Below are 48359 nucleotides of genomic sequence, written 5' to 3' on the forward strand. Positions count from 1 at the left end.
AGGGAGTCCAGCCCCCGGGGGCGGGGCTGCGGTTCCCTGGCCTTTCGGGGGCGTGCCGGCTTGGCGGAGTCGTTCTCGGCAGGTTCCTGGGAACGCGACACGGGATCAGGCCTGGATCTCGCGGCGTCGGATTCCCGAGATCTGACGGGAGACCCAGCGGACAGCGGGACGGGGAAGGTGGCGCATGGTGGTGGCCATGACCTTGTAGCGCAGCGTGGGGATGGAGATGACCTTGCCCCGCGCGATGTCCGCGAGAGCCTCCTCCGCCAGGCGGTCCGCGTCCAGCCACATGAAGTCGGGGATCGAGGAGCCGGCGATGCCCGCGCGGCTGTGGAACTCGGTGCGGACCCATCCCGGCAGCAGGGCAGTGACCTGGACTCCCGTGCCGTGCAGCTCCACGGCCAGGGACTCGGTCATGCTCGTGGCGTAGGCCTTGATGGCGGAGTACTCGCCCATAGTGACGTATCCGGAGACGCTCGACACGTTGACGATCCACCCCGTTCCACGGGCGGTCATCGCGCGGGCCGCCGCGCCGGAGAGGCGCGCCACTGCGGCGCACATGACGTCGAACCCCATCTCGTGCCGGGCGAAGTCCTTGTCCGCGTAGGGAGTCTTGACGGAGAAGCCCGCATTGTTGACCACCATGTCGACCGGGCGGTCGGGGTCCTCGATGCGCCGCGCGACCCTGGCGAGATCCTCCGCGACGGCCAGATCGGCCCCCACGGTCTCGACGTGGATGCCGTGCTCGTCAGTGAGGTCGTTCGCCGTGCGGGCGAGGCGGTCCTCGTCCCGTGCGACCAGGATCAGGTTGAAGCCCCTGCGGGCGAGGGAGCGTGCGAACGCGGCACCGATGCCTGACGTCCCACCGGTCACGAGAGCGGTAAGCATGCCCCCAAGATACACTACGGTAGGCGTAGCGTTGAGTGGACCTGCGGGCTGACCTGCGGGGAGCCGCGCGGACGGGGTCCGCAGTCTGCCGCCCCGGGCCGGGCGGGCCACGCCCTGGACCGGGCGGGCCACGGATGCCCACGAGGTGGAGGCGTCGCCTCCGGCGGGGGTGCGTGGTCGGCCACGTGGTGCGGCAGCGTGCGCGGTGGGCCGGTGCCCGCCGCGCGGGTGGGGTGCGGTGGTCCTGGTGGCCTGCCGTGGCGGACGACGCCGCCCGCTCCCGTCTGCGGCGGAGCGGGCGCTCCCCGAGCCTGCACCGCGTCCCGCCCACGGACCGAGGGCGGTCCGCCCACCGCTTGTGAACCACCCGTCCACTGCCCGTGAACCAACCGCACCGACACCCGGAGGAGCCCCGTGACCGACAGCACCAGTGCTCCAGCAGCGCGCCCGCGGCCCCCCGAGCCGGACCCGCAGGCCGTCGCGAGTGAGTCCGTGGACCCCCGTACGGCCCGGACCGACCGCAGGATCGTGGCCGGGGCACTGCGCCTGCTCCGGGAGGGTGGTCCGCAGCGGGTGACGATCGAGGCGGTCTCGGCCCTCACGGGCGTGGCCAAGACCTCGATCTACCGGCGCTACGACAACAGTCCTCAGCTGCTCGAGGCGGCCCTGAAGCACACGGCCGCGGCGGCGGGCTCCCTGCCGGAGGACGCCACGTGGGAGCAGGCGCTCACGGAGGCCGTGGAGCTGCTGCTGCGGGACATGGGCCTGGGGGTGGCGATCACGCTGCTGCAGGAGCCGGGGTCAGCGACGGCCCAGGTGCTGCGCTCCTCGGTGGTCCGCCCTCGGATGGATGCGCTGCGTTCCCTGCTGCAGCGGGACCGGGACCGCGGGCTGATCCGGGCCTCCGTGGACCTGGACATGGTGGTGGACTTCATCCTGGGAGCCGCGTACGCCCACGTGGCGCGGTACGGATCACTGGACGAGCAGTGGACAGAGCGCGTGCACCGGGCCGTGACCGACCTGATCTGCGTGCCCCCGGAGACGGACTAGAAGACGTCCCGTTCGTCCGGGCGCTGCGCCAGGTAGGACTTCACGTAGTCCTGCGCCGCGGCCGCGGTGGCCACGTTCTCGCCCGCCTTCTCCGACATGAACCAGCGGTGCTCCAGGACCTCGTGGACGATCTGCGCAGGTTCGCGCTTGCGGTGCAGCTCGGCGGGGACAGCGGACATGATGGGCGCGAAGATCTCCCGCATCCACAGCTGCGCCGTGAGGTCCTCGGGAAGACCCGGGTACAGGGCGTGACCGAACTGGTCGATGTCCGTGAGGATCCGCCGGGCCTGGTTCTCCTGGGTGTTCAGCCCCGTGAGGTGCAGGAGTCTGCGGCTGTGGTGCCCGGGCTCCACCACCCTCGGACGCAGGTGCACGCGGCCGGCCTCGTCGGAGTCCAGGGAGGCCTCCTCCACGTCGAATCCGAGGTCGTTGAGCCGCTCCACCCTGGCCTGGACGCGCCAGCGCTCCGCCACGGAGAACACCTCGGTGGCAGTCAGCTCCTCCCACAGCCCGTTGTAGGTCTCCACGAGCCGGTCCGAGACGACGAACGGGTCCACCGACCCGGGGTCCACCCCCTCCTCCGAGAGCCGCTGCTGCATGTGCTCACCGGCCAGCAGGTCCATGATCTCCCCGGCCACGTTGGTACGGGCGAGGTCGATGTCGTACTCCCGCTGCCCGCGCGTGAGCCGGGGATGCAGCTCACCGGTCTCCGCGTCCACGAGGTAGGCGGCGAACTCCCCGGCGTCCCGGCGGAACAGCGTGTTGGACAGCGAGACGTCCCCCCAGTAGAAGCCGGACAGGTGCAGCTGCACGATCAGCAGGGCCAGCGCGTCCACGAGACGCTCGATGGTCCCGGGGGAGGGAACCTGCTCGAAGATCGCGCGGTAGGGCAGCGAGAAGCTCAGGTGGTCGGTCACGAGGGCCGCCGGCAGCGGCTCGCCGTCCGCTGAGCACCGGTCCGTGACGACCGAGTCCGGGACCACCGAGGGGGTTCCCATGCGCTGCAGCCTCCGCAGCAGTCCGTACTCCCGCCGGGCGTAGTGCGCGGTGGTCTCCTTCACTGCCACCACGCGCTCACCCACGCGGGCGAAGCGCACTACGTGACGGGACAGCCCGCGCGGGTACGCGGCGAGCACCTCGGGCGGCCATTTCTCGAGCGGCACGTCCCACGGCAGCTCGAGCAGCCCGGGATCGGGAAAGGCCGTGCTGATGGACACGCCGCGCGGCGGGTGCGCGGGGGTCGAAGTTCCCGGCTGCTGGGTGTCGGCCATGTCAGCCGGCGTGGCCCAGGGCCCGGGCACGACGCCGCACGAGGTCCGCGAGTGCCTCGGCGAGGGTTGCGGGATCCGCCACGCGCCACGGCGCCAAGGAGTCCTTGGCGCCCACCTTGATGCCCACGTCGCGAGGGCCCAGGACGGCCAGGGCGTCCTCGTCCGTGTCGTCGTCCCCGGCGAAGACCGTGACGTCCGGGCGCACCGCGGCGCGGATGGTGTCGAGGCCGTCGCCCTTGGTGGCGCTGAGCACCGAGCACTCGACCACCTGCTGCCCCGGGGTCACGCGCAGCCCCGGCACCGCGGCATAGGCGTTCCTCATGTCCGCCAGGGCGCGCTGCGCCACCTCCGGATCGGCGATGGGGCGGGTGTGGAACGCGACGCCCGCGGGCTTGTGCTCCGCCCGCGAGCCCGGGTAGCGCGCCACGATCGCCTCGGTGGCCGCCACGGCACGTGCCAGGAGCTCACGCTGCTGCGGGTCCAGGACGATCTCGGTGCCGCCGTCCGCGCCGGGGGCCGCACCGAGATCCACCTCGGCACCGTGCGATCCCGAGAGCACCATGGCGCGGTCAGGATCCACCACGGTGCGCAGGAAGTCGAGAGGACGCCCCGAGATCACGGCCACCGTGGTGCGGGGCAGCCGTGCCAGGGCATCCAGGGCGTCCCGGGCCGCGGGCAGGGGACGCGAGTCCTCGGGGCGTTCGGTGAACGGAGCCAGGGTGCCGTCGAAGTCCAGTGCCACGAGCAGGCTCTCGGCCTCCGCCGCGGCGTCGAGCGCGGCCTCGACCCCGTCACCCACGGTCGGCTCCGCTCGCCGCGTCACCCGGCCGTGCGGCGTCGTGCTCCGGTCCGCCCGCGCCGCCGGCGTGGGCCGCGAGGTCGTCGAGGAAGCGCTGGGACCAGTCCACGACGTCGTGCGTGAGGACCTGACGGCGCATGGACGCCATCCGCTTGCGGGCCTCGGTCGCGGGCATGTCCCGCGCGTGCAGGATGGCCTCCTTGAGACCGTCGATGTCGTGCGGGTTGACCAGGATGGCCTGCTTCAGCTGCTCGGCCGCACCCGTGAACTCGGACAGCACGAGCGCGCCGGAGCGGTCCCGGCGGGCGGCCACGTACTCCTTGGCCACGAGGTTCATCCCGTCCCGCAGCGCGGTCACGAGCATGACGTCCGCCGCGAGGTACAGCGCCACCATCTCCTCGAACGGGTACCCGTGGTGCAGGTAGCGGATGGCGGTGTGCGAGATGGTGTCGTGCTGGCCGTTGATCCGGCCCACCATGCCCTCCACGAGCTCGCGCAGCTGGCGGTAGGAGTCCACGCGCTCGCGGGACGGGCTGGCCACCTGGATCAGCACGGAGTCCTCCACCGTGATCTCGCCGTCGTGCAGCAACTCCCCGTAGGCCTTGATGCGGTGCCGGATGCCCTTGGTGTAGTCCAGCCGGTCCACGCCCAGGAAGATGGTCTCCGGGTTGCCGAGCTCCTCGCGGATCTCCCGCGCCCGCGCCTGGACCTGGGGGTCGTCGGCGAGCTCCTGGATGGAGTCCACGTCGATCGAGATGGGGTAGGACTCGGCGTGCACGGTCCACGTGGTCCCCTGGCCGTCCGCGGTGTCCTCCGACATCACCGCGGTGCCCTTGGTGAACTGCGCACCCAGGTACTTGCGGGCGCACCGCTGGAAGTTCTGGGCGTCCCCGGGACGCTGGAAGCCGATGAGGTCCGCGCCCGTGAGCCCGTCCAGCACGGCCCGGCGCCACGGCAGCTGGGAGAAGATCTCGGTGGGAGGGAACGGGATGTGGTTGAAGAACCCGATGGTCACGTCCGGGCGCAACCGGCGCAGCATGCGCGGCACGAGCTGCAGCTGGTAGTCCTGCACCCACACGGTGGCGCCCTGCGCGGCCGTCTCGGCGGCCGTGCGCGCGAAGCGCTCGTTGACGCGTCGGTAGGCGTACCACCAGGTGCGGTGGAACTCCGGGGGTGCAATCACGTCGTGGTACAGCGGCCACAGCGTGGCGTTGGAGAAGCCTTCGTAGTAGCGGGTGACCTCCAGCTCGCTGAGCGTCACCGGGACCAGGTGGAACACGTCGTGGTCGAACGGCTCCAGGGTTTCGTCGGAGGCGCCGTGCCAGCCGATCCACGCGCCGTCGCGCTGCGCCATGACCGGGGCGAGCGCGCTCACCAGGCCGCCGGGGGAGCGCCGCCAGGTGCTGCTGCCGTCCTCGGCCACGTCCCGGTCCACGGGGAGCCGGTTGGAGACCACGACGAAGTCGTAGCCGTCCCGGGGGACGGCCACCTCTTCCATGGACTGTTCTGCACTCATGCTGGTTCCCTTCCCGCGTACCGGCTGGTTTCCCTCCATCCTAAGTGGGCGTACCACCGCCGGGCAGGGGCGGCGCGTTCCGGGGAGGCCCCTGGGTGCCCGCTGAGTCGTGGGCGACCCCCGGGCCGGGTACCCTGAGGACGAGTTGTCGACACCCCGCCACGCCCCACGGAAGGACACCTGGCCCCCATGGTTTCCAAGAACAACAATGCCGGTTCCTCACCGGCGGACGCCCGAGAGCGGGCCCGGCAGATCGCCGACCGCCAGGCGCGCCGCCACAGCGGTCGACCCCTCGGTCTGATCCTGGGCATCGTGGCCCTGGTGCTGGCCATCGTGCTGATCATCGGGCTGGTGATGTGGCAGAACAGCAAGTCCAAGATCCCCGAGGCCGGCCCCGTGCCCGCGAGCGCCAACCAGTACGGCGGCATCACGGTCACCAAGGACGGCATCCCGCAGAACACCTCGGACGTCGAGGAGCGGGACCTCTCCAGCCTCCCGCCCGCCCCCGAGGAGCCGGACACCACCAAGACGCCCCCGGGCATCGTGGACGCGGACAAGGCGGCCACCAACGGGGAGCCCGTGCAGCTCGTGGTGTTCCAGGACTACGAGTGCGTGCACTGCGCGGACTTCGAGAAGGAGAACGCGGAGCTCCTCAAGAAGTACGTGGACGCGGGGAAGCTGGACGTGGAGTACCGCAACCTCAACTTCCTGGACAAGGCCACTCCCGACCAGTACTCCTCGCGCGCCGCCAACGCGGCCTACCTGGTGGCCGAGCAGGTCAGTGCGGACCAGTTCCTGGAGTACTCCCAGGAGGTGTTCACCCACCAGGGAACCGGTGGTCTGAGCAACCAGGAGCTCGCGGAGATCGCCGGGAAGCACGGGGCCTCCGTGACCGCCGAGGACATCGACGAGAACACCTACCGCCCCATGGTGGACGTGGCCACCCGCGAGTCCGTGACCAACGGCGTGGCCGGGACCCCCACCATGTTCGTGGACGGCAAGCGCTACGAGGAGGGGGCTTTCGAGGACATGCTCAAGAAGGCCGTCGACGCCAAGAAGTAGGCGCCGCAGCTTCCGTGCCGAACGGGCCCTTTTCCTCCAGGAACGGGGCCCGTTCCCGTGCTCCCGGGAATCATCGGGCGCGGGCTGCGCCCCGTCGGAACCGTGCCGGGGCAGGGCAGGGCAGGGCGGGGCGGCGTCGTGGGTGCGGCCGGGGCCCTGAACGGTGACCGCGCGCCCGCAGGAGGTGCTGGCGATCGGGACGTCGCCCGGTTGCCGAGTGCGGCGGCGTCGTGCGCGCGGCAACCACCCGGCGCGCACCAGGGGGGAACGGCGAAGGGGCACACGGTGTGTTCCGTGTGCCCCTCGTGTGCGCCAGGCGCTGTGGAGCCCCCTGCCGGATTCGAACCGGCGACCCTCTGTTTACAAGACAGATGCTCTGGCCATCTGAGCTAAGGAGGCGCTGCGGCCCCGGTTCGCTGCCGCGAGAACGGGACCGCTCCATGATACTGGACCGCGCCGGGCGGCCCGCGCAGACGACGTCGGCCACGCTCCCCGGGGAGCGTGGCCGACTGTCAGCGAGGCGCGGGGGTCATTCCTCGGAGATCTCCACCGCGGCCTGCTCCCGGCGTCCGAAGGCCCACAGCAGCAGCTCCGAGGGCTCGCCGCGCACGATCTTCACGCGGCGGGCGGACTTCTTGCCGCCGCGCACGGCGCCGAAGCCCGCGGCGAGGAGCACCACGGACTCGGACTCCTTGCGGAGCATGGCCGGACCGCCCAGCTTGAGCATGGCCCACAGGGCCTTCTGCTCGTCGTGGAGCAGCTGACGCGGGTGCCACTGCGGCTGCGCGCGGCGGACGTCCTCGTGGTGCACGAAGAACTCGCCCGTGTTCATACGCTTGTCCACCGGGGACCAGCGACCGGGGGAGTGCAGCGGGGGACGCTCCACGAGGTCCACGAGGGACTCCCACGGCATGGCGCGGTAGTCCCCGTCCACGGACTTGGTGTGCGAGCCCAGCAGCGGGAGCTTGGGCGCGAACATCCCGGGCACCGCATCCGGGCGCGCATCGCGGATGGCGAGGTGCACGGCGAGGTCGCGGGTGTCCCACCCCTCGCACAGCGTGGGGGCATCAGGGCCGACCCGGCGCAGCAGGGCGGCGAGGTGGCGGCGTTCGACATTGGCGAAGTTTGTCACGGGGACATCCGTTCTGTGGGGTGGACCATCACGACCACGGTAGACGCGCTCGGCCGGGTGCGCCACCGCGCCGGGGCACCCTGGCGCCGAGATCGGGGGTCCGCGCACACCGGCGGCACCGGCACGACGGAGCCACCGGGAAGCCGCCACGAGTGCGTGTGGAGGGGGCGCGGTGCCCCGTCCGGAGATCAGGCGTCCGCGTCGGCGCCCACGCCGGGTTCGGGTTCGTTGAACTGGGCCTCGTACAGCTCCGCGTACGCGCCCCGGGCATCGATGAGCTCCGCGTGGGAGCCCTGCTCCACGATCCGCCCGGAACGCATCACGATGATCGTGTCCGCGTCCCGGATGGTGGACAGCCTGTGGGCGATCACGAAGGACGTGCGCTGCGCCCGCAGGGCCGCCATGGCCTTCTGCACGAGCAGCTCCGTGCGGGTGTCCACAGCAGACGTCGCCTCGTCCAGGATCAGCAGGGACGGCTGGGACAGGAAGGCCCGCGCAATCGTGATCAGCTGCTTCTCCCCGGCGGAGACCGAAGACCCCTCCTCGCTGATCACGGTGTCGTAGCCGTCCGGCAGGGCCCGCACGAAGCGGTCCACGTACGTGGCCTGCGCCGCCGCGACCACCTCCTCGTCCGTGGCGTCCTGGCGGCCGAAGCGGATGTTCTCCATGATCGTGCCGCTGAACAGCCACGCGTCCTGCAGCACCATGCCCACCTGGGAGCGCAGGTCGTGGCGGGCCAGGTCCCGGATGTCGATTCCGTCCAGGGTGATCCGCCCGCCGTCGATCTCGTAGAAGCGCAGGACCAGGTTCACCAGCGTGGTCTTCCCGGCACCTGTGGGGCCGACGATCGCGACGGTCCGTCCGGGCTCCACGTGCAGGGAGAGGTCCTCGATCATGGGCTTGGCGCCCTCGGCGAGGGCGGCTTTGTCGTAGGAGAAGTCCACGTGCTCGAAGCGCACCTCGCCACGCAGCCGTGCGGGCAGCTGGGCGGTGGGGGTCTCGGGCTCCTGCTCGGGAGCGTCCAGCAGCTCGAAGGTGCGCTCGGCGGACGCGATGCCGGACTGCAGCTGGGTGGCCATGCCCGCCACCTGCGACAGCGGCTGGGTGAACTCGCGCGAGTACTGGATGAACGCGGTGGCGTCCCCCAGGGTCAGCTGCCCGGTGGCCACGCGCAGTCCGCCGAGCACCGCGATGCCCACGTAGGAGAGGTAGGAGATGAACTGCATGACGGGCATGATCGTCCCGGACAGGAACTGGGCGCCGAAGGCGGCGCGGTAGAGCTCCTCGTTGCGCTCGTCGAACTGCGCCTGCATCTCACGCTGGCGCCCGTAGGCGTGGACGAGCTCGTGGCCCGAGAAGGACTCCTCGATGTGCCCGTTGAGCTGGCCCGTGGCCTTCCACTGCTCCTTGAACATGCGCTGGGAGCGGGTGCCGATCACGCCTGCGGCCACCGCGGACAGCGGCAGCGCGAGCAGCGCCACCAGCGCGAGCTGCCACGAGACCACGAACATCATGACCACGATGCCCAGCACGGTCAGGACGTCCTGGACCAGCTGCGCGAAGGTCTGCTGCAGCGCGGTCTGGATGTTGTCCACGTCGTTGGTCACCCGCGACATCACGTCCCCGCGCTGGCGGGTGTCGAAGTAGCTCAGCGGCAGGGCGTTGATCTTGCGCTCCACCTCGGCGCGCAGGTCGTACACCACCCGCATCACCACGCGGTTTAGCACGTAGCCCTGCAGCCACATCAGCACGGAGGCCACGGTGTACATGGCGAGCACGGTGAGGATGAGGGTGCCCAGCCTGGTGAAGTCCACGCCTTGGCCGGGGACCAGGGTCATGGCGGAGATCATGTCCGCGGTGGAGTCCTGGCCCTGCGCGCGCAGCCCGGCCTCCACCTGCTCCTGGTCCGCACCGGCGGGCAGGGAGCGGCCGACGACGCCGGCAAAGATCACGTCCATCGCACGTCCCAGCACGCGCGGCGCCCACACGCCCAGCACCACCGAGACCACCACGGCCAGGACCACCACGGTGAGGGCCGCCTTGTGCGGCGTGAGCAGCTTCATGAGCCGCGCGGCCGAGGGCCAGAACTGCTGCGGCTTGCGGGCGGGTTCCTGGGTCTCGCTCACAGTGCGCCTCCGGTGCTCTGGTCTGCCGACAGCTGGGAGGTGACGATCTCCCGGTACGTGGTGCTGCTCGCCACGAGCTCCTCGTGGGTGCCCCGGGCGGTGATGCGGCCCCGTTCGAGGACCAGGATCTCGTCCGCGCCCGTGATGGTGGAGACGCGCTGGGCCACGGTGACCACGGTGGCGTCCCGGGTGACCGGGCGCAGCGCCGCGCGCAGCCGGGCGTCGGTGGCCACGTCCAGTGCGGAGAAGGAGTCGTCGAAGACGTAGACGCTCGGGCGCGCCACGAGGGCACGGGCAATGCTGAGCCGCTGGCGCTGACCGCCCGAGACGTTGGTTCCGCCCTGGGACACGGGGGCGTCGAGACCCTGGGGCATGGCCCGCACGAAGTCCTCCGCCTGCGCCACGCGCAGGGCCTCCCACAGCTCCTCGTCCGTGGCGTCCTCACGCCCGAAGCGCAGGTTGCTCGCCACGGTGCCCGAGAACAGGAAGGGCCGCTGCGGGACGAGACCCACCCGCCCGGCCAGGTCTTCCGGGGCGTAGTCCGGCAGCGCCAGCCCGTCCAGCAGCACCTCGCCACCCACGGGGTCGATGAGGCGGGGGATCAGGTTGATGAGGGTGCTCTTCCCGGATCCGGTGGCCCCCACGATCGCCACGGTCCGCCCGGGCTCCGCGGTGAAGCAGATGTCGTCCAGCACGGGGGCCTCGGCCCCGGGGTACTGGAAGGTGACGTCCCGGAACTCGAGCCTGCCGCGAGCGCGCGGGGCCGCGGCCGGCCGCTGCGGGGGGTGCATGGCGGGGTGGGTGTCCAGCACCTCGGTGATGCGCTCGGCGCTGACCACCGCGCGCGGGACCATCATGAACATGAACGTGGCCATCATGACGGCCATCAGGATCTGGAGCATGTACTGCAGGAACGCCGTGAGGGCGCCCACCTCGATCTGCCCCTGGTCCACGCGCTGGCCGCCGAACCACAGCACGGCCGCGGTGGCCAGGTGCATGACCATGTTGATCACCGGGAACATCAGCACGAACAGTGCGCCGATCTTGAGGGAGATGTCCGTGATGTCCTGGTTGGCACGGGCGAAGCGCCGCGTCTCGAAGGGTTCCTTCACGAACGCGCGGATCACGCGGATGCCGGTGATCTGCTCGCGCAGCACCCCGTTGATGCCGTCGATGCGCTCCTGCATGGTGCGGAACCACGGCATGAGCCGGGAGACCACGAGCCCCAGCAGCACGCCCATCACGGGGATGGAGACCCACACGAGCCACGACAGCCCGGGGTCCTCCCGCAGGGCCATGATGATCCCGCCCACGCACATGATGGGTGCCATGACCATGAAGTTCAGGGCCATGAGCGTGAGCATCTGGATCTGCTGGACGTCATTGGTGTTGCGGGTGATCAGCGAGGGCGCACCAAAGCTCCCGACCTCGCGCGCGCTGAACGAGCCGACCCGCAGGAACACGCTGCGGCGCAGGTCCCGACCCACGCCGATCGCGGTGCGGGCGCCGCACCACACGGCGACGACGGCCGAGACCACCTGGACCAGGGCAACCGCCAGCATCACCGCGCCGGTGCTCCAGATGTAGTCGGTGTCCCCCTTGGTCACGCCGTTGTCGATGATCCTGGCGTTGAGACTCGGCAGGGAGAGGGTGGCGATCGTGGAGATCAGCTGGAAGACCAGGACCCCCACCACCCAGGGGAGGTAGGGGCGGGCGTGGGTGCGCAGAAGGCGCAGCAGCATGACGGTCGATCCTGACGCAGAGCAGCGCGGCCGGAGCCGATGACGGGCCCAATATACGCGGTCGCCCGGACACGGTTCGGTCGGGGACGACGGGAGAAATGTGGGAAAAAGGGTGGTAAAACCACATAAACAGACATAAGCTCACATCCAACACGCGTGAGACCCGCAGCCCCGTCCGTGAGGTGAGCATGTTCGCTGCAGAACGCCACGAGGAGATCGCCCGCACCGTGACCCGCGAGCGCCGGGTCAACGGCGCGGAACTGGCCCGCCGTTTCGAGGTGACCATGGAGACCATCCGCCGGGACCTCGCGGTCCTCGAGTCCCAGGGAAGGCTGCGGCGCGTCCACGGGGGAGCCGTGTCCGTGGACCAGTCCACGAGCGGGGAGCAGGGCATGGACTCCCGCCACCGTCTGGCCACCGCGCAGAAGCACAGCATCGCCCGCAAGGCCCTCGAACTGCTGGAGGACGCCGGCGCCGGGGCCGTGGTGCTCGATGCCGGAACCACGGTGGAGGCGCTCGCGGAGCTGATGCTGTCCCGCGACAACCACCTGGAGGGCGGTCAGGAGCAGCTGGTGATCACCCATGCACTTCACATCGCGGCCAAGCTCGCGGACGCCGAGGGCGTGGGGCTCGAACTCGTGGGCGGACGGATCCGCAAGCTCACGTGGGCGGCCACCGGTTCCCGTGCGGCCCAGCACTACGACCAGCTGCGACCGGACCTCGCGTTCGTGGGCTGCAACGGCGCCCACGCCCGCTTCGGGCTCTCCACCCCGGACCCCATCGAGGCGGTGGTGAAGTCCGCGATCGTGACGGCCGCGCGCCGCGTGGTGGTGCTGTGCGACGCCAGCAAGCAGGACCAGGAGACCCTCACGCGATTCTGCTCGCTGGAGCAGATCGACACCTTCATCACCGACAGGGCACCCGTGGGGGACCTCGCGCAGGCCCTCGAAGACGCAGACGTGGAAGTGGTCGTCGCATGATCATCACCGTGACCCTCAACCCCTCCGTGGACCGCACGGTGGACCTCTCCGCCCCGCTGGCCCGTGGCCGCGTGCAGCGCGCGCACGCCACCCGCCAGGACCCTGGCGGCAAGGGCATCAACATCTCGCGGGCGCTCGCCGCCGGGGGAGCGGCCACGGTGGCCATCGCCCCGGGGGACGACACCGACCCCCTGTTCGCGGGGCTCGACGCCGCCGGGGTGCGCTACGACAACGTGTCCACCGGTGCCGCCATCCGCACGAACATCACCGTGACCGAGCCGGACGGCACCACCACCAAGATCAACGAGCCCGGTCCCGCCCTGGACGAGGGCACCGTGGAGCGGATCGTGGAGCGCATCGTGAGCCGTGCCGCCGGTGCCTCGTGGCTCGTGTTCGCCGGTTCCGTGCCCCCGGGACCCGCCCAGGACGTGTACGCGGTCATCGCGTCCCGGGTGCGCGGGGCACTCGGGGCCGCGGCGCCGTCGTACGCCCTGGACACCTCCGGGGCCCCGCTGACCGAGGCGCTGGCCCCGGGAGCGACCGTGCTGCCGGACGTCATCAAGCCCAACGGGCACGAGCTCGCCCAGCTGCTCGGCCGGGAGGACGGCGACGCGCTCGAGGCCGATCCCCGGGCCGCGGCCGATGCCGCGCGCATCCTCGTGGAGCGCGGCGTGGGCGCGGTGCTGTGCACGCTGGGCGGCCACGGCGCCGTGCTCGTCACGGCCGACGGCGCGTGGCACGCGGTGCACGAACCGGTCACCGTCCGCTCCACGGTGGGGGCCGGGGACAGCGCGCTGACCGGGTACCTCGTGGCCGCCGAGCGGGGAGACACGCCGAGCGAGTGTCTGCGCCACGCGGTCGCCCACGGGTCCGCGGCCGCCGCACTGCCCGGTACTCAGATGCCGAGTGCCGCCCAGACGACCCCCGACGCCGTGCGCGTGACGGAGCTCGGCCCGTGTGCGGGGTTCCCGCAGGTCTCCCACACCCCGCCTGCCTCCCACACCCCGCGGGGCACGGCCCACGACGCCGCACGGCACCGGGCCGCCGCGACCCAGCCCGTCGTGAAGCAGCCCGCCACGACCCGGCCCGCCGACCCACCGGGGACGGCGTCGGCGCCCGGCCCCGCCGACGACGCCCCGGACGCCCCCGGTCCCGACCGCGGGCCTGCGGGTCTTCGTCCCTGATCCACCCACTGCGCGCCGCACCGGCCCGTACCCGAGGAGCACCGAGATGTCAGAACTCATCACCCCCGACCTGGTCCTGCTGGACCGGGAGCTGGGCGGGGACACCGACAGCGTGATCCGCGCCCTCGCGGCGACCGTCCACCGGAACGGCCGCGCGCTGGACGCCGACTCGCTCGCGGCGGACGCCCTCGCCCGCGAGGTCAAGAACGCGACCGGGATCCCCGGCGGCATCGGCATCCCGCACTGCCGTTCCGAGGCCGTCACCCGGGCCACCCTCGTGATGGCGCGCCTGGCCCCTGCCGTGGACTTCGGCGCCAAGGACGGCCCGGCGGACATCGTGTTCTTCATCGCGGCCCCGGCGGGCGCGGACCAGGAGCACCTCAAGCTGCTCTCCAAGCTCGCGCGCTCCCTCATGAAGAAGCCGTTCGTAGCCTCCCTGCGCGCGGCCGCCTCCCCGGAGGAGGTCGTGGCCGTCGTGGACGGGGCCTTGGGGCTCGCTCCGGCCGACGACGCCGCCGCACGCCCCGCGGGGGACGGCACCTCGTCGGCGGGCTCACCCGCGGCTCCCGCCCCGGGTGGTGCCACCGCGGCCGGTGCGGTGACCGGGGGAGCGGGCGCCGCGGCGTCGTCGTCCCACGGTGAGGACGGTGCGCGGGACGCCCGTGGCCCGCGCCGGCTCGTGGCCGTGACCGCGTGCCCCACCGGGATCGCGCACACCTACATGGCCGCGGACGCGCTGACCAACACCGCGCAGGAGATGGGGGTGGACCTGCAGGTCGAGACGCAGGGCTCCTCGGGCGCCACCCGCCTGGATCCGCAGGTGATCGCGCGCGCCGAGGCCGTGATCTTCGCGACCGACGTGGACGTGCGCGAGCGCAACCGCTTCGCGGGCCTGCCGTACATCGCCTCGGCCGTGAAGCGGGGGATCGACGAACCCCGCGAGATGGTCGAGGAGGCGCTCGCGGCCGCGGACGACCCCCGCGCACCGCGCGTCACGGGTGACGGCACGGCCACGGCCGATGCCCTGACCGCGGGCGAGGGCTGGGGCACGCGCATCCGCAAGGCCGTGATGACGGGCGTGAGCTACATGATCCCGTTCGTGGCCGCGGGCGGTCTGCTCATGGCCATCGCGTTCATGATCGCGGACCCGGTGGCCGTCGCGAAGCAGGCGGAGGACATCCTGGGCACCGCCACCCTGGGCAACCTGGGGGACGTGTCCCTGACCATGTACCTGGGCGCGGTGCTGTTCACGATCGGCAACCTCTCCATGAGCCTGCTGGTCCCGGCGCTCGCGGGCTACATCGCCTACGGGCTCGCGGACCGGCCGGGCATCGCCCCGGGCTTCACCGCGGGTCTGGTGGCCAACTTCATGGGAGCGGGCTTCATCGGCGGCATCGTGGGCGGTCTGCTCGCGGGGCTGTGCGCGTACTGGCTGAGCCTGCCGCGGCTGCCCCGCTGGCTGGGCTCGCTCATGCCGGTGGTGATCGTCCCGCTGCTGGCCTCGCTCTTCGCTGGCGGGCTGCTGTTCCTGGCGATCGGCGGGCCCATCGCGGCGTTCATGACGTGGCTGACCGGCCTGCTCGCCGGGATGAGCGGGGCGTCCGCCGTGGCGCTCGGGGCGGTGCTGGGCCTCATGATGTGCTCCGACCTGGGCGGCCCCATCAACAAGGTGGCCTACTCGTTCGCCGTGGCCGGTCTGGGCGCCGCCACCGCGACCAACACCGCACCCCAGGAGATCATGGCCACCGTGATCGCCGCGGGCATGGTGCCCCCGCTGGGACTGGCCCTGGCCTCCACCGTGCTGGGCCGGAAGTACTTCACCGCGGCGGAGCGGGAGAACGGCAAGACCTCGTGGCTGCTCGGGGCCTCCTTCATCTCCGAGGGAGCCATCCCGTTCGCGGCGGCGGATCCCCTGCGCGTGATCCCGGCGTGCATGGCCGGCGGGGTGGTCACCGGAGCCATGACCATGGCCTTCGGCGTCACCTCCGCGGCTCCGCACGGGGGCATCTGGATCTGGCCCGTCATTGGCGGCCTCGGAGCTTTCGTGGGCTCCATCCTGGTGGGAACCGTGATCACCGCTGTCCTGGTGACGCTCCTCAAGCGCGTGGGCGGCGTCGAGAAGCGGGCCGCCGAGACCCCCGGGGTTCCCACCACCCCGCAGACCGTGGAAGCTTGAGAACCATGGACGAGAACCGGACGGGGCCGCAGAGCCCCGAGCAGCAGCCCGAGCAACAGAGTCTGCACGGCGTGGGCGTGAGCCCGGGGCGGGTCATCGCGCCCCTGGTGCACATGGCCCCGGCCGTGACGGAGCCGCCCGAGGGGGATCCACTCACGGGCGACCCCGATGCGGCGGTCGACCGGCTCAAGGCCGCCGCGCTCGCGGTCAAGGCCGAGCTCACCGAGCGCGCCGCCCGCGCCCGGTCGGAGTCCGCAGCCGAGGTGCTCAAGGCCACCGCCCTCATGGCAGGGGACCGCGCCCTGACCAAGAACGCCGGCAAGCTCGTGGCGTCGCAGGGGCTGAGCCCCGAGCGCGCGCTGTGGCAGGCCGCGACCGCCTACGCGGACCAGATGCGCGCCATGGGCGGGTACATGGCGGACCGCGCCGCGGACATCGAGGACGTGCGTGCGCGGATCGTCGCGCAGCTGCGCGGGGAGGACGCCCCGGGCGTGCCCCAGCGCCGTGAGCCGTTCGTGCTCGCCGCCGAGGACCTCGCGCCCGCGGACACGGCGGTTCTCGACCCCGACGTGGTGCTGGCCCTGGTGACGGAGTCCGGCGGTCCGCAGTCCCACACCGCCATCCTCGCCCGCAACCTCGGCCTGCCCGCCGTGGTGGCCGTGGCTGGCGTGCTGGAGCTGCCCGGCGGCACGCGCGTCTATGTGGACGGGGCGGCCGGGGCGGTCGTCACCGCACCGGGCGGGACCGAGGAGCAGGCCGTGGCCGCGTGGCGGCGCGCGAGCGAGCAGCTGGCGTCCTTCGACGGGCACGGCGCGCTCGCGGACGGCACGGCGGTCCCGCTGCTGGCCAACGTGGGAACGGGCGACGACGCCCGCGCGGCCGCCGAGGCCGGTGCGCAGGGCGTGGGGCTGCTGCGCACCGAGTTCTGCTTCCTCGGACGGGACACCGAGCCCACCGTGGCCGAGCAGGCCGATGCCTACGCCGAGGTCTTCGCCGCGTTCCCGGGGCGCAAGGTCGTGGTGCGCACCCTTGACGCCGGCGCGGACAAGCCGCTGCCGTTCCTCACCGACGCGGAGGAGCCCAACCCGGCACTGGGGGTGCGCGGCTACCGCACGGACTGGACCACCCCGGGCGTGCTGGCCCGGCAGCTGGAGGCCATTGCCGCGGCCGCCGCCGAGAGCACCGCGGACGTGTGGGTCATGGCCCCCATGATCGCCACGGTGGCCGAGGCCGCGCACTTCCGTGAGCTCGTCCACGCGGCGGGGCTGCCCGTGAGCGGTGTGATGGTCGAGACGCCCGCCGCCGCCATGACCGCGGAGCAGATCCTGGACCGCGTGGACTTCGTGTCCCTGGGCACCAACGACCTCACCCAGTACACGATGGCCGCGGACCGGATGCTCGGCACACTGGCTGAGCTGAACTCCCCGTGGCAGCCCGCCGTGCTGCGCATGGTCGAGTGCGTGACCCGCGGCGCGGCGTCGGCCTCGCAGTCGCACGCCACCCACAAGAACGTGGGAGTGTGCGGAGAAGCCGCCGCGGATCCCGCGCTCGCGGTCGTGCTGGTGGGCCTGGGCGTGGACTCGCTGTCCATGAGCGCCCGGTCGCTCGCCGCGGTGGCCGCGGTGCTGAGAACCGTGGACACGGAGCAGGCCCGGCGAATCGCACGGCTCGCGCTGCGGGACACGAGTCCGCAGGAGGCGCGGGACACGGTGCGGGCGGAGCTGCCCGTGCTGACCGACCTGGGCCTGTGACGACCCCCTGCACTGCCCGGAACCAACCACCCGCAAGACAACGACTAGGAGCTGACATGTCAGAACGCACTGCCACCGTGGCCTCCCGCGTGGGGCTGCACGCCCGACCCGCCGCGATCTTCGCGGAGGCGGCTGGGGAGTACGAGAACCTGGAGATCACCATCCGCTCCGAGGGCGAGGATGCCGAGGAAGGCATGGACGCCTCCTCGGTGCTGTCCCTCATGTCCCTGGGCGCCGCCCACGGGGACCGCGTGATCCTGGCCGCCGAGGGTGAGGGGGCCGAGGAGGCCCTCGAGCACCTCGCGGGCATCATCGAGACGGATCTCGACGCCGACTGACACACCCCGCGGTGCGCCGGTTCCCTCCGGGGATCCGGCGCACCGGTGTCATGCCCGCACGCCTCGGGCCGGGCCCCGGATGCGCGGGGTACGGTGTCCCCATGGTGCGTCATCTGATCCTCGCCGGCCTCACCGTGGCCACCCTCTCCACGGTCCTCGCGGCAGTCCTCGGTCCCTGGGGATGGTGGTTCCCCGCCATCGCCTTCCTCCTCCTGCTGCTCGTGGCCGTGCGCGACGCCACGCAGCGCAAGCACTCGGTGCTGCGCAACTTCCCCGTGCTGGGTCACATGCGGTTCTTCCTGGAGAAGATCCGTCCGGAGATCCAGCAGTACTTCATCGAGCGCAACTACGACGGCAAGCCCTTCGACCGCGACCAGCGCTCGCTCGTGTACTCCCGGGCCAAGGGCTTCAAGGGGGACAAGGCGTTCGGCACCGAGCTGAACGTCAACGAGCCCGGCTACGAGTACTTCGTGCAGTCGGTGGCTCCCAAACCCGCGCCCGAGGACGAGCACCGCGTGCGGCTGGGCGGCCCGGACTGCCTCCAGCCCTACGACGCCTCGCTGCTGAACATCTCCGCCATGAGCTTCGGCTCCCTGTCCAAGAACGCCGTGCTGGCCATGAACAAGGGTGCGGCCCTGGGTGGGTTCGCGCAGGAGACCGGTGAGGGCGGCCTCACGGAGTACCACCTGGCGCACGGCGCCGACCTCATCTGGGAGTTCGGCTCCGGGTACTTCGGCACCCGGGACGAGCACGGGAACTTCGACCCGGAGGTCTTCCGGGAGAAGTCCCGCCTGCCGCAGGTCAAGGCCATCAACATCAAGCTCTCCCAGGGCGCCAAGCCCGGTCTGGGAGGTGTGCTCCCCGGCTCCAAGGTCACCGCGGAGATCGCGGCGGCCCGCGGCGTGCCCGAGGGGCAGACCTGCATCTCCCCGGCCAGCCACTCGGCGTTCACCACCCCGCGCGAGCTGATCCGGTTCGTGGCGCGGCTGCGGGAGCTCTCCGGCGGCAAGCCCATCGGGTTCAAGCTGTGCGTGGGCTCGCGCGTGGAGATCCTCGCCATCTGCAAGGCCATGATCGAGGAGGGGGTGAGCCCGGACTTCATCATCGTGGACGGCGGTGAGGGCGGCACCGGAGCCGCCCCGCTGGAGTACCAGGACCACGTGGGCACGCCGCTCGTGGAGGGCCTGATCCTCATGCACAACGCGCTCGTGGGCTCCGGTCTGCGGGAGCGCATCAAGCTCGGGTGCGCCGGGAAGATCACCTCGGGCCACGACATCGTGCGCCACATCATCCAGGGCGCGGACTTCTGCATGAGCGCCCGTGCCATGATGATGGCGGTCGGGTGCATCCAGGCCCAGGCCTGCCACACCAACAAGTGCCCCGTGGGGGTCACCACCCAGGATCCCAGGCTCTACCGTGCCCTGGACGTGACGGACAAGGGCGAGCGCGTGGAGCGCTACCACCGCCTGACGGTGGCGGAGGCGGGGCAGATGATCTCCACCATGGGCTGCGAGCACCCCGAGGAGCTCACCCGGGAGATGCTGCGCCGCAAGGTCACGGCCACCCAGTCCACGTCCTACGAGACCCTCTACCAGTGGCTGCGCCCCGGTGAGCTGTTCGAGGGCGTCGAGGGCGGCTGGGGTGAGGACTGGGACTACGCGGACCCGGACCGCTTCTCCGCGGGCCACCCCGGCAAGTACGTGTTCCACGACCGCGGGCCGCTGACCCCGGCCGGCGTGATCCCCGAGGCGGACCGCAGGTACGCGGGCGGCGCCGCCGGCGTGCGCTTCCCGGACGGGCGCCCCGCGGCGGCGTCGTCCCCCTCCGGAGCCCCCGTTGCCGGGGGCTCCCGGGAGAACGGCTCCCCGGCGGGGACCGGCAAGCGCCCGGAGGGCGAGCCCGGGACCACGGCGGGCGCCCAGCACACCACGCGGGACCCGGTTCCCGAGCCAGACAACGTGGATCCGCGTGACGACTCCCGCAGCCGCAACCCCGGGATGGCCTGAGCGCGGAGGGATATCATGTGGGACGGCGTCGCCGCGCGGCGTCGCCCACCGTCCGAGCACGACCCGCGGTCGAAGGATTGAGAGAGCCTTGCGAGAATTCACGGCACGATTTGCCACCGCCCAGGAGATCGCCGAGTGGGACTCCCACGTGACGGCCAACCCGGCGGGCGGCAACCTGCTGCAGTCGGAGGCCTTCGCGGAGGTCAAGAAGGACCACGGGTGGACGCCCCGGCACGTGGTCTACGAACCCTCGGACGGCTCGCGGGCGAGCTACAACCTGGTGCTCGAGAAGAAGGTCCCGGCTCTCGGCAGGCTCTGGTACATGATCAAGGGCCCGGACGTGGAGTCCGTGGACGACATGCCGGGCATCGTGGTCGCCAACGAGCGCTTCGTGGCCGGCGCGGCCAAGGGCGTGTTCGCGATCAAGTACGAGCCCGAGATCGTGGCCTCGGACTACGCCGCCGGGGTGCTCGCGCGCTGCGGGCTGGTGAAGTCCTTCGAGATCCAGCCGAACGACTCCACCGCGGTGCTGGACACGGACATGGACGAGAAGGCCCTGCTGAAGTCCCTGCACTCCCGCGGCCGCAACGCCGTGCGCCGCGCCACCCGCGAGGGCTGCGAGGTGGCGCAGGTTCCGCTCACCGAGGAGAACATGCGCGCCATGTACACCCTCATGGACTCCGTGGGCCAGGGCCACGCGCACGTGAACCTGCGCTCCTACGAGTACTACCGGGCGTTCTGGACGAACTTCGCCGAGCGCGGCCAGGGACGCCTGTACTTCACCTACGAGGACGGCAAGCCCTCCGTGGGTGCCTACGTGATCGCGTACGGCTCCAAGGGAACGTACAAGGACGGCGGCTCCAAGCCCCGCCGCAAGCAGTACGGGGACTCCCACCTGGTGCAGTGGAGCGCGATCACGGACCTGAAGCGGGACCACGGGATCACGCAGTACGACTTCTGCGGCACACCGCCCTCGGACCAGCTCAAGAACAAGGAGCACCACTACTACGGCCTGGGTCTGTTCAAGACGAGCTTCACGAAAACTGTCGTGGACTACGCAGGCGTCTGGGACCAGCCGCTCAGCCGCGCGAAATACGCTGTCTGGACCAACGTGGCGGAGAAGGTCCAGCGTCAGCTGTGGGTGCGCCGCACGGGGCAGCCGTTCTACTGACCGTCCACCCCGCCGCGACACCCGGCGGGTCCACCGCGTCCCGGCCTGAGAGCCGAGGCCCGCACCAGCCACCACACCAGATCTGAGCAGTGCCCGCGGCGGCAGGGAAGGGTCATCCGACGTGAGCGTGAACGAGCAGTTGAGGCACCTGGCGCACCAGGGGTACCCGTCCTCGGGGGAGGCCACGGCCCGCCCCTCGGCCGACGACCAGCCCTTCGGCCCGGGCGGTGACACGGCGCTGCGGGAGGCCGTGCGTTCCACCGCTCCGCCCCGTCGTGCGCATCCCATGCCGCGCCCCACGGAGGAACAGGCGGCCCAGGCCCGTGCGCGCGCCGCCGCGCACCCGCACACGGACCCGCACGCCGCGGCCCCCCGCACCGCCGGGCCGCGAACCCTGCGGACGGGTCAGTCGGCCACCGCCGGATCCACCCGGGTCTCCGCCCTGCCCGTGCTCACCCCCGGACAGATCGCCGCGGACCGCGCGGGGCAGGGACACCGCGGCGGGGTCCCCGCCGCGCTCACCGAGCCGATCGGCACCAGGTCCCGACGCAGCAGTACCCCGGCGGCCTCGCCCGTGGAGCGCCCGGAGACGGTCGAGCACGAGATCGCCCCGGCCACCACTGCGATCCCCCGAGCCGTGTACCCGGCCGCCCGGGTGGACCCCCCGAAGGCCCCCCGGTCCCTGTTCCGCTCGCTCGTTCAGGGCGACGCCGCCCCCACAGCTCCCATGCGCGTGGTGGACCGTCTCACCTCCACGCCGTTCCGTCACCTGCGCAAGTTCGGCGACGGCTCCGACCGGCAGGCCCGGCGGACCCTGAACTTCGCCCTGCGCCTCGCGGAGACCATGTTCCACTACGGGGCGGACGCCCTGGACGTGGAGAACGCCATCATCGCGGTGTGCGCCACCTACGGGGTGGAGAACCTCGAGGTGGACATCACCAACCAGTCCGTGACCATCAACTACGTGGCCGAGACCACCGCCACGGGCCAGCTCGCGGCCGCGGGGCTCACACCGGCCACCACGGTGGCCGAGAGGGAGGCCGGGGAGAACGCATCCTCGTTCGCGGGCACCCCCGGCACCACCGGGGAGATCCGCGGCTCGGGGACCACCCGGACGGGGGAGGACCCCTGGGGGGACTCCGCGACCTCCAGCCACACCGTGATGCGCGTGGTGCGCTCGTGGACGGACAACTACTCGGGCCTGGCGGACACCCACCAGCTCGTGATCCGCATCATCGAGGGCGAGATGCCGCTGCGCAGGGCGGAGCGGGAGCTCGCGGAGATCAATGCGCGCCCCAAGCCCTACGCCCGCTGGATGGTCACGGCCGCGACCGTGCTCGTGGCCGGAACCCTGGCGCTGGCCCTCGGGGCGTCCTGGGTGGGGGCGTCGGTGGCCGTGGCCTCGGCCGCCGTGGTGCAGATGGTCACCGCCAAGCTCAGCGCGTGGCGGATCCCTGAGTTCTTCACACTCGCCGCCAACGCCTTCGTGGTCACGCTCGTGGCCATCGTGGTCTCCGCCCTCGGTGTGCCGCTGTCGCCGCCCACGGTGATCGCGGGCGGTCTGATCATGCTGCTGCCCACCACGCGCATGGTCTCCACCATGCAGGACGCCATCAACGGCTTCCCGGTGACCGCGGCGGGGCGGCTGCTCTCCACGGCCATGGCCTTCCTCGGCATCGTCGCGGGCATTGCCCTGGGGGTGTCCCTGACCGTGAACGTGCTCGGGGTGCCTCCCATCGACATCTCCCAGTCGAGCTTCACCCCCACGGGCAAGCTGACGAACATCGCGTTCATGCTCGTCTCCACCGCCCTGATCGCGGTGTCCATGCAGGTCAAACCGCGGCACATCCCCCCGGCCGTGGCCGCGGCCCTCGCGGGGCTGCTGCTGTACCACGGCGTGGGACTCGTGGACGCCGGCAGCCGGATCGCCACGGGCGTGGGGGCGGTGGCCAGCGGGTGCGTGGCCGCCCTGCTGGCCGCCCGCTCCAAGATTCCCCAGGCCGTGCTCGCGATCCCGGCCATGACGTTCCTGCTGCCGGGGCTCACCCTGTTCCGCGGGATGTACGCCATGACGGTGCAGACCGAAGCCCCGGGCCAGGGCATCAACGAGCTGGTCAACGCCATGGCCTCGATCGTGCTGCTGGCCGCCGGCGTGGTGCTGGCCAAGTACCTCATGCGCCCGTTCATCGAGCAGATGCAGCACCTCTCGCAGCGGCGCAACCGCCGCCGCTGACGCCGCGCGCGGACCTCAGAGGATCTGGCCCACGGGCAGCTTCTTCTCCGCCTGGAACACGTCCTCGGTGCGCCCCTGCGCCCAGTAGCCGGACAGCGACACCCGCGAGCGGTCGAGTCCCCGGACGTCGAACAGCTCCCGGCGGGCGGCCTTCATGGCCTCGCGCTCGCCGTGCACGAACGCCTGCACGCCCGTGAGGTCCTCGGGCCACGCGGCCTCCGACAGCCCGACGACGAGCGCCCGCTCGCCGGGGCGCTCGTCCGCCCGGTGCACCCACCGCACCCGCACGCCCTCGGGAACGGCCGTGTCCGAGAGGTCGAGCTCGTGGGAGGCGTCCTGGACCTCCAGAACCGCCTCACCGCGCGCGGTGCCCGGCAGGGCCTCGAGGTTCGCGAGCACAGCGGGGACGGCGGCGTCGTCGCCCGCGAGAATGCTCCAGGTGGCGGCGGGATCCGGAACCCACTTCCCGCCCGGGCCCAGGGCCACGATCCGGTCACCGGGCTGGGCGGAGACGGCCCACGGGCCGGCGTGGCCCTCGCTGCCGTGCAGCGCCACGTCGATCCACAGCGTGGCCGTGGACAGGTCCACCCGGCGCAGGGTCATGTGGCGGGACACCGGCTGCTCGTGGGGTGGCGCGCTCTCCCGGACCGCCCAGTAGTCCGGCAGCTCACCGGGAGCGGTGGCCGCGAGCGTCTGCGGGGAGAAGAAGAGTAGCTTGACGTACTTCTCGGGCGGTGCGATGTCCCGGAAGTCCTCGGGGTTGTCGATGCGGCACACCACGCGCACCATGGCGGGCGCGAGACGGGTGCGCTCGAGCACGCTGAGGTTGATCTGGGGCTTGCGGTCCGCGGGCGCTGGAATCCGTGGCATGGCCCCAGCGTAGGGGACCCTAACCCGGCAGCTCCCACGAGACGGGCTCCGCCCCCTGCTCCCGCAGCAGGTCGTTGACGCGCGAGAAGGGGCGGGAGCCGAAGAACCCTCGGGACGCGGACAGCGGTGAGGGGTGCGCCGACTCCACCGTGGGTGCCCCGCCCAGCCAGTCCTTGGTGGTGCGGGCGTCCCGGCCCCACAGGACGGCCACGAGGGGCTGCTGGCGGTCACCGAGTGCCCGGACCGCGCACTCGGTGACCGCCTCCCAGCCCTTGCCCCGGTGCGACGCCGCCGAGCCCGCCTGCACCGTGAGCACCCTGTTGAGCAGCATGACTCCCTGACCCGCCCATGAGGAGAGGTCCCCGTGAGAGGGCGCCTCGATGCCCAGGTCGGACCGCAGCTCCTTGTAGATGTTCTGCAGGGACCGGGGGACCGGGCGGACATCCGGCGCCACCGAGAACGAGAGCCCCATGGCGTGGCCGGGCGTGGGGTAGGGGTCCTGGCCCACGATCAGCACCTTCACCGCGGACAGCGGCTCCCGGAACGCGCGGAAGATGTTCTCCCCGGCCGGCAGGGTGTGCCGCCCCGCGGCGTGCTCGGCCCGCAGGAACTCGCCCATCTCCCGGATCCGGGGCTCCACGGGCTGGAGTGCGGCGGCCCACTCCGGGTGCATGATCTCGGACAGCGGGCGCGGGGTGCTCACGAGTGGCCTCCTGGTGCGGTGCGTCGCGCGCGGCGCAGTCCCCGCGCGCTAGGGTTGACGCCATGTCTACCACGGGGGAGGAGCTCGACGAGCTGGACCGGGCCGTCCTGGAGCTCGAGTCCGAGCACTGGAAGTACCGCGGCGCCAAGGAGTCCGCGATCCGCTCGCGGCTGGGACTGAGCCCGGTGAACTACTACCAGCGTCTGAACGCCCTGATCTCCTCCGAGGCCGCAGCGCGCCACGCGCCGATGCTGATCTCCAGGCTGCGCCGGGCGCGCTCGCGCTGACCGCTCGTGGACACCGGGCGCGTGTCCCCGGACGCGGGCAGACCTCCGCGCGGGCACCCGGTCGGCCGTGCGATAGTGGCCACTGACAGCGTTGCGCCCGGAGCACCGCGCGGTGCGCGAGCCGGGCCCAGGAGAGCGAGACCATGAGCGAACACCCCCGCGACGAGTTCGACGACGTTCCCGAGGACGGCGCCCGCCAAGGCGCGCACCGCGGCCACAACCCCCGCGCCCGTGAGGGCTCCACGCGACAGTTCCGCACGGTTCTCCTCTCGGGCGTGCTCGCCCTCGTGCTCGGCGCCGTGTGCTTCGTCAACGCGCCCCGCACGGCCCAGGAGGCGCAGTCCCTCGGGAGCGCTGCGGTGTCCCCGGTCGCCGTGTCCACCGCCTCGTCCGTGCTCGCCGACGCCGCCGCGGCGGGCCTGCGCGCACCGGCCCCGGGCGGCGTCGAGCGCGTCTGAGCCGTCCGGCGTTCAGCCGGGAATGAAACCTGAGCCCACCACGCGCAGGGCGTTTGCGGTTCCGCGCGCGGCAGTGCCACTATGGGATTAGCACTCAGTCGGGTGGACTGCTAACCGGGTCCGGTGGCAGCGCCCCGGCGCACGAGTGGACACCACATCACGGTGAGGTGGTCGCGGCGCGGTGAGGACCGCGGTGCGAGCGCCGTCCGTCGCGGGCATCGTGACCAGTCTCGTTTGTCGACCGTCCAGGAGGGACGAATCACATGGCAAAGATGATCGCATTCGACGAAGAAGCACGCCGCGGCCTCGAGAAGGGTCTCAACACCCTCGCGGACGCCGTCAAGGTCACGCTCGGCCCCCGCGGCCGCAACGTGGTCCTGGAGAAGTCCTGGGGCGCCCCCACCATCACCAACGACGGTGTCTCCATCGCCAAGGAGATCGAGCTGGAGGAGCCGTATGAGAAGATCGGCGCCGAGCTCGTGAAGGAGGTCGCCAAGAAGACCGACGACGTCGCCGGTGACGGCACCACCACGGCCACCGTGCTGGCCCAGGCCCTCGTGAAGGAAGGCCTGCGCAACGTGGCCGCCGGTGCGGACCCGCTGTCCCTCAAGCGCGGCATCGAGAAGGCCGTGGCCTCCGTGACCGAGCAGCTGCTGTCCTCCGCCAAGGAGATCGAGACCGAGGAGGAGATCGCCGCCACCGCGTCCATCTCCGCCGCTGACCCCGAGATCGGCAAGCTGATCGCCGAGGCCATGGAGAAGGTCGGCAAGGAAGGCGTCATCACCGTCGAGGAGTCCAACACCTTCGGGCTGGACCTCGAGCTGACCGAGGGCATGCGCTTCGACAAGGGCTACCTCTCCGGCTACTTCGTCACGGACGCGGACCGCCAGGAGGCCGTCCTGGAGGATCCCTACATCCTCATCGTGAACTCCAAGATCTCCGCCGTGAAGGACCTGGTCCCCGTGCTGGAGAAGGTCATGCAGGCCGGCAAGCCGCTGCTGATCATCGCCGAGGACGTGGACGGCGAGGCCTTGGCCATGCTGGTGCTGAACAAGATGCGCGGCGCTGTGAAGTCCGTGGCCGTCAAGGCTCCCGGCTTCGGCGACCGCCGCAAGGCGCAGCTCGCGGACATCGCGATCCTCACCGGCGGCCAGGTCATCACCGAAGAGGTGGGGCTGTCGCTCGAGTCCGCCACGATCGACCTGCTGGGCCAGGCCCGCAAGGTCGTCGTCACCAAGGACGAGACCACCATCGTGGACGGCGCCGGCACCCAGGAGGAGATCGAGGGCCGCGTGGCGCAGATCCGCGCGGAGATCAACAACTCCGACTCCGACTACGACCGCGAGAAGCTGCAGGAGCGCCTGGCCAAGCTGGCCGGCGGTGTGGCAGTGCTCAAGGCCGGCGCGGCCACCGAGGTGGAGCTCAAGGAGCGCAAGCACCGCATCGAGGACGCCGTGCGCAACGCCAAGGCGGCCGTGGAGGAGGGCATTGTCGCCGGCGGTGGCGTGGCCCTCATCCAGGCCGGTGCCAAGGTGTTCGACTCCCTGAACCTCTCGGGTGACGAGGCCACGGGCGCGAACATCGTCAAGGTCGCCATCGACGCCCCGCTCAAGCAGATCGCCCTCAACGCCGGCATGGAGCCCGGCGTGGTGGTCGACAAGGTGCGCGGGCTCGAGACCGGCTGGGGCCTCAACGCCGCCACCGGCGAGTACGAGGACCTCATGGCCGCGGGCATCAACGACCCCGTCAAGGTGACCCGTTCCGCTCTGCAGAACGCGGCGTCCATCGCCGGGCTGTTCCTCACCACGGAGGCCGTGGTGGCGGACAAGCCGGAGCCCGAGGCCGCCGGTGCGGGCGCGGGTGCCGATCCCATGGGCGGCATGGGCGGCATGATGTGATTCCACTCCGCCGAGTGGACTCCCACCCGTTCTGCGGGTGAGACCCGTGAAGGACCCCGGACGCGCACGTCGTGTCCGGGGTCCTTCCACGTCCGGGTGGGGCGGCAAGGCGCCGTGGCGTTCCGCGTGTCGGCACGCTTTGGGAGGATGGGTGCATGACGATCATTGCTTCCGCGGACGGTTCGGCGCTCGGCAACCCGGGGCCGGCCGGCTGGGCCTGGTACATCGACCCCACGTCGTGGCACGCGGGCGGCTGGGCGCACGGCACCAACAACATGGGCGAGCTCACCGCCGTGCTGGACCTGCTCGAGTGCACGCGCCACCGGCGGGACGAACCGCTCACGGTCTACTGCGACAGCCAGTACGTGATCAACTCGATCACCAAGTGGATGCCGGGCTGGAAGAAGAAGGGCTGGAAGAAGCGGGACGGCAAGCCCGTGCTGAACGTGGACATCATGAAGGCCCTGGACCGGGAGCTATCCGGCCGCTCGGTCACTTTCGAGTGGGTCAAGGGCCACGCCGGTCACGAGCTCAACGAGGCCGCTGACGTGCGTGCCCGGGCGATGGCCACGGCGTACCAGGCGCGCACCTCCCCCGAGGACATGCCGGTGGGTCCGGGCTTCCGGGACGAGGACGCCACCCCCGCCTCCCGTCACGCGTCCGGTGCCGAGCCCTCCGCCACCGACGCCACCGCACCCGCGTCCGGTGCGGCCGCACCCGTGCACGCCGCAGACGCCGCCGCACCCGCGTCCAGTGCTGCGACGGCCCCGCCCTCTGCCGAGGGTGGTACGTCCCGCCCCGCGGCCACGGGGCACGCTGCCGCCGGTGGCGGCGCACCTGCCGGACCACCGTCTGCGGCACCGGGGGACGGCATGGTCAGCCAGCCGGATCTCTTCTCCGAGCTGGAGGCCGCGTCGCCGCCGAGCGGGACCCAGGAGTCCGCCGGGGTTAGAGCGGACGGGTGGTCGGAGCAGTTCGTGGTGGATGCCGTGCAACGGGAGCGCGCGGCGGTGTGCACCCCGCCCGGGGCGGCGCACGAGACCGCCGGGGCCTCACCCCGTGCGGCGGCGTCGCCCCACGCTGCGGAGCACGCCACCACGCTGCTGCACCCCGACCTGCAGTGCATCGACGCGGGCGGTGCCGTCGTGCCGGTGGCGCAGTTCCCGTCCCGAGCCGTGGCGGAGGGCACCCCCGGTGAGGTGCGGGTGACCGCCCTCGGTGCGGATGCCTACCACGTGAGCTACCGGCTCGAGGAGCCCTCGCACGTGACCCGTCGCAGCTCCGTGTGGGTGCGCGAGGACCAGCACAACGACATGGGCCCCTGGCTGCTGCGCTTCCACCAGGTCACGGCGGAGGACTGAGCAGGGCTCAGGATGAGAACATCCGGGCGTTGGCGGCCTCCGTCTCGGCGTACTGCGTCCCGGCGGTCGCGAGCGCCTGGTTGATCTGCGCGACGGCCTGCTCCATCTGGGCCTGCGCGGAGCGCCACGAGCTCAGGGCCTCCTGGAAGCTCGCGGAGGCGGTGCCCGTCCAGGTGCCCTGAAGATCCGTGAGCGTGGCGGTCATGCCGTTGACCTCCGCGCTGAGCCGTTCGATGTGCCCGTGTGCCTGCTGGGACTTGGCGGCAATGGTGTCGCTGTCCACCACGAAGTGAGCCATGATGTTCCTCCTCGGAAAAAGGTGCCGGTGACCGGCCGGTGACCGGCGGGTGCCGGTACGGGTCACGCTACGAAGGGGGAAGGCCGCAGGGACGGGGGGCCGAGGAGGCGGTGGAGCTAGGAGTCCGATCCGCGGCTGTCCACAGGTTCCGTGTGCGGGATCCGCACGGTGAACGTGGCTCCTCCGCCGTCCGTCTGCTCCAGACGGACCGTGCCGTCGTGCTGCTCGATGATCGCGGCCACGATGGACAGCCCCAGCCCGGTGCCCCCGGTCTCACGGGTCCGGGAGGAGTCCGCCCGGTAGAACCGTTCGAAGACCCGCTCGGCGTCCGTGCCGTGGATTCCCGGCCCGTGGTCGCGCACCTGCAGCACGGAGGTGGACCGGCCGTCCACGGCGGGTTCGAGACCCACGGCGAGCTCCAGCGGCGAGCCCGCCGGTGTGTAGCGCAGGGCATTGGTCAGCAGGTTGGCCACCACCTGGCGCAGCTTGGACTCGTCCCCGTGGACCCAGGCGGCCTCCGGGGAGGAGTCCTGCAGGCCCACCACCGTCACGGTGCGGTCGGGAGCGGTCGCGTGGGCGTCCGAGGCCGCGTCGTACGCCAGGTGCAGCAGGTCCACCGCGCCCATGGTGGACACCCGGCGCTCGTCCAGGCGGGCCAGGGTCAGGAGGTCCTCCACGAGCTGCGTCATGCGCTTGGACTCCGACTCGATCCGGTCCATGGCCTTGCCCACGTCCTCGGGCGTCTGCAGCGCCCCGTGGCGGTAGAGCTCGGAGTACCCCCGGATGGACACCAGGGGGGTGCGCAGCTCGTGGGAGGCGTCGGCCACGAACCGCCGCAGCTTGGTCTCGGACCGGGTGCGCGCGTCGAAGGCGTCCTCGATGTGGCCGAGCATCGCGTTGAGGGATGCGGAGAGCTGACCGATCTCGGTGTGCGGGTTGTACCCCTCCATGCGCTGGGAGAGGTCGCCGTCCGCGATCCGCGCGGCAGTGGCCTCCACCTGTCGCAGCGGCTGGAAGGCGCGGGTGACCATGACCCACCCCACGGTCATGGCCGCGATCAGGGTGGCCAGTCCGAAGCTGAAGGTCAGCAGGCCCACGCCCGAGATGATCGCGTTCGTGCGGGCCATCGGCTCGGCCACCACCACGGACATGTCGAACATCGTGAGCTTGGCGGGCAGCACCCGCCACGTGTCCTCGTCCGAGCCCACGGACCCCACGGTCTCCGCCTGACCGTCGTGGGCCACCACGTAGTCGAGGGTCATCCTGCTCAGATCTGGATCCGGCGGGTCCTCGGCCGTGGGGGCGCCGCCGTGTGCCGTGGCGATCACGTTGCCCTCGGCGTCCAGGAGGTACCCGTTGGTGGGCACCGGCGAGCTCACGTCACCCTCGAGGGTGCCCGTGAGAGCGGTCGCCACCGCGGGAACGGACTGCCGCAGCTCCTGGTCCAGGCTCGTCACGAGCGAGTCCCGCAGCACCGAGACCGCCACCAGCGTGGTCACCATGATGCTGACCGCGAGCAGCACGCCCGTGAGGGCCATGAGCTGCGAGCGCAGGGACGCGGAGCGGAACCGCCGGGCGAGCACGTTCAAGGGATCAGTGGCGCTTGTCCGCGGAGCGCAGCAGGTAGCCCACGCCGCGCTTGGTGTGGATCAGGGAGGGCTGGTCGGGATCGTTGTCAATCTTGCGGCGCAGGTAGGAGATGTAGGACTCCACGATGGAGGCGTCCCCGTTGAAGTCGTACTCCCACACGTGGTCCAGGATCTGGGCCTTGGACAGCACCCGGTTGGGGTTGAGCATGAGGTAGCGCAGCAGCTTGAACTCCGTGGGGGACAGGTCGATCTCGCGCCCGTCGCGGAAGACCTCGTGGGCGTCGTCGTCCAGGACGAGGTCGTCCACCTTGAGACGGGAGTCCTCCTCCTCGAGGGGCTGGGTCCGGCGCAGCACGGCGCGGATGCGGGCCACGACCTCGTCGAGGCTGAAGGGCTTGGTGACGTAGTCGTCGCCGCCCACGGTCAGCCCGGCCACCTTGTCGTCGGTGTCGTCCTTGGCCGTGAGGAAGAGGATGGGGAAGTGCCGCCCGGCCGAGCGCAGCTTGCGGGTCACGGAGAAGCCGTCGATGTCCGGGAGCATGACGTCCAGCACGGCGAGGTCCGGGTCCTCGGCCTCGGCCTTGAGCAGGGCGTCGCGGCCATTGGCGGCGGTGACGACCTCGAAACCGGCGAACCGCAGGGAGGTGGCGAGCAGCTCGAGGATGTTCGGCTCGTCGTCCACGACGAGCAGTTTCGCTTCTGTGGTTTTCGTGTTCATGCGCTCAGTGTCTCCGAATTTCCTGGATGGAAGCTGTCATGCATCCCGCGGAAAACTGGGAGGGGTGAGCAGGCGGGGGCACGGGGGCTCCGGGACGACGGCGAGCGGCGCTCTCAGCGGTGCGAGCGGCGTCGTGCACCGCCCCGCACGAGCTCCACGCACAGCAGCAGGAACGCCAGGGGGAAGAGGATCGACGGGATGAAGGTGAACCCGGGCCACAGCACCGTCCCCGCGGCAGAGGCCACGAGCACCGCAATCAGGCAGAGGGCGCTCACGCCAGCCAGCACGAGGGCCACCACGAGCAGCACCGGCAGACCTCCCCCGGTGCGGTGGTCGGCGGCGGCGGCGGTGGTGGGTGCGGTGGATTCAGGCATGCCCACAAGGTAGCAAGCCGGGGTTACGCGCTGGGTTGAACGGGGCCGCGGTCGAGCTCGCGGGGGATAAACTGTGGTGTTCGCAAGGCGCCGCGCAGCGGTGGCCGCAACGAGAAGACGAGAGACTGAGGTGATCCGCGTGCCCACGGGCAAGGTCAAGTGGTTCGACGCAGACAAGGGTTTCGGTTTCCTGGCCACCGACGACGGCCAGGAGGTGTTCCTCCACGCGTCGGCACTGCCCCAGGGGGTGACCACGGTGAAGCCCGGCACCCGCATGGACTTCGGGATCGCGGACGGCAAGCGGGGGGCGCAGGCGCTGTCCGCCACCGTGCTCAGCGCACCGCCGTCGGTCACCCGCAACACCCGCAAGCCGCCGGAGGAAATGGCGGTGCTCACCGAGGACCTGATCCGCCTTCTGGACGGGATGTCCAACGGGCTGCGCCGCGGGCGCTACCCGGACCGCTCCCACGGGCACAAGATCGCGGCCATCCTGCGCACCGTGGCGGATGAGCTCGATGTCTGAGCGCACAGCACGGACCACGGACACCGCCCGCGCGGATGCTGCCGGCTCCCCGGCTCCGGCCGAGCAGATCCCGGACACGCAGACCCCGGCCGAGCAGACGGCCACCGGGCAGACCCCGGACGAGCAGGCCCAGCAGGAGCAGACCACCGCTGCCCAGAACCCCACCGAGCAGGGCTCTGCCGACCAGACCCCGGGTGGACGGAGTCCCGCCGGGCAGCTCTCGGTGGATGATGCCTCGACGGAGCAGGACCCGCCGCAGCAGGACCGTGGGGAGGCCCCCGCGGCATCCCGGTCCGCAGCAGCGGTGACCGCCGCCGAGAGCGGTGCGGAACCGTCGTCGGCTCCGTCCCGTGGCGCGGCGAAGCGGCGCTCGGGACCGCGCACCCGCACGCCCAAGCAGGATCCCGTCCTCACGGAGGCCGTGGACCTGGCCCGGGAGGCGGTCGTGGCGGGCGCCCACGAGGATGGCGGCATCGGCGAGCACGTGGGCGTCACCGTCCACGAGGACCGTCTGCTCACGCACCTCTTCGACTGCACGCTCCCGGGGTACCCGGGGTGGACCTGGTACGCCACCGTGTCCCGCGCTCCCCGTTCCAAGCACGTGAGCGTGTGCGAGTCCGGTTTGCTGGCCGGCCCCCGCTCGCTCCTGGCGCCGGCCTGGATCCCGTGGGAGGAGCGCATGAACTCCCTGCACGCGGAGCAGGAGGGCGCCGAGCACGAGGGCACGGAGCAGCCGAGCCCCGAGCAGGCGGAGACCGACCGTCCCGACGACGCCGCGCGCGAGCCCCACGAGGGGTCCGCGGCCGGTGATCCCCTGGCCGCGCAGGACACGATGTCCGCCGAGGGCGGCACGTCATCCTAGGCCGCGGGTCCGGCGCGGCGGAGCGGGGACCGGCGGCACCGGGTGCCACCGGGATGTTCCGATCGCTGCGGATCCGCAACTACCGGCTGTGGTTCACGGGGGCTCTGGTCTCCAACATTGGCACGTGGATGCAGCGCACGGCGCAGTCCTGGCTGGTGTTCGACGAGCTGACGGATCACGACTCCACCGCCATGGGCGTGGTCATGGCGCTGCAGTTCGTCCCGCAGCTGCTCCTGGCGCCGTACGCCGGGGTGCTCGCGGACCGCTACGACCGGCGCCGCATCCTGGTGCTCACCCAGGGGATCATGGCACTGCTCGCCGCGGCGCTGGGCACGCTGCTGCTGCTCGACCTCGCGGGGCTGTCCACCGTGTACGTCTTCGCCCTGGCGCTGGGGGTCGTGGCCACGTTCGACGCCCCCGTGCGGCAGACGTTCGTCTCCGAGATGGTCCCGGACACCCACCTGTCCAATGCGGTGGCCCTGAACTCCACCTCGTTCAACTCCGCGCGGTTGATCGGCCCCGCGGTGGCGGGAGTGCTGGTGGCGGCCGTGGGCACCGGGTGGGTGTTCGTGCTCAACACACTCACGTTCGCCGCCATGATCTGGGCAATCGTGCTGATCGACGCCGGGCGGCTGCGGCCCGCCCCGCGCGCTCGCCGGGGGCGCGGCCAAATCCGGGAGGGCATCGGCTACGTGGCGCACCGCCCGGACATCGTGGCGGTCATGGCCACGATCTTCATGATCGGCACCTTCGGCATGAACTTCGCGGTGTACCTCGCGGCCATGGCGGGTTCGGAGTTCGGGCGCGGCTCGGAGGAGTTCGGGCTCCTGAACTCGATGCTCGCCCTGGGCACCGTGACCGGTGCCCTGCTCTCCGCCCGCCGCGAGCGGGCGCGGCTGCGCTACATCTTCATCGGCTGCGCGGCGTTCGCGGTCTCCTGCCTGGGGGCGGCCACGGCGCCCTCGCTGTGGCTGTTCGCCGTGTGGCTGATCCCGTGCGGCGTGTCCTCGCTGACCATCATGACCACGGCCAACGCCTACGTGCAGAGCACCACGGCGCCCGCCATGCGGGGACGCGTGATGAGCCTCTACATGGCGATCTTCATGGGCGGCACCCCGATCGGCGCCCCCGTGGTGGGGTGGCTCACGGACACGTTCGGAGCACGCTGGGGCATGGGCTCTGCGGTCCTCGCGGGTCTCGTGGGCGCGCTCATCGGGGCGTGGTTCGCGTGGCGCCATGTCCCCGCCCGCTCCGGGGCGCCCACGGCGGGCTGAACGCGGCAGGACGACGACGCCGCGGCGCCCGCCGCGCGCTCAGGCCAGTTCGCCCACGGCCCAGTCGATGCACCGCAGCAGCGCGCGCACGTCCTCGGGGGGAACGGACGCGAAGGTGGCGATGCGCAACTGGTTGCGTCCGAGCTTGCGGTAGGGCTCCACGTCCAGCACACCGTTGGCCCGCAGGGCGGAGGCCACACGGGCCGCGTCCACGGCGGCGTCGAAGTCCACCGTGCACACCACGGGGGAGCGGTGCGCGGGATCGGCGACGAAGGGCCTCGCGTGCTCGCTGTCCTCGGCCCAGTCGTAGACCAGCCCGGAGGTCTCGGCGGTCCGCGCGGCGGCCCACGGCATGCCGCCCTGCTCGAGCAGCCAGCCGAGCTGCTCGTCCAGCATCACGAGCCCGGCGAGGGCCGGTGTGTTGTAGGTCTGGTGCTTGCGGGAGTTCTCCACGGCGGCGGCCAGCGAGAGCACGTCCGGGACCCAGCGCCCGGAGGCCGAGAGGCGCTCCACGCGCTCGAGGGCTGCGGGGGAGAACGCGGCGAACCAGATCCCGCCGTCGCTGCCGAAGTTCTTCTGCGGGGAGAAGTAGTAGACGTCCGTCTCGGCGATCTCCACGGCCATGCCGCCAGCGGCGGAGGTCGCGTCGACGACCGTGAGGGCGTCGTCGGCCACCACACGGCGCACCGGCATGGCCACGCCCGTGGAGGTCTCGTTCTGCGGCCATGCGTAGACGTCCACGTCCTGCAGAATGCGCGGTCCCTCGGGGCGGGAGCCCGCGGGAGCCTCGAGCACCACGGAGCGTTCCAGGAACGGGGCCCGGTCGGTGACGCTCGCGAACTTGGCGCCGAACTCGCCGAAGGCCAGGTGCTCGGCGCGCGAGCGCACCAGGCCGAACGCGGCGCTGTCCCAGAACACGCTGGCCCCGCCCGTCCCCAGCACGATCTCGTAGCCCGCGGGCAGCCCCAGGAACTCGGCCAGCCGCTCCTGGATCCGGGCCACGAGGTCCTTGACGGGGGCCTGCCGGTGGGAGGTTCCCAGCAGCGTCGTTCCGGCCCGGGCGAGGGCACCCAGCTGCTCCGGGCGCACGCGGGACGGGCCGGCACCGAACCGGCCGTCCTCGGGAAGCAGGTGCGGGGGGATCACGGGCAGATCGGTCACGGTGGGTCCTCCTGGAGGGCGGGACGGTGGTGTGCTCCATTGTGCTCGCCCCGGCCGGTGCTGCGGCGCACGACGACGGCGGGGACGTGACCCGCCTCGTTACAATTATCCTGAATCATTCACACCACGCTGGAGTGCATCCCCCCACCGGGGACCGTTGACACGCGCGCCGCGGTGCGCAGAAATTCGAGGACGGACCATGAGCGGCGACCTGATCGACACCACCGAGATGTATCTGCGCACGGTGCTGGAGCTCGAGGAGGAGGGCATCACGCCCATGCGGGCCCGCATCGTGGAGCGGCTGCACCACTCCGGGCCCACGGTGTCCCAGACGGTCTCCCGCATGGAGCGCGACGGTCTGCTGTCCGTGGCGCCGGACCGGTCCCTGCAGCTCACCCCCGCGGGCCGTGACACGGCCGTGTCCGTGATGCGCAAGCACCGCCTGGCCGAGCGGCTGCTCGCGGACGTGGTGGGACTGGACCTCGCGCACGTGCACGAGGAGGCCTGCCGCTGGGAGCACGTGATGAGCGAGCGCGTGGAGAACCGGCTCGTGGACCTGCTCGGTGACCCCAAGGTCTCCCCGTACGGGACGCCCATTCCCTGTCGGGGCGGGGACGCCCCCGAGGTCTTCGGCGGCCTCACCCTCCTCGACGCCGCAGTGGCGGCCGACGGGGCGCAGTACGGGGTGCGACTGCTGCCCGAGGTGGTGCAGGCAGACCCCGAGCTGATCGAGACGCTCAGCTCCGCCGGCATCCTCACTGGGTCACGTGTCACCGCCGAGATCAACCCTGGTGACGAGCAGCGAGTCGTGGTCACCCATGTGGCATCGGGGGTCTCCCTGGACCTCGACGGAGCCACGGCACGGGCGATCCGGGTGAGCGCGACCGCCTCCTGAGCCCGGCCCGCGGGTGGGACCGTGATCTTTCCGATGTGTGGACAACCACACGGCCACCGGTGTGCCATGCCGCGCCGCACGGTGCTCCGCAGGGCTGTCTCCGCAGGTCAGAGGTATGTTGCCCCTGGTAATGAGCCCATAGGGTCCCCTGTCGATTGATTTATTCTTTGTGATCAAATGGGCTGACTGATAGCCGTGAGTGCCCGATCCGTGATCGGTTGTAATCAAAACGTGACATTCCCGTGATCTGTCCTGTACAGTCGTGACCGTGCCGATCACTGGTCGGATCCGGCACTCCCGAGCGCTCGCCGAGTTCTGCCATGCGCCCCGGGATCCCGTACACAGAACATCCGCATGGCAGAAGCGGGGGAACCACTTCCCGGATTCGTCACAGCCCGTCGAATCCTTGGGGTCAAGCCAGCACGGCCCATCGGCTCGTGCGGCCGGATGTCTCCCATCCGAACCCGACAGCTCACCCCGCAGGCGTAGGGAGGAACACACACATGTCTTTCATGAAGCAGAGCTCTGCCCGCCACCGCGCTGAGACCCAGTCCCACGTGGTGCGCAACACCACCGTTGCCACCATCGCGGCCGGCGCGGCCGTGGCCGGCATGACGATGCCCGCTCAGGCATCCAGCGACATCGTGGAGCTGGGCTCCACCTCGTCCTACAGCGCCGACACCTCGCTGGGCGCCTACAACGCCTCCTACACCACCCCGGCCCCGGATGCCATGGCGTCCGGCTCCGGCGTGAGCACGCAGTCGAACCACGCCGCCAACGGCCTCGTGGCCGATGCCTACGAGGGCATCGGTGGCGCGTACGTGCTCGGCGGCACCAGCTACAAGGCCTGGGACTGCTCCGGCTTCGTCCAGTCGGTCTACGCCCAGAACGGCATCAGCATCCCCCGCGTCACCTGGGACCAGTTCAAGGCAGGCACCCCCACCTCGAACCCGCAGCCCGGTGACCTGGTCTCCCAGAACGGCGGATCGCACGTGGGCATCTACGTGGGCAACGGCCAGATGATCTCCGCCCTCAACCCCGCGCAGGGCACGCAGATCCACTCTGTGAACGCCATGCAGCTGGACGGCTACTACACCTTCCGCTGATTGGTGCGCCTGCGGCGCCCTCGGACGCCGCAGGCACCCATCCAGTGAGAAACACGGCACGGCGCATCGGCCCGCACCCGGGCGGTGCGCACGTGCTCGCACGAACTGACATCAGAAGACATCGCCAATCCGCCCTCCCTCGGTGAGCCGCGGCAGCTCTGCGCTGCCCGACGACCACCGCACATCTCCGTGCCCTGGGCGGACACGAACGTGTTAGGAAACCACACGCATGACGAACGAAACCACCACTCAGTCGGCCAAGGGCCTGTTTGCGGGCAAGGCTCGCACCGTGGCAGCCGTTGCCGCCTTCTCCGGTCTGGCTCTCGCCACCACCGTGTCGGTGCAGGCCACGCAGAACGCGTCCGACGAGCAGGCTCCCGCCGCCGCCGTGTCCGAGGCTCCCGCCTCCGAGAACACCGTCTCCGCCGAGCCGGCCGCCAAGGCCGAGAAGGCTGACAAGGCCGAGAAGGCTGAGAAGGCTCCTGCCAAGAAGGCCGAGCCCGCCAAGGCTCCGGTCCAGCCCGCCGTGGTGCAGGCCGCCCCCGTGGCCGAGGTGACCCCGGTCGAGGCGCCCGCCGCTCCCCAGGTGGCTCCCGCCGCCCAGACCGTGACCCCGGTCGCGGAGCAGGCTCCGGCTCCGGCCCAGGGCCGCCACGCCGCGCAGCCCACCCAGCAGACGCTGCAGGCCGAGGCCGCCGCTGAGCAGGGCAACGCCATCTACAACTACGGTGCCCCCCAGGGCGGGTACACCGCTCAGACCGGCTACACCGCTCAGACTGGGTACGACACCACCGCCAGCACCGGCAAGGTGACCACGCAGTCCAGCACCACCCCCAAGCAGGCCAAGGCCGCGTCCAGCGCCCCGGCCTCCGGTCAGGGTCAGGCCATCCTGAGCGCCGCTGAGGGCCAGATCGGCGTCAACCAGGACTGCACCGCCCTGGTGAGCAACGCTCTGGCAGCGGTGGGCATCAACCACCACGGCTGGCCCGCCAGCTACAAGTCCCTCGGCACCCCCGTGTCCGCCGCTGAGGCCCAGGCCGGCGACATCGCCTACTACGCAGACGGCGGCGCCGGCGTGGCCCACGTGGCCATCTACGCCGGCAACGGCCAGGCCATCCACGGCGGCTGGAACGGCAACCAGACCGTGAAGACCAGCGCCAACGTGGGCTCCGGCCCGGAGTACATCCGCGTCGGCTGAGCTCCCCCGAGTTCGGCACCGCGCTGATCGGCGCGGCGCCACACCTCGAAACGAGTCGGGACCGGTTGTGTACCCGCTCCCGACGAGGACGAGATGAATGCGTACGGACCCTGATGACCACAGGGTCCGTACGTTTTTCTCGTCTCTGCATCCCTCTGCATCCCTCTGCATCCCTCTGCATCCCTCCACGTCACTGCCCGGCAGTGCGCGCCGGCCACGGGACCAATCATCCTGTTCGTCCACCGCGGGCCGTCGGGGCCGGCGTGCGGGTGACGTCCAGGGGCCGGGATCTAGAATGGACGCCATGTCCACCGATTTCTCGAGCGCAGCCAGAACCCCCCAGGACCAGGAATTCACCTACTACGCCGTGGGGATGGTGGCCGGCGCAGTTCCCGGCATCGTCGTGGGATTCATCGTGGCGGCCTTCGCCGGCCACGCGGCCATGTGGCTGTCCGTGTTCGGCGGTCTCGGGATCATCGTGGGTCTCGTGCTGGCGGCGCTCATCTTCCGCCGCCGCCGTGCCTCCGCCCCCGACCCGGTGGAATCCGGGGCATCCGCTCCGGACTCGTTCGAGCAGTCCGGCGCAGACTCCGCTGCGACGCCGCCGAACCACCGCTCCTGACGTCGACCACGCGGAGCCGTAACCAGCCGCGTACCCTCACTTCGGCGGAACAGCGCGACCCGCGTGCCCTCACCTCGTAGGAATGATGCGACCCGGGTGCACTCACCTCGGCAGAGTGGTGCCAGCCTGGTGAACAGTGGGTCGGCCACGAATCCCCTCGGCGCGCCGCGCCTCCCCGTTGCTCACTGCCCGGTGAGCAACTGGATCTCCCGTGCCACATTGCGCCGGGCCTGCGTCTCCCACAGCACCACCGCGGTGTCGTGGTGGAACAGGCGGGGACTGGACAGCAGATTCTGCAGCACCTCGGCGCGGGCGGCCCGGAACTGGCTCTCGGGGACGTCTGCGTACTCCCGGCGCACGTCCGCGCGGTAGCGCTCGTACTCCTCCGTGGTGCCCCCGAGTACGGCAAGATCCGCGTCCACGAGCAGGCACGCGTCCCGGTCCGTGGGATCCGGCCGGTGCGCCACGGTGACCATGACGAGCTCTGCGACCCTGTCGGCAAGGCCGACCGGCCACGACTCCGCAGCTCCTGGACCCCGTCCTTCGCGCGGGGCCGCCCGAACCCCGGACCCGGGGGCGGCGTCGCCCTCTCCGCTGCCACCCAGGGCGGGGGACCACCCCGCCCCGCCGCGGCCGGCCGTCGGGGGTGAATCCGGCGCCCACCCGTCGGGGCCCAGCAGCTGCCGGGCGAGGGCCGCCGAGTCCTTCTCGTCCTCGCCGGCCCGCCCCCGGTGCACGGCGTCGTGGAACCACGCCGCCAGCACGAGCTCCTGGGACGGGCGCCCGTCCGTGAGCAGGTCCACCGCCTCGAGCACCTTCAGCAGGTGGGCGGGGCCGTGGTAGGCACGGTGCGGTTCGAGCCAGCGCTCCAGCAGGTGCGAGCCCAGGTCGGGATGCCCCGGAACGTGCCGCTCCCAGCGGCGGGTGAGCGCCGGGGCCAGCTTGGCCGGGCGGCGTCGTGCGGGGACCCGCAGGCCGCTGCGGATCAGGATCCGCGCGAGGTCCTTGCCCTCCACCGCGACCGCGCCGAGGGCCAGGGCGTCTGCGTGGCGGCGCGCGGGAATGTCGTAGTGGTCCTGGTCGAACGCACGCACGGACACGCCCAGGCGCGAGGCGAACTCGTGCAGCTCGGCCAGGGACTGGTCCGAGACGAGGTGGGAGAACACGGTCCCGTGGGCGGGCCAGCGCGGGGGATCGATGTAGAGCGTCATGGTGACCATTGTGCGCCTGACTCGCGGGGCGGGTCCCCCGCGGATAAGCTGGTGCAGTGTTGCCCTCGTAGCTCAGGGGATAGAGCACGGCTCTCCTAAAGCCGGTGTCGTTGGTTCGAATCCAATCGAGGGCACGAACGATGCCCTGCCCGGTCCCGGGCGGGGCATCCGTCGTTCGGCGGTGGAGCAGTCAGCCCCGTGGACGCTGGCCGGGCAGCTGGCCCTCGGAGAAGGCGTTGATCTTGCGGCGCACCACGGAGATGCTCACGAGCGCCGCGATGAGCAGCAGGAGCGCGGTCAGCACCCAGCGGGTGACCACCAGGCCGGAGGCGAGCGCCACGGCGCCGCTGTCCTCGGGGTGAGCCACAGCGGCGTCGAGCGCGGCGTTGCCCGCCAGGAAGACCACGGCGTACGCCAGGACCACGGACCAGTAGAGCCACTTCCGGGCTCGCTGCGGGGTGTTGAGACCGGTGAACAGCAGCCATCCCAGGCTCAGCAGCAGGGGAGTGAACAGTCCGGTGGTCGCGTGCACGCCCTCGTAGGAGGCGAGGCCCTCCGCGCCCAGTCCGCGCGCGAAGGCGGCGATGTGCTGGGAGTCGAAGCCGCCGGGCATCAGCTCGGGAGCGGTCACCCCTCCGGCCAGGTTCCCGGACACGCCCTGCAGGACGAGCAGGTGGTAGTACAGCCAGAGCGCGACTCCCACGAAGGACGCGACCCCCACGAGGATTCCGGCGGAGGAGCCCTTGGTGGGGTCCGCGGCGAGCTGCCCGTCCCGCATCTCGTGGACGCTCACGGGGCGCACGGAGTCTCCCTGGGCGCTCGTGGATCCGGCCGGGGCAGCACCCGCGGCCTCCCCGTGCTTCCTGGCCTTCTGCGCTCTGGTCATACCCATGGCTCCATTATCCCCCGGGGGCGTACTGTGAATCGAAGACGGGTACCCACTCTCGACGACGAGGTGGAGGACAGGTGCCCCCGGCGGGCACCGCGAAAGGTGGTGACGGTCATGGAGCTCTCCATCGGCCTTCCGGACGGTCTGCTCATGAACGCGGGTGACGGCTCGGAGCTCACGCTGTACGAGGCCGACCACTGCACGGTGCGCCGCAGGATCGACTGCTCCGTCCTCGAGGGCGCCCGCATGGCCGACATCGTCTGGTCCCACAAGCTCTCCGCCGTGGTCGCGGCGGTCCCCGAACGCCACCGGCTCTACCGCTGGGACGCCTACACGGACGAGCTCCAGGAGTGGGCGGGCACGGGAGAGCCCGGCCGCAGGGACGGCACGCTCGGCCAGGCCACGTTCGCGGCCACCGTGTCCATCACGGAGGCCGGGGACGGCACACTCTGGTTCGTGGACCGGGACTCCTCCTCGCTGCGGCGCATTGACATCAACACGGACCGGCCCGACGGCGCGCCCCACGTGGTCACGGTCGTCGGCAGGCACGGGGCCGGGTACCGGGACGGTGCGGCGTCCGAGGCCGCGCTCGACCATCCCCAGGACCTGCAGATCCTCTACGACGGCTCCGTGGTGGTGGCCGACACCGGCAACCACGCCCTGCGGCACGTGGACACCTCCGACGGCGAGGTCACGACCATCTTCGGGGGCCCGGAGCAGGTGCTCGACGAGCTGAGCGACGACGACCTCGTGCTGGAGGCTCCCGTGCGGGTCACCGTGGCGGACTCCCACCTCTGGGTCGAGGACGCGAACGGCCGCCACCAGGTGGAACCCCGGTACGTCTGACGGGCTGGCAGTCGTGCGGTTCCGGACACCGGGGCCCGGCCCCGGCTGCCCGTCGCCGGTGAGGCCACCGTGCGGGTCCGCGCCCGGCTGCGCGTCCGAGCCGCTGGATAGACTGGGCACACCATGGACTACCTCTCTGACAACCCCCTGCTCTCTGCCTCGTCGGTGCGCTCCCCGGCCGGTGGCGTCTCTGCCGAGCCGTCCGACGCCGCGGCGTCCCCGGAGCAGCTCGTGGCGGGGCTCAACGACCCGCAGCGCGCGGCGGTCGAGCACTCGGGTTCACCCCTGCTGATCGTCGCGGGCGCGGGGTCGGGCAAGACGAGGGTGCTGACCCACCGGATCGCGCACCTGCTGGCCACCGGTCGGGCCGGCCGTGGTGAGATCCTGTCCATCACGTTCACCAACAAGGCCGCGGCGGAGATGCGCGAGCGGATCGTGGACCTGGTGGGGGACTCCGCCCGTTCCATGTGGATCTCCACGTTCCACTCGCTGTGCGTGCGGATCCTGCGCCGCGAGGCCAAGACCCTGGGACTGAGCACGAACTTCTCGATCTACGACTCCGCGGACTCGCTGCGGCTGATCACCCAGGTGGCCAAGCAGCACGAGCTGGACCCCAAGCGCTTCGCGCCGAAGGCCATCCAGCACAAGATCTCCGCGCTGAAGAACGAGCTCGTGGACGACGAGACGTACCTGGCGCGGGCCAGCTCCACGGACCCCTTCGAGTCCGCGGTCGCGCAGGTGTACCGGGGGTACACCCAGCGGCTGCGCGCGGCCAACGCCATGGACTTCGACGACCTGATCGGCGAGACCGTGCACATGTTCCGCGCGTTCCCCCAGGTCCTCGAGTACTACCGGCGGCGGTTCCGCCACGTGCTGGTGGACGAGTACCAGGACACCAACCACGCCCAGTACGCCCTGGTCCGGGAGCTCGTGGGAGGGAACTCTCCCGGTCACACGGACGAGTCCGGGATCCCCGCGGCCGAGCTCACGGTGGTGGGCGACTCCGACCAGTCCATCTACGCGTTCCGCGGGGCGGACATCCGCAACATCACGGACTTCGAACGGGACTTCCCGTCCGCGCGCACCATCCTGCTGGAGCAGAACTACCGCTCCACCCAGAACATCCTCTCCGCGGCCAACGCGGTGATCTCGCAGAACGCGGACCGCCGGGACAAGAAGCTGTGGACGGCCGAGGGCGACGGCGCACCCATCGTGGGCTACGCGGCGGAGAACGAGCACGAGGAGGCGCGGTTCATCGCGGAGGAGATCGACCGCCTCCAGGACGAGCACGGGATCCGCCCCGGGGACGTGGCCGTGTTCTACCGCACCAACGCCCAGTCCCGCTCCCTGGAGGAGATCCTCATGCGGGTGGGGCTGCCGTACAAGGTGGTCGGGGGCACGCGCTTCTACGAGCGCAAGGAGATCAAGGACGCCATCTCCTACCTGCGGGCGATCGCCAACCCCTCGGACGACATCACCGTGCGCCGGATCATCAACGAGCCCAAGCGCGGGATCGGCGACCGCGCCCAGGGGTCGATCGCCGCGCTCGCCGAGCGCGAGGGGATCTCGTTCTCCGCGGCCATGCACCGGCTGGACGAGGCCCCGGCCCTGGCCACCCGTTCCGCCAACGCGATCCGCTCGTTCTCCCAGCTCATGGACGACCTCGCCGAACTGGCCGAGGGGGCGTCCGTGACCGCGGTGCTGGAGGCCGTGCTGGAGCAGTCCGGCTACCTCGAGGCCCTGCGCACGTCCACGGATCCTCAGGACGAGTCCCGGGTGGAGAACCTCGCCGAGCTCGTGGCCGTGGTGCGCGAGTTCGAGAAGGACCACCCGGACGCGGGGCTCGGCCAGTTCCTCGAGCACGTGGCCCTCGTGGCGGACGCGGATCAGATCCCCTCCCGGCCGGACACCGCCGGGGAGGGGGCGGCCAGCGCCCAGCAGATCGCGGCGGAGGTGGAGGAGGCCAGGTCCCTGGGGGTGATCACCCTCATGACCCTGCACACCGCCAAGGGGCTGGAGTTCCCCGTGGTGTTCCTGACCGGCATGGAGCACGGGATCTTCCCGCACCAGCGCAGCTTCGCGGATCCCTCCAGCATGGAGGAGGAGCGTCGGCTCGCGTACGTGGGCATCACCCGTGCCCGGCAGCGGCTCTACATCACCAGGGCGGAGTCCCGCTCCATGTGGGGCCAGTCCCAGTTCAACCCGGCCAGCCCGTTCCTGGACGAGATCCCCTCCCACCTCATCGACTGGAAGCGGGAGGGCTCCGCCGCGGCGGGAGGCTGGGGGTCACCCGTGCACTCCGGGGGCCCGTCCGGTTCCCGGGATCCGCTGCGGGGGTCCTCGTGGGGGGTCGCCGCCGGTTCCGGAGCCACGTTCCGTCGCCTCTCACCGGCCTCGGCGGGCAGGGTGCAGCCGCAGAAGGAGATCCCCTCCCTGAGCGTGGGGGACACCGTGGAGCACAAGGCCTTCGGCCGCGGATCGGTGGTCGCGGTGGAGGGCAGCGGGGACAAGACCGTGGCCAAGGTGCGCTTCGGGGCCGAGGAGAAACGGCTCCTGCTGCGCTACGCACCCATGTCCAAGGTCTCGTGACGGAGCGGGCGCGGACGTCCGGCCCCGCGTCAGATGAGGGCGAAGACCAGGACCGTGAACGGCGCCGTCACGCGCAGGGACTCCCCGGAGCGCACGTGCAGCATGCCCAGCAGCACGCTGGCCACGAGCGTGCTCAGCCCCGCGGCCTGTCCCCGGGACAGCAGGGCCACGGTGCCCAGGCACACCCCGGTGACCAGCCCGCCCCACGGGATCCACCGCGCGCCCCGGAACGTGGCCACGCCGAGCACGGCCCGGTGGGAGTACGCCAGCAGCCCGGCCACCACGAGGCAGCGCCCCACGAGGTACACGAGCCACGAGGCCATCGCGAGCCATGCGCCGCCACCGTACTGCGCGTAGAGGTCCAGGAACCGGTCCACCGGGGCGAAGCCCCACGGCAGCCCCACCACGGCGGGCAGCGCGATCGCGGTGACGACGGCGGCCGCGAAGTACCCGAGGACGGCTCGCCAGGCGCGGTGGTCCGGCCCGTCCGCCCGCTCACCCGCGGGCCGGTCCGGGGGCAGGGGGTCCAGACCGCGGCGTCGGCACCAGAGCACGAGGGCGCGCGCCAGCAGCAGCCACACCGCGCCGAGCGCCACCCAGGTCAGGCACTGCCAGCCGAGGGGGTAGAGCGACGGGACGTCACCCGTGAGGGTCAGGTAGGTGCCGTCGACCACGAGCTCGAGCCCCAGGGCCACGAACGAGAACGTGGCGAGCGAGGCCATGAACCCGTGGTCCGCTTCCCGGGCGTCCCAGACGTCCGGCAGTCCGATCCATTGCATGGGCCCAGTCAACCAGGCGATCCCGGGTGGCAGCGCATCGTGGGCTGTGGGTTCACGCGGGCCCCGGTAGGGCGAATCGCCGCGCCATGGACTAAAATCACAGTGAGGGCACTGTGAGCGCAGCGTTGCGCCGCATCCCCCCACATCAGGTCGCTCCAGCCGGGGGTTCCCGGCGCGGAACGACACACCTCGACGCAGAAGGACACTTATCCGTGGACCTGTTTGAGTACCAGGCACGCGACCTGTTCGAGAAGCACGGAGTCCCCGTGCTGGCCGGCATCGTCGCCACTACCCCAGAAGAAGCCAAGGCAGCTGCTGAGAAGATCGGCGGCGTGACCGTCGTCAAGGCCCAGGTCAAGGTGGGCGGTCGCGGCAAGGCGGGCGGCGTCAAGGTCGCGAAGTCCCCCGAGGAGGCCTTCGAGTACGCCCAGCAGATCCTGGGCATGGACATCAAGGGCCACACCGTGCACCGCGTGATGATCGCGCAGGGCGCGGACATCGCCGAGGAGTACTACTTCTCCGTCCTGCTGGACCGCGCCAACCGATCCTACCTGGCCATGTGCTCGGTCGAGGGCGGCATGGAGATCGAGCAGCTGGCCGTGGAGCGTCCGGAGGCCCTGGCCCGCGTGGACGTGAACCCCGCCGAGGGCATCACCGAGGCCAAGGCCCGCGAGATCGTGGAGCAGGCCAAGTTCGACGCCGAGACCGCTGCCAAGGTCGTGCCCGTGCTGGTCAAGCTGGGCGAGGTCTACGCCAAGGAGGACGCCACCCTGGTGGAGGTCAACCCCCTGGTCAAGACCGGTGACGGGGAGATCCTCGCGCTGGACGGCAAGGTGTCCCTGGACGACAACGCCGAGTTCCGCCACGAGGACCACGCCGCGCTCGCGGACAAGACCACGGCCGATCCCCTGGAGGAGAAGGCCAAGGAGAACGACCTCAACTACGTCAAGCTGGACGGCGAGGTCGGGATCATCGGCAACGGCGCCGGCCTCGTGATGTCCACCCTGGACGTCGTGGCCTACGCCGGCGAGAAGCACGGTGACGTGAAGCCCGCCAACTTCCTGGACATCGGCGGCGGCGCCTCGGCCGAGGTCATGGCCGCGGGCCTGGACGTCATCCTGGGCGACCCCCAGGTGAAGTCCGTGTTCGTCAACGTCTTCGGCGGCATCACCGCGTGCGACGCCGTGGCCAACGGCATCGTCAAGGCCCTGGAGATCCTCGGCGACTCCGCCACCAAGCCCATCGTGGTGCGGCTGGACGGCAACAACGTGGACGAGGGTCGCGCGATCCTCCGCGAGGCCAACCACCCGCTGATCACCACCGCGGACACCATGGACGCCGGCGCCGACAAGGCCGCCGAGCTCGCCCACTCCGCCAAGTAACCGCCCACGAGCAGAGCTACCAGGAAGAAGACATGTCGATCTTTTTGAACAAGGACTCCAAGGTCATCGTTCAGGGCATCACCGGCGGCGAGGGCACCAAGCACACCGCACGCATGCTCGCGGCCGGGACCCAGGTCATGGGCGGCGTCAACGCCCGCAAGGCCGGGACCACCGTGAACCACCAGGACAAGGACGGCAACGCCATCGAGCTGCCGGTCTTCGGCTCCGTGGCCGAGGCCATGAAGGAGACCGGCGCGAACGCGTCGATCGTCTTCGTGCCGCCGGCCTTCTGCAAGGACGCCGTGATCGAGGCCATCGACGCCGAGATCCCGCTGGTCGTGGTGATCACCGAGGGCATCCCCGTGCAGGACTCCGCCGAGTTCTGGGCCCACTCCCAGGCGAACACCGGTGCGGACGGCAAGCCCAAGACCCGCATCATCGGCCCCAACTGCCCGGGCATCATCTCCCCGGAGGAGTCGCTGCTGGGCATCACGCCCGCGAACATCACCGGCAAGGGCAAGCTGGGCCTGGTCTCCAAGTCCGGCACCCTGACGTACCAGATGATGTACGAGCTGCGTGACCTGGGCTTCACCACCGCCATCGGCATCGGCGGCGACCCGGTCATCGGCACCACCCACATCGACGCCCTCGAGGCGTTCGAGGCGGACCCCGAGACCGAGGCCATCGTGATGATCGGCGAGATCGGCGGCGACGCCGAGGAGCGCGCCGCGGACTTCATCAAGGCCAACGTCACCAAGCCCGTGGTGGGCTACGTGGCCGGCTTCACCGCTCCCGAGGGCAAGACCATGGGCCACGCCGGCGCCATCGTCTCCGGCTCCTCCGGAACGGCCCAGGCCAAGAAGGAGGCCCTCGAGGCCGCCGGGGTCAAGGTCGGCAAGACCCCCTCGGAGACCGCGCAGCTCATGCGGGAGATCTTCGAGACCAAGTGAGCCGCGCCCGGCTCCGTCCGGGACCCGCGCTGAGAACGACGCCGCTCGCCCACCTCGGTGGGGGAGCGGCGTCGTTCTCTTCGTGGGTGGC

42 protein-coding genes, 2 tRNA genes and 1 riboswitch are annotated in these 48359 nt (G+C 71.3%); of the genes, 26 read left to right on the forward strand and 18 right to left on the reverse strand.

Going from position 1 to position 48359, the window contains the following annotated elements; translation table 11 throughout:
* Positions 1-105 precede the first annotated feature (105 nt).
* Entirely contained in the window at positions 106-888 is a 783-nt protein-coding gene (locus tag QL985_RS04420) for an SDR family oxidoreductase (protein WP_019310270.1), read from the reverse strand.
* Between the two features lie 414 nt (positions 889-1302).
* Here QL985_RS04420 and QL985_RS04425 point away from each other — a divergent pair, with 414 nt between their 5' ends.
* Entirely contained in the window at positions 1303-1938 is a 636-nt protein-coding gene (locus QL985_RS04425) for a TetR/AcrR family transcriptional regulator (protein WP_019310269.1), read from the forward strand.
* Here the strand turns inward: QL985_RS04425 and QL985_RS04430 are convergent.
* Genes QL985_RS04430 through QL985_RS04440 form a run of 3 tightly spaced genes read right to left on the reverse strand, consistent with a single transcriptional unit; the run spans position 1935 to position 5524 of the window.
* Positions 1935-3209, reverse strand: coding sequence for a DUF4032 domain-containing protein (locus tag QL985_RS04430; protein ID WP_257745036.1), 1275 nt, complete (start codon positions 3207-3209; stop codon positions 1935-1937). The two genes, QL985_RS04425 and QL985_RS04430, sit on opposite strands and share 4 nt — an antisense overlap.
* Before the next feature lies 1 nt (position 3210).
* On the reverse strand, positions 3211-4008 hold the full coding sequence (gene otsB, locus QL985_RS04435; RefSeq protein ID WP_257745037.1) for a trehalose-phosphatase: 798 nt from the start codon (positions 4006-4008) through the stop codon (positions 3211-3213).
* Entirely contained in the window at positions 4001-5524 is a 1524-nt protein-coding gene (locus QL985_RS04440) for a trehalose-6-phosphate synthase (RefSeq protein WP_019310266.1), read from the reverse strand. Before QL985_RS04440 ends, otsB begins: the two co-directional genes overlap by 8 nt.
* 189 nt (positions 5525-5713) lie before the next feature.
* Between QL985_RS04440 and QL985_RS04445 the strand changes: the two genes are divergently transcribed.
* On the forward strand, positions 5714-6586 hold the full coding sequence (locus tag QL985_RS04445; RefSeq protein ID WP_019310265.1) for a thioredoxin domain-containing protein: 873 nt from the start codon (positions 5714-5716) through the stop codon (positions 6584-6586).
* A gap of 322 nt (positions 6587-6908) precedes the next feature.
* Here QL985_RS04445 and QL985_RS04450 read toward each other — a convergent pair.
* From QL985_RS04450 to QL985_RS04465, 4 genes are all read right to left on the reverse strand, one after another.
* Positions 6909-6985 (reverse strand) — tRNA-Thr (locus QL985_RS04450).
* A gap of 130 nt (positions 6986-7115) precedes the next feature.
* A complete protein-coding gene (locus QL985_RS04455) occupies positions 7116-7718 on the reverse strand; it encodes a TIGR03085 family metal-binding protein (protein ID WP_019310264.1) in 603 nt (200 codons plus the stop codon).
* 188 nt (positions 7719-7906) lie between these two features.
* Positions 7907-9844, reverse strand: a complete 1938-nt coding sequence (locus QL985_RS04460; protein ID WP_121241925.1) for an ABC transporter ATP-binding protein — start codon at positions 9842-9844, stop codon at positions 7907-7909.
* Positions 9841-11586: an ABC transporter ATP-binding protein gene (locus QL985_RS04465; protein WP_059281778.1), complete on the reverse strand. Its 1746-nt coding sequence runs from the start codon at positions 11584-11586 to the stop codon at positions 9841-9843. Before QL985_RS04465 ends, QL985_RS04460 begins: the two co-directional genes overlap by 4 nt.
* A gap of 188 nt (positions 11587-11774) precedes the next feature.
* Between QL985_RS04465 and QL985_RS04470 the strand changes: the two genes are divergently transcribed.
* From QL985_RS04470 to QL985_RS04505, 8 genes are all read left to right on the forward strand, one after another.
* Positions 11775-12566 (forward strand): DeoR/GlpR family DNA-binding transcription regulator, encoded by a 792-nt coding sequence (locus tag QL985_RS04470; RefSeq protein ID WP_047979097.1) that lies wholly within the window; start codon positions 11775-11777, stop codon positions 12564-12566.
* On the forward strand, positions 12563-13750 hold the full coding sequence (locus QL985_RS04475; protein WP_257745039.1) for a 1-phosphofructokinase family hexose kinase: 1188 nt from the start codon (positions 12563-12565) through the stop codon (positions 13748-13750). The genes QL985_RS04470 and QL985_RS04475 overlap by 4 nt, the downstream gene beginning before the upstream one ends.
* A 46-nt stretch (positions 13751-13796) precedes the next feature.
* A complete protein-coding gene (locus QL985_RS04480) occupies positions 13797-15926 on the forward strand; it encodes a fructose-specific PTS transporter subunit EIIC (protein ID WP_249494297.1) in 2130 nt (709 codons plus the stop codon).
* A gap of 5 nt (positions 15927-15931) precedes the next feature.
* Positions 15932-17677 carry a phosphoenolpyruvate--protein phosphotransferase gene (gene ptsP / locus QL985_RS04485; RefSeq protein ID WP_257745040.1) on the forward strand — a complete coding sequence of 582 codons (1746 nt, stop codon included), beginning with the start codon at positions 15932-15934 and terminating at the stop codon, positions 17675-17677.
* 56 nt (positions 17678-17733) lie between these two features.
* Positions 17734-18015: an HPr family phosphocarrier protein gene (locus tag QL985_RS04490; RefSeq protein ID WP_039100858.1), complete on the forward strand. Its 282-nt coding sequence runs from the start codon at positions 17734-17736 to the stop codon at positions 18013-18015.
* 101 nt (positions 18016-18116) lie between these two features.
* On the forward strand, positions 18117-20021 hold the full coding sequence (locus tag QL985_RS04495; RefSeq protein WP_249494299.1) for an FMN-binding glutamate synthase family protein: 1905 nt from the start codon (positions 18117-18119) through the stop codon (positions 20019-20021).
* A gap of 88 nt (positions 20022-20109) precedes the next feature.
* Entirely contained in the window at positions 20110-21192 is a 1083-nt protein-coding gene (locus tag QL985_RS04500; RefSeq protein ID WP_257745041.1) for a peptidoglycan bridge formation glycyltransferase FemA/FemB family protein, read from the forward strand.
* Positions 21193-21313: 121 nt separating this feature from the next.
* On the forward strand, positions 21314-23425 hold the full coding sequence (locus QL985_RS04505) for a threonine/serine exporter family protein (RefSeq protein WP_257745042.1): 2112 nt from the start codon (positions 21314-21316) through the stop codon (positions 23423-23425).
* Positions 23426-23440: 15 nt separating this feature from the next.
* On the opposite strand, the gene QL985_RS04510 is transcribed toward QL985_RS04505, so the two are convergent.
* Together QL985_RS04510 and QL985_RS04515 are read right to left on the reverse strand one after the other, a co-directional pair.
* Entirely contained in the window at positions 23441-24295 is an 855-nt protein-coding gene (locus QL985_RS04510; RefSeq protein WP_257745043.1) for a siderophore-interacting protein, read from the reverse strand.
* A gap of 19 nt (positions 24296-24314) precedes the next feature.
* Positions 24315-24998 carry a uracil-DNA glycosylase gene (locus QL985_RS04515; RefSeq protein WP_121241912.1) on the reverse strand — a complete coding sequence of 228 codons (684 nt, stop codon included), beginning with the start codon at positions 24996-24998 and terminating at the stop codon, positions 24315-24317.
* Between the two features lie 62 nt (positions 24999-25060).
* Here QL985_RS04515 and QL985_RS04520 point away from each other — a divergent pair, with 62 nt between their 5' ends.
* From QL985_RS04520 to QL985_RS04535, 4 genes are all read left to right on the forward strand, one after another.
* Positions 25061-25285 carry a DUF3263 domain-containing protein gene (locus QL985_RS04520; protein ID WP_019310251.1) on the forward strand — a complete coding sequence of 75 codons (225 nt, stop codon included), beginning with the start codon at positions 25061-25063 and terminating at the stop codon, positions 25283-25285.
* 143 nt (positions 25286-25428) lie between these two features.
* Positions 25429-25743 (forward strand): hypothetical protein, encoded by a 315-nt coding sequence (locus QL985_RS04525; protein ID WP_121241908.1) that lies wholly within the window; start codon positions 25429-25431, stop codon positions 25741-25743.
* A 263-nt stretch (positions 25744-26006) separates the two neighbouring features.
* The gene (gene groL / locus QL985_RS04530) at positions 26007-27641 is read left to right on the forward strand and encodes a chaperonin GroEL (RefSeq protein WP_012398905.1); all 1635 of its coding nucleotides are present in this window, start codon (positions 26007-26009) and stop codon (positions 27639-27641) included.
* A 155-nt stretch (positions 27642-27796) separates the two neighbouring features.
* On the forward strand, positions 27797-29002 hold the full coding sequence (locus tag QL985_RS04535) for a ribonuclease H (RefSeq protein ID WP_019310248.1): 1206 nt from the start codon (positions 27797-27799) through the stop codon (positions 29000-29002).
* Positions 29003-29009: 7 nt separating this feature from the next.
* Here QL985_RS04535 and QL985_RS04540 read toward each other — a convergent pair whose 3' ends face one another.
* The 4 genes from QL985_RS04540 to QL985_RS04555 all read right to left on the reverse strand — a co-directional run bounded on the left by QL985_RS04540 (position 29010) and on the right by QL985_RS04555 (position 31981).
* The gene (locus tag QL985_RS04540; RefSeq protein WP_019310247.1) at positions 29010-29300 is read right to left on the reverse strand and encodes a WXG100 family type VII secretion target; all 291 of its coding nucleotides are present in this window, start codon (positions 29298-29300) and stop codon (positions 29010-29012) included.
* A 116-nt stretch (positions 29301-29416) separates the two neighbouring features.
* Positions 29417-30889, reverse strand: a complete 1473-nt coding sequence (locus tag QL985_RS04545; RefSeq protein WP_019310246.1) for a HAMP domain-containing sensor histidine kinase — start codon at positions 30887-30889, stop codon at positions 29417-29419.
* Between the two features lie 4 nt (positions 30890-30893).
* Positions 30894-31607: a response regulator transcription factor gene (locus tag QL985_RS04550; RefSeq protein WP_259905942.1), complete on the reverse strand. Its 714-nt coding sequence runs from the start codon at positions 31605-31607 to the stop codon at positions 30894-30896.
* A gap of 113 nt (positions 31608-31720) precedes the next feature.
* The gene (locus QL985_RS04555; protein WP_070636148.1) at positions 31721-31981 is read right to left on the reverse strand and encodes a hypothetical protein; all 261 of its coding nucleotides are present in this window, start codon (positions 31979-31981) and stop codon (positions 31721-31723) included.
* A gap of 139 nt (positions 31982-32120) precedes the next feature.
* On the opposite strand from QL985_RS04555, the gene QL985_RS04560 reads away from it, so the two are divergent.
* From QL985_RS04560 to QL985_RS04570, 3 genes are read left to right on the forward strand one after another with little or no spacing between them, the layout of a single operon-like run.
* Positions 32121-32504 carry a cold shock domain-containing protein gene (locus tag QL985_RS04560; RefSeq protein ID WP_029603266.1) on the forward strand — a complete coding sequence of 128 codons (384 nt, stop codon included), beginning with the start codon at positions 32121-32123 and terminating at the stop codon, positions 32502-32504.
* Positions 32497-33366, forward strand: a complete 870-nt coding sequence (locus tag QL985_RS04565) for a DUF3027 domain-containing protein (protein WP_259905943.1) — start codon at positions 32497-32499, stop codon at positions 33364-33366. The genes QL985_RS04560 and QL985_RS04565 overlap by 8 nt, the downstream gene beginning before the upstream one ends.
* 53 nt (positions 33367-33419) lie before the next feature.
* On the forward strand, positions 33420-34640 hold the full coding sequence (locus QL985_RS04570) for an MFS transporter (RefSeq protein WP_047978762.1): 1221 nt from the start codon (positions 33420-33422) through the stop codon (positions 34638-34640).
* A gap of 39 nt (positions 34641-34679) precedes the next feature.
* On the opposite strand, the gene serC is transcribed toward QL985_RS04570, so the two are convergent.
* Positions 34680-35801, reverse strand: a complete 1122-nt coding sequence (gene serC / locus QL985_RS04575) for a phosphoserine transaminase (RefSeq protein ID WP_070636152.1) — start codon at positions 35799-35801, stop codon at positions 34680-34682.
* A gap of 199 nt (positions 35802-36000) precedes the next feature.
* Here serC and QL985_RS04580 point away from each other — a divergent pair, with 199 nt between their 5' ends.
* From QL985_RS04580 to QL985_RS04595, 4 genes are all read left to right on the forward strand, one after another.
* Positions 36001-36696, forward strand: coding sequence for a metal-dependent transcriptional regulator (locus QL985_RS04580; RefSeq protein ID WP_259905945.1), 696 nt, complete (start codon positions 36001-36003; stop codon positions 36694-36696).
* A gap of 313 nt (positions 36697-37009) precedes the next feature.
* Positions 37010-37194, forward strand: a riboswitch (cyclic di-AMP (ydaO/yuaA leader).
* Between the two features lie 5 nt (positions 37195-37199).
* Entirely contained in the window at positions 37200-37802 is a 603-nt protein-coding gene (locus tag QL985_RS04585; protein ID WP_259905947.1) for a C40 family peptidase, read from the forward strand.
* A 229-nt stretch (positions 37803-38031) separates the two neighbouring features.
* Complete coding sequence (locus QL985_RS04590) at positions 38032-39000, forward strand: NlpC/P60 family protein (RefSeq protein WP_259905948.1); 969 nt, start codon at positions 38032-38034, stop codon at positions 38998-39000.
* A gap of 304 nt (positions 39001-39304) precedes the next feature.
* On the forward strand, positions 39305-39622 hold the full coding sequence (locus tag QL985_RS04595) for a hypothetical protein (protein ID WP_070636412.1): 318 nt from the start codon (positions 39305-39307) through the stop codon (positions 39620-39622).
* Positions 39623-39804: 182 nt separating this feature from the next.
* Here the strand turns inward: QL985_RS04595 and QL985_RS04600 are convergent, their stop codons facing one another.
* Positions 39805-40833: a DUF4031 domain-containing protein gene (locus tag QL985_RS04600; protein ID WP_259905949.1), complete on the reverse strand. Its 1029-nt coding sequence runs from the start codon at positions 40831-40833 to the stop codon at positions 39805-39807.
* A 61-nt stretch (positions 40834-40894) separates the two neighbouring features.
* Between QL985_RS04600 and QL985_RS04605 the strand changes: the two genes are divergently transcribed.
* Positions 40895-40967, forward strand: a tRNA-Arg gene (locus QL985_RS04605).
* Positions 40968-41023: 56 nt separating this feature from the next.
* On the opposite strand, the gene QL985_RS04610 is transcribed toward QL985_RS04605, so the two are convergent.
* A complete protein-coding gene (locus QL985_RS04610) occupies positions 41024-41725 on the reverse strand; it encodes a hypothetical protein (RefSeq protein WP_246829048.1) in 702 nt (233 codons plus the stop codon).
* A 111-nt stretch (positions 41726-41836) separates the two neighbouring features.
* Here QL985_RS04610 and QL985_RS04615 point away from each other — a divergent pair, with 111 nt between their 5' ends.
* Positions 41837-42568, forward strand: coding sequence for an integrase (locus QL985_RS04615; RefSeq protein ID WP_083310874.1), 732 nt, complete (start codon positions 41837-41839; stop codon positions 42566-42568).
* Positions 42569-42691: 123 nt separating this feature from the next.
* A complete protein-coding gene (pcrA, locus tag QL985_RS04620; RefSeq protein WP_259905950.1) occupies positions 42692-45157 on the forward strand; it encodes a DNA helicase PcrA in 2466 nt (821 codons plus the stop codon).
* Positions 45158-45186: 29 nt separating this feature from the next.
* On the opposite strand, the gene QL985_RS04625 is transcribed toward pcrA, so the two are convergent.
* Positions 45187-45936: a hypothetical protein gene (locus tag QL985_RS04625; RefSeq protein ID WP_059280815.1), complete on the reverse strand. Its 750-nt coding sequence runs from the start codon at positions 45934-45936 to the stop codon at positions 45187-45189.
* A 212-nt stretch (positions 45937-46148) separates the two neighbouring features.
* Here QL985_RS04625 and sucC point away from each other — a divergent pair, with 212 nt between their 5' ends.
* Positions 46149-47318, forward strand: a complete 1170-nt coding sequence (sucC, locus tag QL985_RS04630) for an ADP-forming succinate--CoA ligase subunit beta (RefSeq protein ID WP_039100878.1) — start codon at positions 46149-46151, stop codon at positions 47316-47318.
* A gap of 32 nt (positions 47319-47350) precedes the next feature.
* Positions 47351-48268, forward strand: coding sequence for a succinate--CoA ligase subunit alpha (gene sucD / locus QL985_RS04635; protein WP_059280816.1), 918 nt, complete (start codon positions 47351-47353; stop codon positions 48266-48268).
* The last annotated feature ends 91 nt before the right edge of the window (positions 48269-48359 follow it).

The sequence above is a fragment of the Kocuria sp. APC 4018 genome (assembly GCF_030407675.1).
Taxonomy (GTDB): domain Bacteria; phylum Actinomycetota; class Actinomycetes; order Actinomycetales; family Micrococcaceae; genus Kocuria; species Kocuria rhizophila.

Bases quoted from the DNA above. Each gene is read 5' to 3' on its own strand.
- QL985_RS04430 (WP_257745036.1), bottom strand. From the start codon at position 3,209: ATGGCCGACACCCAGCAGCCGGGAACTTCGACCCCCGCGCACCCGCCG.
- QL985_RS04465 (WP_059281778.1), bottom strand. From the start codon at position 11,586: ATGCTGCTGCGCCTTCTGCGCACCCACGCCCGCCCCTACCTCCCCTGG.
- QL985_RS04440 (WP_019310266.1), bottom strand. From the start codon at position 5,524: ATGAGTGCAGAACAGTCCATGGAAGAGGTGGCCGTCCCCCGGGACGGC.
- QL985_RS04565 (WP_259905943.1), top strand. From the start codon at position 32,497: ATGTCTGAGCGCACAGCACGGACCACGGACACCGCCCGCGCGGATGCT.
- QL985_RS04535 (WP_019310248.1), top strand. From the start codon at position 27,797: ATGACGATCATTGCTTCCGCGGACGGTTCGGCGCTCGGCAACCCGGGG.
- QL985_RS04490 (WP_039100858.1), top strand. From the start codon at position 17,734: ATGTCAGAACGCACTGCCACCGTGGCCTCCCGCGTGGGGCTGCACGCC.
- QL985_RS04595 (WP_070636412.1), top strand. From the start codon at position 39,305: ATGTCCACCGATTTCTCGAGCGCAGCCAGAACCCCCCAGGACCAGGAA.
- QL985_RS04555 (WP_070636148.1), bottom strand. From the start codon at position 31,981: ATGCCTGAATCCACCGCACCCACCACCGCCGCCGCCGCCGACCACCGC.
- QL985_RS04580 (WP_259905945.1), top strand. From the start codon at position 36,001: ATGAGCGGCGACCTGATCGACACCACCGAGATGTATCTGCGCACGGTG.
- QL985_RS04585 (WP_259905947.1), top strand. From the start codon at position 37,200: ATGTCTTTCATGAAGCAGAGCTCTGCCCGCCACCGCGCTGAGACCCAG.
- sucD (WP_059280816.1), top strand. From the start codon at position 47,351: ATGTCGATCTTTTTGAACAAGGACTCCAAGGTCATCGTTCAGGGCATC.
- QL985_RS04590 (WP_259905948.1), top strand. From the start codon at position 38,032: ATGACGAACGAAACCACCACTCAGTCGGCCAAGGGCCTGTTTGCGGGC.
- QL985_RS04570 (WP_047978762.1), top strand. From the start codon at position 33,420: ATGTTCCGATCGCTGCGGATCCGCAACTACCGGCTGTGGTTCACGGGG.
- QL985_RS04420 (WP_019310270.1), bottom strand. From the start codon at position 888: ATGCTTACCGCTCTCGTGACCGGTGGGACGTCAGGCATCGGTGCCGCG.
- QL985_RS04475 (WP_257745039.1), top strand. From the start codon at position 12,563: ATGATCATCACCGTGACCCTCAACCCCTCCGTGGACCGCACGGTGGAC.
- QL985_RS04600 (WP_259905949.1), bottom strand. From the start codon at position 40,833: ATGACGCTCTACATCGATCCCCCGCGCTGGCCCGCCCACGGGACCGTG.
- pcrA (WP_259905950.1), top strand. From the start codon at position 42,692: ATGGACTACCTCTCTGACAACCCCCTGCTCTCTGCCTCGTCGGTGCGC.
- QL985_RS04540 (WP_019310247.1), bottom strand. From the start codon at position 29,300: ATGGCTCACTTCGTGGTGGACAGCGACACCATTGCCGCCAAGTCCCAG.
- QL985_RS04615 (WP_083310874.1), top strand. From the start codon at position 41,837: ATGGAGCTCTCCATCGGCCTTCCGGACGGTCTGCTCATGAACGCGGGT.
- QL985_RS04520 (WP_019310251.1), top strand. From the start codon at position 25,061: ATGTCTACCACGGGGGAGGAGCTCGACGAGCTGGACCGGGCCGTCCTG.
- QL985_RS04495 (WP_249494299.1), top strand. From the start codon at position 18,117: ATGGTGCGTCATCTGATCCTCGCCGGCCTCACCGTGGCCACCCTCTCC.
- groL (WP_012398905.1), top strand. From the start codon at position 26,007: ATGGCAAAGATGATCGCATTCGACGAAGAAGCACGCCGCGGCCTCGAG.
- QL985_RS04510 (WP_257745043.1), bottom strand. From the start codon at position 24,295: ATGCCACGGATTCCAGCGCCCGCGGACCGCAAGCCCCAGATCAACCTC.
- QL985_RS04610 (WP_246829048.1), bottom strand. From the start codon at position 41,725: ATGGGTATGACCAGAGCGCAGAAGGCCAGGAAGCACGGGGAGGCCGCG.
- QL985_RS04550 (WP_259905942.1), bottom strand. From the start codon at position 31,607: ATGAACACGAAAACCACAGAAGCGAAACTGCTCGTCGTGGACGACGAG.
- QL985_RS04445 (WP_019310265.1), top strand. From the start codon at position 5,714: ATGGTTTCCAAGAACAACAATGCCGGTTCCTCACCGGCGGACGCCCGA.
- QL985_RS04525 (WP_121241908.1), top strand. From the start codon at position 25,429: ATGAGCGAACACCCCCGCGACGAGTTCGACGACGTTCCCGAGGACGGC.
- QL985_RS04470 (WP_047979097.1), top strand. From the start codon at position 11,775: ATGTTCGCTGCAGAACGCCACGAGGAGATCGCCCGCACCGTGACCCGC.
- ptsP (WP_257745040.1), top strand. From the start codon at position 15,932: ATGGACGAGAACCGGACGGGGCCGCAGAGCCCCGAGCAGCAGCCCGAG.
- QL985_RS04625 (WP_059280815.1), bottom strand. From the start codon at position 45,936: ATGCAATGGATCGGACTGCCGGACGTCTGGGACGCCCGGGAAGCGGAC.
- QL985_RS04480 (WP_249494297.1), top strand. From the start codon at position 13,797: ATGTCAGAACTCATCACCCCCGACCTGGTCCTGCTGGACCGGGAGCTG.